This window comes from Psychrobacter sp. NPDC078501 (assembly GCF_044900935.1).
Taxonomy (GTDB): domain Bacteria; phylum Pseudomonadota; class Gammaproteobacteria; order Pseudomonadales; family Moraxellaceae; genus Psychrobacter.
Genome location: NZ_JBJDOS010000004.1, coordinates 306,278 through 347,124, shown reverse-complemented (window position 1 = coordinate 347,124; position 40,847 = coordinate 306,278). Strand labels below are relative to the sequence as shown.

Below are 40,847 nucleotides of genomic sequence, written 5' to 3'. Positions count from 1 at the left end.
ACAAGCTAAGTTTCTACGACAAGGTTGGATGGAGAATAATCTACCTAAACTATTTCATAATATGGGTTGTACTTCTTTTATTTTGGATTGACTATAGTCTTTCAAACTTACACATCAAAGAAACTGAAAAAGATAGTATTGAAGAGCAGGTGATAGGTAGTATTAGCTCTGAGCTTGGAGAGTTCATGCTATCTTGGAATAAACTTGAAAGCAACATTAGGAGCTGGGCTGAAAGTAAGTATCCAGATACTGAAACTAGTCATAATAGACCTTTTAGGAGACTTATTAGCTTCTTACATGATAGTAAATTTATTGACTCATCTTTATTTTTTAAGTTGATTATTTTAAACGATGATCGTAATCGAATCGTACATTTAACTAAAGGTTATTCGAAAAAAGATATTGAAGAAATAAATGCAAGCTTACAAAGTATGCTTATACAGTTTGAGCAATTTATTAAAAACTAGCCATAAAAAAAAGCCACCAGATTTCTCCGGTAGCTCTTTTTTGTTTAAACATTAACTAAGTTAGATTTATTACACCAAACTATTTACCGCTTCAACCACAGCATCAGTGGTAATACCAAACTCTTTATACAAGTCGCTAGCAGGAGCAGATTCACCATAAGTCGTCATACCGATGACTTTGCCATCTAGACCAACGAACTTATACCAGTAATCCACATGCGCGGCTTCTACTGCGACGCGAGCACGAATATTGGCAGGCAATACCGCTTCGCGATAGCTAGCATCTTGCTCGACGAAAATCTCAGCACACGGCATAGAGACCACACGGACGCCAACGCCATTTGCGCTTAGTTTTTCATACGCTTCCATCGCTAGGCCAACTTCTGAACCAGTTGCGATGATGATTGCTTGTAGCTCGCCCTGCTCTTTCGCAAGTACATAACCACCTTTGGTGATGTTGGCTACTTGCTCGCTATCACGTGCTTGATGTGGCAAGCTCTGACGGCTAAAGATCAATGCTGATGGGTTGTTTTCAGACTTGATTGCTTCTACCCAAGCGCTAGCAGATTCAGTTGCATCACACGGGCGCCATGTACGTAGGTTTGGCGTGGTACGTAGGCTAGTCAATTGCTCAACTGGCTGATGCGTTGGGCCATCTTCACCCAGACCGATAGAGTCATGCGTATAGACATGGATGACGCGCTGCTTCATCAATGCGCCCATGCGTACCGCGTTACGTGCGTATTCCATAAACATCAGGAACGTCGCTACGTAAGGGATAAAGCCGCCATGCAACGCGATACCATTGGCAATCGCGGTCATACCGAACTCACGTACACCGTAATAGATATAGTTACCATCAGCGTCTTTCTCGATGCCTTTAGCGCCTTTAAATAGCGTAAGGTTCGAGCCAGCGAGATCGGCTGAACCGCCAAGTAGTTCTGGCAATAATGGCTGCAAGCTGTTGATCGCGTTTTGGCTGGCTTTACGACTAGCGACATCGCCGCCCACTTCTTGTGTTTGCTGAATATAAGCTTGCGCTTGGCTAGCAAAGTCAGTAGGCAACTCGCCATTTAGGCGGCGTGATAGTTCTGCGGCAAGCTCTGGATAGGCTTTTTTATACGCTTCAAAGTCTGCATCCCAGTTCTTTTGCTGGACGTCGCCTTTGGCTTTAGCATCCCATGCTTCATAGATTTCGTCATCTAATTCAAATGGGGCATGTTTCCAAGATAGCGCATCACGGGTCAAGGCGATTTCATCATCACCAAGTGGAGCACCATGACTAGCCGCTAGACCCTGTTTGTTCGGGCTACCAGCACCGATCGTAGTTTTGCAAATAATTAGACTTGGCTTAGCAGTCTCTGCAATGGCTTGCTCAGTCGCTTGCGTGATTGCATCAGTATCATGGCCATCGACTTTGATAACTTGCCAGCCGTAAGACTCAAAACGCGCTTCAGTATCATCAGTGAACCAGCCTTCGACATTACCGTCGATTGAGATACCATTATCATCGTAGAAGAATACCAACTTGCCAAGCGCCAACGTGCCAGCGAGCGAGCACACTTCATGACTAATCCCTTCCATCAAGCAACCATCGCCTAAGAATGCATAGGTATTATGGTCAACGATATTATGACCTTCACGGTTGAACTGTGCGGCTAGCGTCTTTTCTGCGATTGCAAAACCAACCGCATTAGCAATACCTTGTCCTAGTGGGCCTGTGGTCGTCTCAACACCAGGGGTATAGCCATACTCAGGGTGACCTGGCGTCTTTGAATGCAGCTGACGGAAGCCTTTAAGGTCATCAACGCTCACATCGTAACCTGATAAATGTAGCAATGAATAAATAAGCATCGAGCCATGACCGTTTGACAGTACAAAGCGATCACGGTTGTGCCAATTAGGATCAGCTGGATTGTGCTTCAAAAATTTGCGCCACAAAACTTCGGCAATATCAGCCATACCCATTGGCGCACCCGGATGTCCAGAGTTGGCTTTTTGAACCGCGTCAAACGACAGTACACGGATGGCATTGGCTAGTTTACGTTCGCTAATTGGAGCTGGCATAGAGTGTCCTAATATTCGAATGAGTCGTATAAAGATAAGAGGAGAGTTTACTCAGAGGATAATCCACCAAAAACGCGACAGGCGTCCTCAATGGATAAGCTATAAAATAAAAATGCAATATTAACATATTTGCTATGAGCCAAGCCAAAAATGCGGTGACAAGACCGTTTATATTTAGCAATGACTCACATCAGTTTTGTTAAACGATAAGCAATGACGGACTTTGATTTAAGTTATAAATAACAAGCTGCGAGTGACCTAAGTGACAAGCAGCTCATTACTTATATTCAATCTATTAAACTGAAATAGTCTCAGCACCGCCCATAAACGGACGCAATACTTCTGGAATGGTGATACTACCATCAGCGTTTTGATGATTTTCCATCACTGCCAGTAGGGTACGACCCACAGCCAAACCTGAACCATTTAAAGTATGAGCAAAGCTGGTTTGTTTGCCATCTTTGACACGCGTACCCATACGGCGCGCTTGGAAATCACCACAGTTAGAGCAGCTAGAGATTTCACGATAGGTATCTTGGCTTGGCAACCATACTTCGATGTCATAGGTTTTTTGTGCGGCAAAACCCATATCGCCAGTACATAGCTGCACTGTGCGGTATGGCAACTCAAGCTGCTGCAAGATATATTCAGCCTGCCCTGTCATTGCCTCAAGCAAGTCATCAGATTGCTCAGCGGTGCCGACATTGACCATTTCCACTTTTTCAAACTGATGCTGACGAATCAAGCCGCGAGTATCACGCCCGTGTGAGCCCGCTTCACTGCGGAAACATGGCGTATGCGCGGTGAATTTTAGCGGTAGCTCTTTAATATCCAAACGCTCGCCACGTACCAAGTTGGTCATTGGCACTTCAGCAGTTGGGATCAAATAAAAATCTATCTCATCGTTATTCGTGTGATTGCTCAGCTTAAACAAATCATCTTCAAACTTAGGCAACTGACCCGTACCTTTCAAGCTATCGCTATTAACGATATAAGGTACATAGGTCTCAAGATAGCCGTACTTCATAGTATGCGTGTTCAACATAAATTGAATTAGTGCGCGATGCAGTTGTGCCAATTGTCCTTTGAGCACGTTAAAACGGCTACCAGTTAACTTAGTCGCTGCCTCAAAGTCCAGCATACCAAGCGTCTCACCGATATGCGTATGATCTTGAATCTCAAAGTCAAACTCGCGCGGCGTGCCCCATTTACGCACTTCTACGTTATCATCTTCTGACGTACCGACTGGTACATCCGCCGCCGGAATATTTGGAATTTGCAAAGCCGCTTGAGTGATGCGCTCCTGCAGAGTACGTAGCTCGTCTTCAGCAGCTTTAATCTCACCGCTAACGCTTTGCATCTCAGCCAATAGCTCACTGGCATCTTCGCCTGATTTTTTTAGGGCACCTACTTGCTTAGCACCAGCATTACGACGCGATTGCAACTCTTCGGTTTTGACTTGTAGAGACTTACGCTCGTTTTCAATCGTCTGCCAGAACTCCATATCAAGCTCATAACCACGGGTGGCTAGCTGCTGCTGTAGGTCGCTTAAATCGCCGCGTAAGAGTTTCGGATCAATCATAGTAGTTGCCTGTAACACTAAAAGTGAGTAAAAGGTTTAAAAGTATTATTAATAGAGTAATTGTCTAGCACATCGCTATCACGGTCTTTGTGACAACTGGCTATGACGTTATGTTTAAATCAACATATCTTGTAGTCGCTATAATACCAAGACACGGCAGATTTGACCATGTTTTGGATATCTTTGGCTACTTTTCCCTGTTTTTGGCTGACTTTCACTAGCTTTTGTTCATTATGCTAATCGCTTATCACAAGTTATTCTATTTCTGATTTCTCACTTTTGCTTTCGTCTAGTCTTAATAAGCTGAGTATAGAGCGTGAACTACGTCATTAATATGACATCTATCCGTGAACAGTCTTGCTTATATGTTTCATTTAGGAGTACTTTTCGGTAAGATAAGCGCATACCTTTATTCACTTCTAGCCAAGTACAGCATCGCTGCTTCGCTTTGGCAGTTTTAATCCAACGCTTTTAATATAAGTATTTGAGAAACCTTTATGGCCCTGTACCCCTACACGCTCCAACCTGTCGCCTTAAACCTGACTGAGGCTGAATTTCACCAAGCACAGTATGAACTGTTTGCCAGTGCCAGCCCGTCTTTTGGTTTATCAAGCTTTAAGACCAAAGAGTGGATCATCATGGCAGTGGTTGTGGTACTCGCTATTGCAGGACTTATCTTTGTAACAGGCTATTCAACCATTATATTTTGGTTAATGCTGGTTGGTGTGGTGATTTATCTATTGGCACGTACTTTAGGTTTTAAATGGTACGTAAAAAGAGAGTTTGACAAACAAGTGGCCGACCAAGAGATGCCAGATGAAATGCGCCAGATGAAGTTAGGTGTGCAAAAGCATGGTCTAGTCATGGCGATGCCAAGCAACCAGCCTGATATGATGAAAAACTCGCAAATGCGCGGTATGCAAATGCGTGCAGGTGCGACTCAGCAAGCGGTTATTCCTTGGACCTCTATTAAGAGCTGGGATGAGACTGATGACTATATCTTTATGATGTTTGAGCTAAAAGGTCAGCAAGGTAGCCAAATCGTACCGAAACGCTTGCAAGCACAGAAGTTTCCTATCGATACGATACGTCAACATTTACAAGAAGTGGTTCCCGTTAAAGGCTTAAATCCTGAAAACTTGCAGCCACCAGCGTAAATGTAATGAGGTCTCTCTATCGTTTAGAAAAACAGTAAAGAGACTTGGTTTTAGTTTTATAAAACCAATCGTAAAATTGTATTTATTAAATTTAACTTATTAATAATAGTTTGCTATTATTATAAGCATCAAAGGAAGAGATAGAGTTTATATTGATAGGTACAGATAAAAACTAAAGTATTTTCGCTGTATTTCAATTGATTAGAGTCTTTATTCTTCTTTATTTATTATCATATAACTACACTCACACTATAAGGACAATACTATGAGCAATTCTAACAATGCTACTAACCAGATCGGTCTAGAAAAAGCAGACATGAGCGAAGTCATCGCCAAGTTAAACAACCTACTATCGACGTATCACGTGTTTTATCTAAACGTACGTGGCTATCACTGGAATGTAAAAGGTGAGCATTTCTTTACTTTGCATCCACAATTTGAAGAGCTATATACGTCACTACAATTACAAATTGATGAAATCGCTGAGCGTATCTTGACTTTGGGTGGTACACCACTTCACGCTTATAGCGATTTTACGCAGCATACTAGTATTAGTGAAGACAAAAACGTCAAAGATGGCACAAGCTGTGTCAAAGGCGTAGTCACTGGCTTACAAGCGTTAATTGCAGAGCAACGCCAAGTATCAGCGTTAGCAGAAGAGAGCGAAGACCAAGGTTCAGCTGACCTAATCGATGCTTACGTACAAGAGCAAGAAAAACTGGTATGGATGTATAACGCGTTTTTGGGTTAAGAATCGTTAGATTTTACTAGGCTAAATTTTAATAAGCCTAATGATCATCAAATACTAAATAATAAAAAAGCACCTAATTAGGTGCTTTTTTATTGTCTATCTTTTAGAAAAGACTGTTTTATTTTTCGATCCATTGACGCATTTTTTCACGTTCAGCAGGCGTGGCTTGTAGCCATACTTGCATAAACGTATCTAACGTACTAGTAGAAGTATTTACGCTAGATGTTTGCTTAACAGTGGTCGTGCCAGTGTTGACGTTGCTAGTAGAATTTACTACTGGTTGATCTAAAGAGGCGATAGCACGTTGATTCTGTAGCTCTGCATCACCTGCACCGCCGAACACGCCGCCTAGCGCTTTACCAAGGCCTGAAAATAGACCACCTTGGTTACCGGCCATACTTTGCTGGCTAGCAATGACAGTATTGTTTTGTTGCACAGCGAGTGTTGGCTGCTTGGCATATTCTCTAGCAGCTTCATAATCTTCTGGTTGATTAGGCATAGTCAAACGATATGTTTGATTGTCGGCTAATTGTGCCGTCACACTGACATTACCTGAACGCAAATAATCATGCTCATCACGACGCAAGTTATATAAACGGTCATACTTAGCAGTAATAGCGTGTTGTCCAGGCTGTAACGTAAATGTTTTTTGTAGCGGCTGAAAAGCACTCTGCTGAATTTCCTGCCCATTAATAGCAGTTACTTTGATATGGTCATCAACCTGTAGAGTAACCGCTGCCTGTGACAACATAGAGACCGAGGCAGCCCCTGCCAACAGCGTACCTATCGTTAATTTCTTTAGCAAAAGAGTATTCGATTTCATAAGTTATTCCATTAATAGTAAAAGCGAGTTGGACAAAGTATTTGTATTCTAACGGTTATTCATTTTTTGCTGCTAAAAGCCTTACTGCTAAAAATCAAATGGCATCGTATGTTGGTCTTGATCAGGCGTGTCGTTATCTACTTGCCTCTCTTGAGCGATATCCGCTAGCTCCGCGGCAAGCGTCTGCTCATCGATGGTACGCAGAGCATCACTTATGACTGCTTTTGAGATATTACTGCGACCAAGGTTAGAGAACATTGGTTGAATATAATTAAGTACTTCCATCATCGCACCGATACGATGCGGTCCATCGGTCAGTAAGTGATCAATAATTCGATCGTCAAACTGCCATCCACGTCGACGCAAAATAGACTGTAATAGTGCTTGTCTGTCTGCTAAATCATGGCCAGTAGGTACTTTAAAGGTCGGTGCTTGTGCCAAGCGCGTCATTAAATCTCTTAACTGGAATGGTAAGTCATCAGCTGGTTTATTAGCGGCAAACAATAACTGGCGTTGTCCTTCTCGACTACGATTAATCAAATGAAATAAAGCTTCTTGCCACTGACTGCTTTGCTCAAGCACTTCCAAATCATCGATAGCAATCAAATCGAAGTTTTCTAACGATGACAGTACGTGGACATCTGTATGAATTAGCTCATTGAGGGACAAACAGATAGCCGATTTGTCCATTTCGATAAATGACTCGCAAATAGCAGACAGCAAATGGGACTTACCTGTAGCAGGGCTACCAAACAGATATAGTTGACCGATCAGGCCGACATGTAACTGCCGTACTGCATCAATAATCGACATCCAACCGGGACCGGCAAAGTCGCTGAGACTTGCATCATGCTTAATGTCCAGATTGAGACTTAGCTGTGCTTCTGCCATGAATCATCAACTCGTGTTGCGTAGTGCAATGGAAAAATATAATAAAAAAGATAGGTTACTTTGAGCTGTATTCATTACTATCAATATCAGCCGATACAACTGTAAGTAATGGCCCTATAGCCTTTGCAAAAATCGGTCAGTCGCTTTATCGAAAACAAATTTAGGAAAGCTGGTACCAAAACGGTTGATACTATCAACACTGCGCCTATATATAACATATTTACAAAATGACTGACAAGTCTTTTACCCATTAAGCCTTATCAATCATTGCGTTCCTATCTTGATATTACATATCAATCTTTATCTAGTGTATTCAATAATAAGATAATTATCTTTTTTCAAACAGTGCCAGTTGTTTACGACCTTTATAAAAGTCAGTAGTTCGATAGTAGTTGTATAAATGGCGGAACAGGACATTTAAGACAGCGGATACTGGCAAGGCGATTAACATACCGACAAAGCCTAGTAGACTGGCACCTGCCAATACGGCAAATATGACCCACAGTGGTGATAGACCAATCTTATCACCTAACAGCAATGGTTGTAGGATATAACCTTCTGCAGCTTGTCCAATCAAGAACGCACCCACGACCAATGACAAATACGTCCAGTCCAATCCGAACTGAAATAGGCAGGCGATAATAGCCGCGATAAAACCAATACCAAACCCTAAGTACGGTACAAAACTGGCAATGCCTGCTACCATACCAATGATAAGCCCAAGCTCTAATCCAATAAGCTGCAACTGTACAGCATAAATAGCGCCTAGCAATACCATTACCAGCAATTGACCTTTGATAAATGCCATCAAGGCCAGATCACACTCCTTAGCTATTTCAGTCACTTTTTGACAGTAAGCACCTGGTATCGCCATTTTCCAGTTATGCAAACGCTGATCCCAATTAAATAGGAAGTAAAAGGTCAAAATAGGTACCAATACAATAAGACCTGCATTATTGATGAAGTTCATACTTGAGGTCAGTATTTGGCTCATCATGGTGCTAGCATCAGCGAACTTATAGTTCGTTTGCATATAATCGACGAGAGTATCGGAAAATTCTTTCGACTCTAATTGAGGCAGTTTGATACGAGTATTACTATTGAACCACTCTCTTACTACTTGGTTGTACCAATTAAATATCTTTGGCAAATAATCCCATGCCGCTTGCAACTGATGCCACAATGTCGGTACCAACCACCACAATAATAATGCCATCCCCAAAGTAATCGTCGAGTAGACGATAATAATCGCGACCCAACGCTTGATGTATTTTGATAGGCGCTTGACTAGAGGATTAAATAGGTAAGCCAGCATAAAGGCAAAAACGAAGGGTACGATGACGGGCATCATTAAATACAAAAGAAACACAGCCACAACTAACGCCACGACAATAAATAAACGCCGAAAAAAAGGATCTATTGGTTGGTTCATCATGGCAAGTAATCCTATAGTTAAACGAGGTTAAAAAAGTGACAGGGAGTCAGTGATAGCGATTTCTAAACGGTTTAACTATAGCTATCGCGATGTATCACTAGGCGAATTGCTTTCTTTTCTCATTAGTTTTAGCTAGCTAAACTGAGACGTATCAACGTTCCTAAAAAGCCAGATTCTTAATAAATTTATGTTTAGTATTTTTTATTCTGTCAATCACATTTGGACTTGTATTAAGGCCATTATTGACAATAAATTTAGCGTTCTATTATCGCAGAGTACAGCAAAAAATCAGTCATTTTTTGTTTCTTAACCGCTTATTTGCCACTTAATGCAAATCTTAGTCAAATATTGGCAAGTTGCTTTGCGAGTACGGTCTGTTTTTGGGTATAATGCGCGCACTGTCTTTAAACTTTGTTTTTGAACTTTATAACGCTGTTTTTTGCGTGCTCAATTACTTTACCTTCTAATCCCAATTATCTATCCCCAACTGTGAGATGACTATGAGTGACAAGCCTTCTTTAAGCTACAAAGATGCCGGTGTTGATATCGATGCAGGCGATGCTTTGGTTCAGCGAATCAAGTCCGTTGCAAAAGCCACTACTCGTCCTGAAGTCGTGGGTGGACTTGGCGGTTTTGGTGCGTTATGCCGTATCCCAACAGGTTATACCTCACCATTATTGGTTTCTGGCACTGATGGCGTCGGCACCAAACTAAAACTGGCGCTACAGCTGAACCGTCATGATACGATTGGTATTGATTTGGTCGCGATGTGCGTCAATGACCTATTGGTTTGCGGCGCAGAGCCACTATTCTTCTTAGATTATTATGCAACTGGCAAACTGGATGTCGATGTAGCGGCGACTGTCGTGACTGGTATTGGTGATGGTTGTAAACTAGCTAACTGTGCGCTTATAGGCGGTGAAACTGCTGAAATGCCAGGCATGTATCAAGACGACGATTACGATCTAGCTGGATTCTGTGTAGGCGTGGTTGAAGAAGCAGAAGTCGTCACTGGTAAAAATGTCGCAGAAGGCGATGTACTGATTGCACTTGCCTCAAGTGGCGCACACTCAAACGGCTACTCATTGGTTCGTAAAGTCATCGAAGTTAGCGGTGTGGATGTTACGAGTAGCGACGAGCAACTAGACGGCCAGCCTATTCAAGACGCTTTAATGGCTCCTACCCGTATCTATGTAAAAGCAGTCAAAGCATTACAAGATTCGCTTGGTAGCTCAGCCTTACATGCGATGTCACACATCACAGGCGGTGGTCTAACGGATAACTTGCCACGTGTACTACCTGATAACCTAGCAGCTAGCATCGATACCAATAGCTGGCAGTTCTCAGAACTATTCACTTGGCTACAGACCCAAGGTAATATCGCACAGAGCGAGATGTACCGTACCTTTAACTGCGGCGTTGGTTTTGTCATCGTTATGCCAAAAGACAAAGCAGAAGCTGCTATTCAGATCTTGACTGATGCAGGCGAGACAGCTTGGCAAATAGGTGAAATGGTCAAACGCAGCACTGATGACCAGGCGGATGCAGTGGTGTACCGTTAATGTCAATTGATAACGCAAGCCAGCCTATCAAACCATTGCGTATTGCTGTTCTAGTCTCAGGAAGTGGTAGCAACCTGCAAGTGTTAATCAATGCAATGCAAGCAGGTGCGCTACCGATTGAAATCGTTGGTGTCATTAGTAATCGTGAAGATGCTTATGCATTGACACGTGCTAAAGATGCTAATATTCCAGTTGCGGTATTGTCACACGTTGCTAGTGGTAAACGTATGGGCATCAAAACATTTGAAACCCATGCCAGCGAGCAGCTAATAGCATGGCAACCCGACTTAATCGTCTTGGCCGGATTTATGCGCGTACTAAGTGGCTCATTTATCGATAATGCACCAGCGTCCATGATTAATCTTCACCCTTCTCTACTTCCGGTTTATAAGGGTTTAGATACTCACAAACGAGTCATACAAGCGGGTGAACGTCGTCACGGTTGTAGTATTCATAAAGTGACAGCGGAGCTTGATGCAGGTCAGGTATTGACTCAAGCAGTATTAAATGTCGATATCAACGACACCGCAGAGAGCTTACAGTCACGGGTTCAGAAGCTTGAACATCAACTACTACCTTGGACGATTTTACTACTAGCAAAAAATGTATTATCACTTGAAGTAAATAATACATCATCGCAAACGGAAACTTATTTACCTAAGTTGCCTTTGCAATTGCTTATAGACGGATAAAAATTTAAGCTTATTAAGCTGCTTTTTATACCACTTTATATAGCACAGTAAAAGCCCAGCTACTCGTAATGAGTAACTGGGCTTTTTTATTTGATAACTATTAATTATTTACTATTACTTAAAATTGTAAATAGTTATCTATTTAGCTAATTTGTCTAATTAGTTCATTCTTAGAATACGTGAACCGCTTTAATATTGACAAACTCTTTGATACCGAAGCCGCCATGCTCACGGCCATAGCCTGAGTTTTTCACGCCACCAAATGGCAGTGCAGGATTGGCAAGACCGTAACCATTGATATAGACCATACCAGTATCAAATTGCTCACGCGCTAAACGAACGGCTTTCTCTTCATCTTTCGAGAAAATCGCGCCACCTAAACCATAACGACTGTCGTTAGCGATGCGCATTGCGTCGTCTTCATCTTTGGCACGAATCAATGAAGCGACAGGGCCAAATAGTTCGTCATCGTATGCAGGCTGACCTTTTTCAACGTTCTCTAAGATAGTTGCTGGATAGAAGCTACCTTTACCTTCAGGTACTTTACCGCCAACAGCGATCGTTGCACCTTTAGCCACACTTTGCTCTACTTGCTCATGTAGCTGCTCACGTAGATCTGCACGTGCTAATGGACCTATATCTGAGCTATCATCCATTGGGTCACCCGCTTTAGTACCTTCAAATTTCTCAACGATACGTTTACGGAACTCATCATATACGCTATCGACTACGATAAAGCGTTTGGCCGCTACACAAGTTTCACCGTTATTGATTAAACGTGCTTGAGTACAAGTTTCTACAGCAGTTTCGATATCAGCATCTTCTAGTACGATAAATGCATCGTTTGAACCTAGCTCTAATACCGCTTTCTTAATCGCTTTAGCTGCTTGCTGTCCAACGATCACGCCTGCTTTGTCACTACCTGTCAATGTCACGCCGCGTACTTTGTCATTGCCAATCAATGCTTCTGATTGATCATGATCGATGATAATCGTACGGAACAAATCACTTGGCAGTTCAGACTCGTGAAGAATTTTTTCAATTAATAGACCAGAGCCTGTAACGTTAGATGCGTGTTTTAACAGGACACTGTTACCCGCCATTAGATTTGCAATGGTATAGCGGAATACCTGATACGCTGGGAAGTTCCAAGGCTGCATGCCGTAGATGATACCGATAGGTTGGTATGTCACTAGCCCTTTTTTCATGCTTTCGATATCACGTACATCATCAGCCAAAGAAGCGACGCCATTTTCAGCAGTGTAATCACAGATAGCTTTGCAAAGATCAATCTCTTGCATGCTTTGGCTATATAACTTACCGCGCTCTTCAGTCATCAGCTTAGCCAGCTCTTCTTTATATTCCATCAGCTTATCACCGATAGATTTGATGACACGGCCACGTTCTTCGTGACTCACTGTACGCCATTCTAAAAATGCGTTATGTGAAGCATCGATAATCTTGTTGACTTCGTCGTTGCTCATATAATTGTAGTTACTGATTTCTTCGCCCGTGGTTGGGTTAATAGTAGTAATGTCTGACATATTTACTATCCTTATTATTCGAATTTATATTTGGGATTTATAATCGGGTTCATTGCCACTTGTAGTTATTTTGCTGTGACAGTTTTAATTATTAAATTTACGTCGATAGCACAATCTATTGGTAGCTCGTTTTCTATCTGCCGTTATCTTAACAAGCTATTTGATGAAGAGTTTTACAATATATTGTGAAGTGTGTTGAAGATGTTAATAGTGTGACTGACTTATTAAGTCTATCTAAATGTAAAATATCAACTATTAATCACTAGAACATAAAAAAACCAGCCTAGTGGCTGGTCTAATAACTATATATAGTGGGAGATATAGGAAAATATGTTTATTAAAAATTCAAATAATCAAAAATATTCTGCTCTAATAAAAGATAGATTCGACTCACACAAACCAATCAAAACAAATGATTAATAACCGGTATCTCTTGTGGTGGATTTTCTTCTTCAGCGACGACTTGGCGCGCTACATGCATAATTAGCTGACGTAACCAGCGATGGGCTGGATGATGCTGCAATAGAGGTGACCATGCCATCGTAAGCTCAAACTCAGGAATGAAAAACGGCGGATCTTCCATCATGATACTGTCATTGTTTGCCTGCATTCTTGCTACACGCGTGGGCAAAGTCGCTATCAAATCTTTATTTGCTGCAAGCATAGCAGGCATTTGATAATGTCGAGTAAAGACACTGATTTGACGTTTTTGCCCAAGGCGCTGCAGGGCCTGATCGATAGATCCTAGTCCACCAGATTTTTCTGGATTGACCCCAAAACCCACGCCCATCCCTGTTTTAGATACCCAAACGTGCTGTGCTTTAAGGTAGTTTTTCAGATTAAAACGATTGGCATAAGGACTGTCAGAAGATAATAGGCAGCTAAAAGTATCACGCCATACCAGAACCTGATGGAAACTTTGAGGTATTTCATTAAAACGGTTAATCGCTAAATCAACTCGTCCCTGCTCCATATCTCGATAAGAGACGTCTGATGGAGTCAAAAAGTCCAAAATAACATTAGGTGCTTCAGAACGTAGTGCTTTTACCAGCTTAGGTACTAGGGTCGCTTCGGCATAATCCGATGTCATGATACGGAACACACGAGAGGTACTATAAGGGCGGAATTCGGTACGCGGCTCCAACACTTGAGTCAAGTCAGCGAGTATCTCACGGATACGTGGCTGTAGCTCAAGAGCGCGTTCAGTCGGCGTCATACCCTCAGATGAGCGTACCAATAATGGATCATTAAACAGCTTACGCAAACGGCGCAAGATATTACTCATAGCAGGCTGAGTAATCCCAAGCTGCTCGGCTGCGCGAGTGACGTTTTTTTCTCGTAGCAACACATCTAGATGGACTAATAAATTTAAATCAACCCGCTGCAAATTCATATTTGGTTCTCTTGGCTTTTGAGTAAACGCCATATTAAGGCTGGCATTTGTAGTGCTGCTACAATGATTTGTGCGTTATAACAGCATAATTTCATTATTTTTTACTAATTTTGTTCTAGTTTTTTCTGATAGATAGGTATGATAAGTCATTCAACCTATCGTAAGACCCTGTTATATAAACATTATATCATACAGAAATACCAAAGATAACTATCATAAATTAGATAAATCTTGGTAAGGTGGTTATAGTGAGTTCTATAAAGGATTTGCAGCATAGATGACGAACTTTAGGTTCATAAGCTGTTTTCATCCGATTAAATATTGTCGCTAAGTAATATATTAATGGTTTTTATAAGTCGTTAAATACGGTTAATTGACCTCATTATTGTAACATCTCTTGCTACCAATTATGACATCACTGCCTATTAAGTATTCAGATACCTTTTAGACATATAGTGAGAATCGATAAATATTTATAAACCAGCAATTATTTTCAACTGTTGAGTTCAGCAAATTTCTTGTAATAGCCTAGCGGTTTGTTTAGGGTAAATAGAGCTTCGATAGATAAATGATAGACCAAATTTTGAATATTACTTTTTAGTACAAAGGTTTTAGTAAAGCGGATTTTAGTAAAACGACAGACCCATTATTTTAACAATTAACTTATTTTTTTTACACCCTACCAAGGAGACTATAGATGTCAACTGCATATAAATCAGCGATCGACCTAGTACGTGAATTAAAGCAAAAGCACGGCAACTGGCAGAACATTAGCGAGACTGATGCCGCACGTATGATGTCACAAAACCGTTTCAAAACGGGCTTGGATATCGCAAAGTATACTGCAAAAATCATGCGTCAAGACATGGAAGATTATGACAATGATACGTCTCAGTACACACAGTCTCTAGGTGCATGGCATGGTTTTGTGGCACAGCAAACCATGTATGCTAAGAAAAAATACTTCGGTACGACCTCTAAAACTTATATCTACCTTTCAGGTTGGATGGTAGCTGCCCTACGCTCTGAGTTTGGTCCATTACCTGACCAATCTATGCACGAAAAAACATCAGTACCTAAGCTAATCGAAGAAATCTACACGTTCTTGCGTCAAGCTGACGCTAAAGTATTGAACGACTATTTCCGTGAGCTAAATGCTGCTGAAGAAGCTGGCCAAGATACTTCAGCTATCTTAGAAAAAATCGAAAACTTTGATTCACATGTTGTGCCAATCATCGCTGATATCGATGCAGGTTTCGGTAACGAAGAAGCTACTTACCTATTGACTAAGCAAATGATCGAAGCTGGTGCTTGTGCCATTCAGGTTGAAAACCAAGTATCTGATGCTAAGCAATGTGGTCACCAGGCTGGTAAAGTAACTGTACCGCATGAAGACTTCATCTCTAAGCTAAACGCTATCCGTTATGCATTCCTAGAGCTTGGTGTTGAAGACGGTGTTATCGTTGCTCGTACTGACTCTGAAGGCGCATCACTAACGCAAAAAATCCCAGTATCAAATGAGCCAGGCGACCTTGCTTCTAAATACATCGATTTCATCGAAATGGAAGAAGTAACGCTAGAAAATGCTCAAGAAAATGACAGCCTACTTAAGCACAACGGCAAACTAGTACGCCCAGTTCGTCTACCTAACGGTCTATATCAGTTCCGTGAAGAGACTAACATCGACCGTGTTGTACTTGACTGTGTAACGGCTCTAGAAAACGGCGCTGACCTACTATGGATCGAAACACCGACTCCAGACGTAGAACACATCAAAATGATGGTTGACCGTATTAAAGAGCAACAGCCTAAAGCCAAGCTTGTATACAACAACAGCCCATCATTCAACTGGACGCTTAACTTCCGTAAGCAAGTTATCGCTCAGTGGGAAGAAGAAGGCAAAGACGTCTCTGCATACAATAAAGATGACTTGATGAGTGCTGATTACGACGGTACTGAGCTTGATGCAGCCGCTGACGTAGCCGCTAAAAACTTCCAACGTGATGCGTCACGTGAAGCTGGTGTATTCCATCACTTAATCACGCTACCGACTTACCACACGACTGCTCTTAGCGTTCATGAACTTGCTAAAGGCTACTTCGGTGAAGAAGGCATGCTTGCTTATGCAGCTGGCGTACAGCGTAAAGAAATCCGCGAAGGCATCTCTTGTGTTAAGCACCAAGCAATGGCTGGTTCAGACCTTGGCGATGACCACAAAGAAATCTTCTCAGGCGATAACGCTCTGAAAGCTGGCGGCGGCAAGAACACGATGAACCAGTTCTAATAACCGACAGACTAGCAGTATTTATCAAAAAACCGCCCTACATCATGTAGGGCGGTTTTTTATTGCGGTTTAAATAATCAGAGAATGGTAGACTAATAATGGTTTATCACAACCATCGATCAGAGCCATCAGTCAGAATTATTAGGAGCTAATATGCAAGAGATAGAGCTGAAGTTTTTGGTACCAGAGTCACGGCTAAAGGGTTTAATGCGTCAAACGCACGTTAAATCCTCACAAGTGAAACAACTGGCTGCACACTATTACGATACGCCTGACCAACAGCTTGCACAGGCAGGTATCGGTCTGCGTATTCGCAAAGAAGGTGATACATGGGTACAAACCATTAAAGCTGGTGGTGATGGTATCGCCGCACGCTTGGAGCACAATGCTGTACTCGATAATGAGCAAGTACAAACGATGCTCGATAATAATGAGCTGATGCCTGATTTAACGATATATCAAGACACTCCAATCGCTGCAGCATTGGCTGACTTTAAACTCAAAAAGTTAGTAAAGACGCTAACACGACTTTATGTTACTGACGTCGAGCGCACTACGCGGTTGCTAACAGAAAGTAATGAGGATGAAACCGATAACTGTATCGAAATGGCTTATGATCAGGGAGAGATTATTCATGGTACTGATGACTCGCTACGCAAAGCCATTCAAGAGATAGAGTTTGAACTGGTGTCAGGAGATTTAGATTTTCTATTTACGACTGCCAAAACATGGTGCAAGCGCTATAAGCTGTGTCTATCTACCGTTACCAAAGCTGAAAACGGTGGCTTACTTATTAACGGACAAAAACACAGTCCAGCGGTCAACGCAAACCTAAGTCAATTGCAAATAGACAAAGACAGCAGTGCACCTGCCTTTATACGTGCGGTCGTACACAATTGCTTATTACAGATACTATCAAATAGCAGTGCTATCGTCGCTGGCAGTATAGATGACGATCATATTCTACAGTTGCGGATTGGTATTGATCGCTTGCGTACTGCGTTGAAAGCATTTACCGACTTCTCTGATGAAATTAACCCTGAATGGTTGCCAATACTAAAGCAAACTGCAACCTTGCTTAGCGAATACTATCAACTTGCTTATATCAACGCACAGATCGAACCTGAGCTACAAGCATGTGGCGCGCCTGCCGTCGACTGGACAACAGATATCGAAGATATCAAGATCACACCTATCAATACGCTGCAAGCCAATGACTTTCAGATAACCTTGCTAGAGCTGATTGCCTTTACTATGAGCGACCCCAGCATTGAACCTCAGACTGATCAGCTTGCCCGCGATAAGCTAACGAAAGTCCTTTCTAAACAATATAAAAAATGTCTTAAGACCAATAAAAAAGCTGACGAAGTAAGTGACGAAGTAAGTGTTGCTGAGCTTGTGAGCGATGACACAAATGTAAGCACAGATGTTGCTGATAATGACCAACCTGAAAGCGACCTGCTTAGTCAATTAAAAGATTTGCGTTACATCAGTGAATTTTCCACACCTTTACTAAGCAAGAAAAAAGCTAAAAAGAAAACCAAACGTTGGCTAAAACGGCTAATAAAAGCGCAAAAAGCGTTAGAACAACTGAACGATGATAATCAATATCAGCAGTTTTATGAATTGAAATCAACAACAGATGCTAATGCTTTATATGGTGCAGGTTGGTTTACGGCCATACTGACTGTTGACCAGAGTCATATTGATGCACGTTTAGCAAAATTTGCGGACAGCTCAACGTTTTGGTAGAAGTAGGAATATTACGTTTATGACGGATACTGATTTCATAAAGTAAAACCGCTCCATAAAAAAGACAGCTTGTTATATAACAGGCTGTCTTTTTTTATTGTGTTTGAATAGCTTCTTTCAGCGCCATGGCTAAATGTACAACATGTCCTAATTAGCCACAATCGTAACAGGCATACCCTCTTCTACTTGCTCAAATAATTCTACAATATCTTCATTACGCATACGGATACAGCCATGTGATAGCGGAATACTCATTGGTTCAGTATCTGGTGTACCGTGAATATAGATATAGCGCTCATAAGTATCGCAACCACCTTGGCTATTGCTACCTTTGTTTAACCCTTCTTCAAGACCGCTTAACCAAAGAATACGGCTCAATATCCAGTCACGTTTGGGATGTAGCTCACCAAGATTGGTATCATATATCTCACCTGTCGGCACACGCCCGACAAATACCGCATTCATAGGCTCGCTACCACCTATTTTTTGTTCAATGACATGCCTACCGAGCGGCGTGCAACCACTATCCTGCTGACTACCAATACCATTCTTTGCAGTGGAGACTACGTATCTAACCTCAGTCTGCTGCTGGTACATCGTTAATGTTTGCTCAGCGATATTAATCACGAGTTGTTTATCAAGCGTCTTATTATTGGTCATAAATGCTTCCGACTATCAGTCATTCATCAGATTACTATCAAGGTTATTAGTAAAATGATTGAAAATTTCTATTATCAAGGGATTGTATCAAGACATTTGGCACCGTAATATAGGGGCACACTTTTTGATGCTAGCAGATTATGACGACTATTTCACCGACACGTGTGTCGATGTATGATTTTTTATATCATGATACCCAGCCTATGCTGTCACTTTTGGCCGATGCAGCACAGCTTTCTCTACCGCAAGCTCGCTTAGGGATGGATGCCAGTCTACAAGCCATCGTAAGTGCATTGCTCGCCTATCAGCAGCGTCATCAGGGACAAGCAGTCAGCAAAAAGCTGTTTGGTCGTGGTGCTGTCAAAGAGTTACGACAGTATAACTCAATGAACTTTGCCACCATTAGCGCCACACTCTACCATCGTCACGATGCAGCAGATGCTGTATTTAGCGATAATGCCCGTGTCATAAAGGCAAGCGAACATATCGCTGAGAAGATTGATGCAACGACGCAGCAGGCTCAAACTCTACTCACCTCATTGTGCGTGATTGTACTGCGTGAATTGGCTATCCTGACAGAATACAGTCAACTAGACAGTGATGAGATCAATAAATGGTTTGCACTACAACCACAGTTTTTATCAACGGCCCGATTTAGCCCAGAGCATACGCACACCTTATCTGCTGAGACAGAAAGCAATAGTGACCTGCCCGAATCAACTACTGAAGCTGTTGAAGCGATAGAGAACAACTCAGAGAATAATGCGGAGCGTACGTTATTAAATGTTGAGCGGCTATCAAGCACTCCACCTCCTTTTGATCCTTACTGGTATAAGCTGACTGGATTTAAACCTGAAGACTATGAACCTGTGCAAGACATGCAAATGGCAACAGGTAATTATCTAAAAGCCATTGGGCGCTCACCTGACAATCTACAGCAAGGTCGTCACAACGATATGCTAGTATTTACCGAGATGCATGCCGTTGCCTTACCACATCAACGCTGGCTGCTACAATTAGCCAAAATATCAGATATCTATCTCAGTCGAAATCGACTACGCGTTAACTCTGAACCAGCCAATCCACCTAAACCGCCTTTAGTAAGTTTGGGACTAATCGGCGGCAATAACGACAATACGCCAACCACCACTAGTGAAAAGCCTATCGAATATGAGGCTTCCACACCACTATGGAAAAATCCTGTCATTCTTATCATCATACTTGTCGTTGGTGTCCTTGGTGCACTCGCTACCTTGAAATACCAATCGCAAAAATCTGACGGTGCGATCCTGGCAACTGAAGAAGTGTTAGAACAAGATGCTATTGATGAGCGTCAACAGCAAGATGTGGCCATTGTAATGGTAGATGAAGACGAACCTGACGCTGCAAATACAGAAAAATCTGAGTAAAGCGTTTTACTTTTGAAATAGCTACCCTCAAAGCAACCGTTTTAGCAACCATTTACTAGCCATAAAAAAAGAGACCCTATCAACATAGAGTCTCTTTTTTGTTGTGCGATCTAAGTTACGAATTGACTATCAGCAGCCCAAAAACTTACTTAGATAAATCGCGACCACGGCTAGCTTCGATAGCTAAACGTAGACCATTTAGACGGATAAAGCCTTCTGCGTCTTTTTGATCATAAGCGCCCGCATCATCTTCGAAAGTAGCGATTTTTTCATCAAATAATGAATCGTCAGATTTACGACCAACAACGCTCACGCTACCTTTATACAGTTTTACGCGTACCGTACCGTTGACGTATTCTTGTGACTTGTCAATCAATGCTTGTAGCATCATACGCTCAGGGCTGAACCAATAGCCATTGTAGATGATTTTTGCATAGCGTGGCATGAGCTCATCTTTTAGATGGGCAGCTTCACGATCAAGCGTTAACGACTCAATACCGCGATGCGCTTTTAGCATAATCGTGCCCGCTGGCGTCTCGTAGCAACCACGTGATTTCATACCGACGTAACGGTTTTCAACGATATCTAAACGGCCGATACCATGTTTGCCGCCGATTTCGTTCAGCTTAATCATGACTTCATAAGGCTTAAGTGCTTCACCATCGATAGCAACGATGTCGCCTTTTTCGTACTCTAGTTCTAAGTACTGTGCTTCATCAGGTGCTTCTTCTGGGCTGACAGACCAGCGCCACATATCATCTTCTGCTTCAGTATACGGTTCTTCTAGGACACCGCCTTCATAAGAGATGTGCAGTAAATTCGCATCCATTGAGTAAGGAGATTTTTTCTTATTGCCCGCATAATCAATGGCGATATCATGCTCTTCAGCATATTTCATCAAGCTTTCACGGCTTGATAGATCCCACTCGCGCCAAGGAGCAATGGTTACTACGTCTGGTGACAAAGCGACCGCACCTAGCTCAAAACGAACTTGGTCATTGCCTTTACCAGTCGCACCATGGCTGATAGCATCGGCGTTATGCTCTTTAGCAATCTCAACCAAACGCTTGGCAATCAATGGACGAGCAATAGACGTACCTAGCAAGTACTCACCTTCGTAAATGGCGTTAGCACGGAACATAGGGAATACATAATCACGAGCGAACTCTTCGCGCAAATCTTCGATATGGATATGCTTGATACCCATTGCTTGAGCTTTGGCTCGTGCTGGCTCAACTTCTTCGCCTTGACCGATATCAGCGGTAAAGGTGATTACTTCCGCATCATAAGTTTCTTGTAGCCATTTAGCGATGATTGAGGTATCAAGACCACCTGAATAAGCCAAGACGATTTTATTGATATTTTTTGGATCAAGTTGAGCCATGAAGAACTCCCATTATGAAATATAGTTTTAGAAAAGGCGACGATCAAATCGAAAGCAAGTCGAACGATAATTACCTGCTCAGTGTACATCATATTTACTATGGGCAAAAGTCTAACTGCCATAAGGCGTGTGCTTTTGGCGTAAATTTTAAAGCACTTGGAGCATGTCCTCAAATTATGCACAGATATTTCGCCGTATATTTAGTCAACTGGGCAAATCTGTTATGATAGACCCACAGTATTACTCCCTTTTGTTTCCTTTATTTGACGATATAGAGCGCTTTGACACTATGACTGATTCGATTAGAGAATTGACCATCCTTCAGCCAGATGATTGGCATATTCATTTGCGTGACGATCTAGCCTTGAGCACGACCGTACCTCATGCAGCAAGCAGCTTCAACCGTGTCATCTGTATGCCAAACCTGGTGCCTCCAGTCAAAAATGCGCAGGATGCTATTGCTTACCGCGCACGTATCATGGAGCAGTTAGCAGCTAGTGATTTAAGTCTTGAGCGCCAGTCAGCTTTTGATCCGCGTATGACTCTATACTTAACGGATAACACCACTGCCCAAGATATCGAGTTGGCAGCGCAGTCAGGTATCGTACAAGCTGTCAAACTCTATCCTGCTGGAGCAACTACCAACTCCGCAGACGGCGTCACCAACATCAATGCCTGTGTCGATGTCTTTGAAGCGTTAGAAAAGTACAACCTGCCACTACTGATACATGGCGAAGTGACACAAGACCATATAGATATCTTTGATCGTGAAAAACGTTTCTTAGATGAAGTGTTGGCACAAATTATCGTGAAATTCCCTACGTTGAAAATAGTGGTAGAGCACATCACTACCAGCGATGCGGCAGATTTTGTATTGTCACAAGGTAACCATGTTGCTGCGACTATTACGCCGCAGCATTTGATGTTTAACCGCAATCATTTATTGGTTGGTGGTATCAAACCACATTTTTATTGCCTACCTATTTTGAAGCGTGAGAGCCATCAAAAAGTGCTATTAGATGTGGCTACTAGTGGTAATCCAAAGTTCTTCTTAGGTACTGACTCTGCGCCACATGCGACAGACAAAAAAGAAGCCGCTTGTGGCTGCGCGGGTTGCTATAGTGCAGCCACGGCGCTGCCTTTATATGCGACTGCCTTTGATAGTGTTGGAAAGATAGATAAATTAGAAGGTTTCGCCAGTCGTTTTGGTGCTCAGTTCTATGGCTTACCTTTAAATGAAAGCACTATCACGCTTGTCAACACGCCTATGCAAGTACCGGCTGACTATCCTTATTTTGATGGTGCATCATTGACGCCCCTAATGGCAGGTGAGACGCTACCCTGGTCAATTAAGGCTTAATACCCACAAAGCTTAGCATTCAAAAGAGACCTATTATTTTATCCTATGATATTAATGATACCTTTGTAGTAGATTTCTTTGTACTAAAGGTGCAGTTAATATTATAGGATGCTTATTTCTCATTCAATATATTAGTACGACTGATAAAAGTGATTTAACTTTATATGACCAATCAAAACATAGCGACCTTGCCTGACCAAGACTTATCACACCCTAAATCTGCCAGTCTTAATGCTACTCTAAATACTTCTCCGAAAGATGCAGCCTCAGCGACAGATGAGCAAGCGCCTATGGTCTTAAAAGACCGCTTTCGCAAGTTCTTGCCTGTCGTCGTCGACGTGGAAACAGCAGGCTTTAACGCCCAGACCGATGCACTGTTAGAAATTGCCTGCATTCCCGTCTTACTGAATGAGCAAGGTATATTTTATCCAGGTGAAGCTTTCAACGCTCATATTGAGCCTTTTGAAGGCGCAAACTTAGAGCCAGGTGCGCTTGCCTTTACCGGCATTGACCCTAAAAATCCAATGCGCAAAGCCATTGCTGAAGATGAAAAGACAGCATTGCGCCGCATCTTTAAAGGGTTAAAAGACGTACGCCGTGACGAAGAATGTCGTCAATGTGTCTTAATTGGACACAATGCCCATTTTGACTTGGCTTTTTTGAATGCAGCTGTGCTACGAACCAATAGCAAAAATCACAATCCATTTCATAACTTTTCAGTATTCGATACCGTCACCTTATCAGCATTAGCATTTGGTCAAACTGTCCTAGCACGTGCTTGTAAAGCAGCAGGGTTAGAGTTTGATGGCAAGAATGCTCACTCAGCTCTGTATGACACTCAAAAGACTGCTGAGCTATTTTGCCATATACTAAATAACTACCCTATGTTGGCCAATGCGCTGCATAATGAAGAGGCTAAAGAAGAGCCAGCTGATAGCGACAGTCAATAAGTCACATATCCTATATTGCCAATCATACATAATAGTGCTATTTGTAATACTTGATGACTTTGACATCTTGATTTGGCAATCAATAGGGATATGATTGATATCATAATAAATAGACGGAACTATTTTCGTGATGACAGACGTAGTTGTTCTATTCGATATGAATAAATAATTACAAAATATCACTCTTAAGCGATGTAGTTATATCCTATAGATGGTTTAAGTTGCTCACACTGTCTTGATAGCAAGCATTATCAAGATTAATAGGAGGGACTTTATTATGGATCCACAGCTCAAGTTATGGGGTACCATTCTCGGCTATATGCTGCTTGCATTGACGATTAGCGCCTGTACTTCTTTATGGATTCGCTATCATTTAAAGCGAAATGACCTACATCCTCGTCGCGCAATTAAAAAAAGATATTTAATTTTAAAAAGACGTAGAAAAAGGCTTGACAGGAAGCGCCGACGCTATTAAAATACGCACCACTTCAGCATAAATGGTGAAAGCAGTTGAAGTGTTGTTACTAGTCCCCATCGTCTAGAGGCCTAGGACACCGCCCTTTCACGGCGGTAACGGGGGTTCGAATCCCCCTGGGGACGCCACTATTTGGCGTCACTTGTTAGCACTAATGCTTAGCATTAGATTAGACTAACAAGCGTACCACCAAAACCCAGTTCATAATTTATTATGAACTGGGTTTTTTTATGTCTCTCATTAAAAGCCAACTTATTCTTTTAAATAAAAAAGCCAGCATTCAATCGATGCTGGCTTTTTTATTTGGTTGTCTTATTAATTGTAAATATAGCTTGGCTCAATGGGTACTTTATTAGTATTTATCGATTACAGCAGCAACCATAGCAACGTAGCAACTATCATTAATCCCAATATCGTCTGGATCAAAAAGAACGCCTGATGCTGCCCTACAACTTTACTTAAAGTCACCCCTAGCGTACTGTATTTGACAGGAGGCGTATCAACGTTACCTGTTCTTCTTGTTTGCTCTTCATAGTAGCCTTGTAGCACGTCCAAGAACTTCTGCCACTCATTAGAATCCCACTCATACGGCTTAAATGGCATTAACTTTTTAAGCTCAGGCTCTTTAGTCATCCAACGTTCAAGGGTAATCGAACGTAATGACCAACCGGCAAAACGACGTTTGGTAATTTCAGAAAAATCTAAAATCTTCAATTCTTTATGTCGATCATCTACCAACAAACGATTTTTTAGATTGGTTAGTGCCTGCTCTGATCCCTCGACACACTGTAAAAAGTAGCCATTGCCATAGCAAAGAATACCCGTGACATTATCTATTTGATTGCGTTCAACCGCGGTCTCTGAGATATCATTAAGCGTGCTAGGACTTGAAAGACCAGTAGAGGTAATCCGGCTTATATATACAAGCTGGCAGAGATCTGTCGTTACTGGATTTGTTGAATCGTTGATTGTTGACAATCAGCTTCTCCCTATTATCAGGTAAATGTCGCTAAAACAATCATACTAACTTCAGAAAAAATATATAGACAACATAACTAATCGTAATGAATCGGTCTGATATATTATTGATTTTATAAGTTTTTATATTAATTGTATTAAGTTAGTTACATCATAGGTTAGTTTGGTCATTAAAGCAACCTATTACTGGACATAGGCCCGCTCAGACACAAAAAACATATGTAATAACCATATTATATTCCAAAGTAGATTATATATATTCTCGGTATAGGTTTTAGTAATAGATTATTTTTGAATTCATTAGTTTTTAAGAATAGTATAGAAAATTTTAACGAGGATATAGTGGCTACTGAAGCCATAGTTCTTATCATGGCCATTATTAAGCATAAAAGGAGTAAAACTGATGCTCGTTAGCGGAAGCAGAGTTGAAACTAAGACTGAAGCGCCATAATCGCTGTTAACAGTACTGCATCATCAGGATAGGTTAGTTTTATATTCTGGCGACTACCAGAGACTAAGCGTATTGGTAAACCTAGTTGTTCAAAAGCACTGGCTTCATCTGTGATGCTTAGCTGATGTTCAAACACATGATTTAGGACTTTTTTTAGCTGACCTAAGCGGAATACTTGCGGGGTTTGTGCTTGCCACATGTTGCTACGATCAATAGTAGATTTGGTATAAGAATGTGGACGACTCTCTTCTGCGGAGGTAGCTTGCTGATAGGAAGCTTTTAACGTATCGGCCACTGGTGTCGCTAGAATAGCGCCGTAAGGCTCCAGCATCGCTGCTTCAATCACTTGATCGATATCTACATTCGGTACAGCGGGACGTGCTGCATCGTGAATAAGCACCAAATCTGAATCATCAGCACCTGTCTGACTAATTGCTTCAACGCCTGCTTGTACTGACTGCCAACGCTCTGCTCCGCCGACTGCATAGCGTACAGGAAGTGCAAACTTTAGTTGTTGAGCCGTGCTGTCATCGGCTGATATGACCAATAGACAATTATCGATGTAATCGTTACAAGCAAGTCGTGCCACGCTATGCTGCAACAGCGTCTGACCTTCTAGCATTGTATATTGCTTGGCGATAGACGCACCAAAACGGCTGCCGCGACCAGCTGCGACGATCATGGCATGTATATTAGGGGTTGTATTCATAGTAGTGTACTCATGGTTTGAGCCCATGACAGTATATGTAAAGAGGAATAAAGCAGGTGTCAAGTATGATGAATGGTGTCAGATAACAACATTATGATGCTGCATCATGAAAATTAATTCATGTCGTAAAAGTTAGTATATCCGTGAAAGTTAGTGTATTTATAAAGCTAATAGTTGCTGTGCGTGGTTGGTGCGGTGGATACTTGGACAAAAGTCTCATTCGGTTTGATTAAACCTAAATCTAAGCGAGCATGCTCTTCTACGGCCTCAAGCCCCGTTTTCAAATCTTGAACATCGGTGCGTAATAGATTATTTGCCGCAACTTGATTGTCATTCAAACGTTGTTGCTCTTCGATTTGAGCTGTCAACTTATTGTGTTCAAAACGACCGTTTTCACCCAACCAATACTGATATTGCAATCCTAAAAGCACTGCAACGGCTAAAGCAAGTAGTATAAATTGGCTAAAATATTTCATAAGGTGATAACGCCAAACGGTATAAAAGAAGATAGTAAAATTTAAGCTGATTAGGCGATATACAAATGATTATATATCACCCAAATATTGACTTCAGCTAATGAGTCTAGGCTTTTCAACGTATATTACGCTAAAAAGCCAGTCAGAAGCTTAGCCACGTAGACCAATAAACTCTTCACGGCCACGGTAGCTTGCACGTACTTGCTGCTCGATACGTAGCAATTGGTTGTACTTCGCTACGCGGTCTGAACGGCATAGTGAGCCAGTTTTGATCTGGCCTGCCGCTGTACCAACTGCCAAGTCTGCAATGGTGCTGTCTTCAGTTTCACCTGAACGATGTGAAATGATAGTTGCATAGCCATTTTCCTTAGCCATATAAATCGCATCTAGCGTTTCTGACAAGGTGCCAATTTGATTAAATTTAATCAAAATAGCATTGGCAATGTGTTTATCGATACCTTCTTGCAAGATTGCAGGATTGGTTACGAACAAATCATCCCCAACCAATTGGACTTTATCGCCAATTTGTTCGGTCAGATACTTCCAACCATCCCAATCTGACTCATCAAGACCATCTTCGATAGAGATAATAGGATACTGACGTGCCAGCCCAACTAGGTAATCTGAGAACCCTTGGCTATCAAAGGCTTTATTACCTTCGCCTGCTAAGACGTATTGACCGTTTTTGTAAAATTCACTAGCTGCACAATCTAGCGCAAGATGAATATCTTCACCAGCTTTGTAGCCAACCTGCTCAATCGCTTGCATGATAACCGTGATGGCTTCTTCGTTGCTACGTAGGTTCGGTGCAAAACCACCTTCATCACCAACGGCAGTGTTTAAACCTTGTGATTTTAATACTGACTTTAAGCTATGGAAAATTTCTGTACCAGCACGTAGCGCTTCTGAAAAGCTAGTGAAGCCTACAGGCTCAATCATAAACTCTTGGATATCAACCGTGTTGTCCGCGTGCTCGCCCCCGTTCAAGATGTTCATCATCGGCACAGGCATGGTCAACGACGTTTGATTACGTAGATTGGCAATGTATTGATGCAATGGCAGATTCTGTGACTTGGCTGCCGCTTTGGCCGTCGCAAGTGACACAGCTAGCATGGCATTAGCACCCAAGCTTTCTTTGTTTTCTGTACCATCTAGCGCAATCATGGCATCATCAATAGCCTGTTGCTCAGTCACATCTTTGTCAATCAAGGCACTGCGAATTTGACTATTGACATTAGAAACGGCTTTTTTGACGCCTTTACCCATAAAGCGGGTCTTGTCGCCATCACGTAGCTCAAGCGCTTCACGTGAGCCTGTTGATGCGCCACTTGGAGCAGCAGCACGGCCGACAGTACCGTCAGCTAAAATAACATCAGCTTCGATAGTTGGGTTGCCGCGCGAGTCTAAAATTTCACGAGCGCGAATGTCTTTAATTGCGGTGACGTTGTTGGTTTCTTCAGCGTACATAATGTCTGTTAATTCCTTTGGTCATGCCAAGTTTGTGAGATAAATAACGGCAGCTAGCATACAAAAAAGATAAAGCAAAATATCATATAGCACGTAATCCTAAAAACCCTTTATACCTTTCTATCTTGTAGCTATCGTTACCTAGCAATTAGAGGGATATAAAGCATATTAATAGTCGGCTATAGTGCTTGGCATCATAGCATATATTTTACCAAACTTCCCTTATCTTACACCGACTTGCCGTCATAAAAACAATCTTATAGATACATATATGCGATGCCTGTCTGTTTTATATTTATAGAAGCTTAAAGCAAATATGATAGCTACCCTTTTGCTAAACGCTCTTTATCCGTATGAGAGGTGGATACCGTATTATCTAACTCAACCTCTGTCTTAAACCGTGTCAATCGTAGTGCATTCATGAGTACTGAGATGGAGCTAAGCGCCATAGCAGCGGCAGCAATCATCGGATTCAAAAATCCAAATGCAGCAAGCGGAATACCAAGACAGTTATAAATAAAGGCAAAAAACAGATTTTGTTTAATATTGCGCAGCGTTGCTTGAGCGATTTTTTGTGCCGCATCGATATGCATGAGCGACTCACCCATTAGACGTGCAGAGGCACTATGCTGAGCGACATCAGTCCCCTCAAACATCGCAAAACTGGCATCGGCAGTAGCCATCGCTGGCGCATCGTTGACGCCGTCTCCTGCCATCGCCACCTTATGACCAGCAGTTTGCAATAGTGCAATTTGACTGGCCTTGTCACGCGGGCTCATATTGCCATAAGCCTTATCAATACCCAACTGCCCTGCTACATGATCGACAACGGACTGCTTATCACCACTCATCAAGATCACATTGATACCCGCATCTTGTAGTGCATTGATTGCTTGCGGGGTATCTGCTTTTAGATCATCTGCTAGGGCAAACGCGCCTAATGGCTCATCATTAATACTAATCGCAACGGTACTGGCAATTTGCCATACTTTTGGCATAAATCTTGGCAACGTCAAGTTCGCAAACTCTGCCGTACCCACTTTTACTAATCCAAGCCCTTCGATATTTGCTTGTATACCAGCACCTTTTATCACACTGATATCGGTCACATTAAATAGAGACAGTTGACGTTCTTTAGCCGTATTGACGAGAGCAGTTGCTAGTGGATGACTGGCATGCGCCTCGACACTGGCCGCAATCTGCAATACATCGTCCACAGCAAGCGACTTATCCACCATGACATGATCGACGATAGTAGGTTTACCAATAGTCAATGTACCTGTTTTATCGAGTACTACTGTATCGATATTACCTGCTGCCTCAAGACTTTGTGCATCCTTGAACCACACCCCATGACGCGCGGCAACGCCCATACCAGCCATGATGGCCGCTGGCGTGGCCAAACCAAGCGCGCAAGGACAAGCAATGACCAACACCGATACTGCGTGCATTAGTGCAGTATCAACCATACCTGTCAGCCACCATGTGACCCCAAAAGTAACCAACGCAATCGTTACCACTACGGGGACAAAAATAGCCGTTACTCGATCCGCGAGACGCGCTAGATTGGCTTTTGAACCTTGTGCATCACTCAATGCTTGCACCATATCACCCAGCTTAGTATCACTGCCCTTCGCACTGACACGGTATAGCAGACTGCCATTCTCTACCAAGGCACCTGCCAGCAATCCATCGCCTTGTTCTTTTTTGAGAGCTACCGACTCGCCAGTTAAATGACTCTCCACGCACCAGCCGCTGCCTTCTATGACGGTACCATCTGTAGCGACACGGCTGCCTTGTTTTGCACGTAGGACGTCACCTACTTGTACATCAGATAACGCAATATTATGAAATTCACCATTTGGCTGCTGCTGCTCTACTTCATCAGGTGTCAATGACAATAATAAATCAATACTGTTTAGGCTGTGCTTCTTGGTACGTTCCTCAAGATATTTACCTGTACGTACAAAGGCAATGACCATCACCCCTGCTTCAAAATATACGGCTGGGCTATTACTCGCACCGTGTTCGCCCAAATGCCCACTTTGCAATAGACTGTTTAAAGTACCATCGCCATGCGTGAGCCAAAGATAAGTCGAATACGCCCATATCGTCACTGTACCAATGACTACCAACACATCCATATTGGCAAGGCCGCCCTTTATAGATGCCCATGCGCTCTTATAAAATGGTAACGCTAAACCAAACTGTACTACAGTCGCTAAAATAAATTGAACCCAGACTGGCGGCATCCACGCCATGCCAAAACCCGTCAACATACCTGCCATACCCACCAAGAATGGCACCAAACAAACCCATAATCCGATCAAACGCCATGGGTATTGAGTGGCGGTATCTTCGTCAGTCTGAGCAAATAACCTATCGGCTGCCTGCACATTAGCCACAAAGCCCGTTTTATTCACCCACTCTGTCACCTGTTCAGGCGTCGTCTGGGTTGGATCATAATCAACATTGGCAGTCTCGCCAGCAAAACTCACACTCACTTCATACACCGAAGGCTTTTTATTCAGCACCTTTTCGATTCGTGAAGCACAGGCCTGACACGTCATGCCATCAATCGCCAACTGCAGATGCGCACGTTGCGGTGCAAGTGGCGTATTTGATTGAATGTCAGTCTCGACATCGTAGGATTCATCACTAGTGGTACGGGTAGTATCATTCATAAAAATAACTCTTTATAGCGTCTATATACTCATAGAAGCCATAATAAAATATCAGTGGATTGACAAAAAAATCAAATGAAACAAGTAAAACACGATAACAATCAGTATGAATACGCTGTTTAGGCTATCCAGTTAGTATAGACAGACATATTGCAATATATTCAGGTAGCGCCTATTAGATGGTCACAATCATCATCTATTCAAGTAAGCCTCAATCATTTAGTAAATAGCAGCAAACTAGGACAGCCATGTACGTAATCTATAATCAGAATTTTTAACCATTAAAAAACCAGCTATCATGCCAGTAATAACATGGTAGCTGGTTTTGTAGATAGATGACGACATTTATGAATTAGCGACAGTCGCCTCAAATCCAGCCTCATCAATGGCCGAAGCAATCGCTTCTGCACTGGTTTTGCTATCATCAAAGGTGACCGTCGCTAGATTGTCAGCTAGATCAACGGTGATCGTATCTAAACCGTCAATGTCGGCAGTAGCAGTATGTACACTTGCCACACAGCCGCCACAAGTCATGCCATCAATTTGAATAATACGTGTTTGGCTTGCCATGGTTGGCTCCTTATTTTTATTAGTGAAAAGTAGCCTTGATAGCTGTTCTTCAATATTTACTTCTCAAAACCTATCAAAGTACCACTAAACAAGCATAAGCCCTATTATCCTCGACAACAAGACCGTTTGGTTGTTGCTTTATTAACGAGATGCTATTAACGAAACAGTAACTTATTAATAAGAACATAAAAGAGCGCGTCGACAAATTTATAGCAATAGCTATTTGTAATTATAAATCGTTATGGTGCGGGTTCTGCGGTGAATCAATCGGAAATGGCTGAGTCACATAGTCAACCATACTAATCGCTGCTGTTAAGGCATGGATACTAGTATCTGTATCATCATAGCTTACCGTTGCGACATTATGCTTAGGATCCAAACTAATAGCCGTCACGCCTGAGATGTTTTTAAGAGCGGTCATCACACTATCTAAGCCTTCTGCATCATCGATATTTTCGATGCTTACTTGCGCCATTTGAATTGCCATTGTATAGCCCTCTTATTACGTACCGTATCAATGAGTATCCAATACTTCAAAACCTTTGACCAAATCATCAATTTGCTTAAGTTGACGTAAGAACGGCTCTAGTTGGCTCATACGCAGCGCACATGGACCATCACACTTTGCAGTTTCTGGGTTTGGATGCGCTTCTAAAAATAACCCTGCCAATCCTGTAGCCATACCTGCACGGGCAAGCGTTGTAATCTGCTCACGACGTCCACCAGCACTATCACTACGTGCACCTGGCTGTTGTAAGCTATGCGTCACGTCAAAGAATACCGGTATATCCATCTGCTTCATGGTATCAAAACCAAGCATATCGACGACCAAATTATTATAACCAAAAGCACTACCACGCTCACAAAGTATGAGCTTATCATTACCACCCTCTAAGCACTTATTGACGATATGACGCATCTCGTGAGGAGCTAAAAACTGCGCCTTTTTAATATTAATAATGGCATCTGTTTTTGCCATCGCATGCACTAGATCCGTCTGACGTGACAAAAATGCAGGTAGCTGAATAATGTCAGCCACTTCAGCGACTGGTGCTGCTTGATGTGGTTCATGCACATCCGTGATAATCGGTACTTGGAATTTTTCTTTGATCTGACCTAGCCAATCGATACCCTGCTCTAAACCAGGCCCACGATACGAATGCAGACTTGATCGGTTTGCTTTATCAAAGCTCGCTTTAAAAACATAGCCAATACCCAAGCGCTGGCAAATATCAACATACTGCTCAGCAATCTCAAATGCCAATTCTTTGGACTCTAAAACATTCATACCACCAAACAATACAAAAGGCTGGTCGTTACCAATTTTAATCGTATCGTTGTTAGGAGTGTTGAGCGTGATATGTGATTGTGCGGTCAATAGGTTTTCCATGAAGCCATTACCTCTTATTTTGTTATTAATATCTCTGTCCCATATTGTAACCGATAGGCCGATTAAAAAAAGTATGCAAGCGTAATTAGAGATTATTAATGAGGATATTGACTTGTTAATAACTACTAGCAGTTTGGATTAAGCAAAAAAAGACCAATCCGGAGATCAGTCTTTTTTATAATAAACGCTTTCACTTTGCACTACGTTGTAAGGAGTTACTTTATGATAAGAACTATTTTTTTTCGCTGTGGTTCTTAGCCGCTTTTACAAAGCTATTAAACAGTGGATGACCACCACGTGGTGAGCTAGTGAACTCTGGATGGAACTGTACAGCAACAAACCATGGATGCTCAGAAATCTCAACCGACTCTACCAAATGCTGCTTGGCAGAATAACCAGATATGGTCATACCTGCTTGCTCTAGCGGCTCGATATAACGGTTATTCATCTCATAGCGATGGCGATGACGCTCAGTGATATTGCTTGCACCATAAATTTGGCTTAGCTTACTACCAGAAACTAACTCTGCTTGCTGTGCGCCTAGACGCATCGTGCCACCAAGGTCTGAATCATCACTACGAATCTGTAGCTCGCCGCGCTCATCTAACCACTCAGTGATCAGACCAATGATAGGCTCAGCGGTCTTACGATCAAACTCAGAAGAGTTGGCGTTAATATTAAGTACATTACGTGCATACTCAATCACAGCCAACTGCATACCAAGACAAATGCCTAAATACGGAACGTTGTTTTCACGAGCATAAGTGATGGCTTTTATCTTGCCCATCGTACCGCGCTCACCGAAACCGCCTGGTACTAAGATAGCATCAGCATCATTTAGCTGCACAAGTAAAGTATCGTCATCTTCTAGACGTTCAGCATCGATGTAGTCAATCTTCACGTCGGCTTTATGAGTGATACCTGCGTGAAGCAATGCTTCGTTAATAGACTTATAAGCATCTGGTAGCTCAACATATTTGCCAACCATCGCAACAGTCACTGTTCCTTCTGGATTCAACTGTGCTTCAACCACTCTGTCCCAATCGCTTAAATCAGCTTCAGGCACATCAAGACCGAAACGCTCACAGATTAGATCATCAAGATCCTGCTCGTGTAATGTGCGCGGTATCTGATAGATACTTTGTGCATCTTCACACATAATGACCGCACGCTCTTCAACGTTAGTAAATAGCGCAATCTTGCGACGGTTGTCTTGTGAGATATGATGATCAGAGCGGCAGATTAAGATATCAGGCTGTAGGCCAATAGAGCGCAGCTCTTTTACGGAATGCTGCGTTGGCTTGGTTTTGGTCTCACCAGCACTAGCAATATAAGGCACTAAAGTAAGATGCATTAGCATGGCTCTATTACGACCAAGCTCTACTTGCATCTGACGTACGGCTTCCATAAACGGAAGTGATTCGATATCACCAACGGTACCGCCAATTTCGATAATAGCGATATCATACCCTTCGCCACTGGCAAGGATTTTGTTTTTGATTTCATCAGTAATATGCGGAATAACCTGTACAGTACCGCCTAGATATTCACCACGGCGTTCTTTATTCAAAACGTTCTGATAAATACGACCACTAGTAAAGTTATTACTCTTACTCATTTTTGAGTGACGCAAGAAGCGCTCGTAATAACCCAAATCTAGATCGGTCTCTGCGCCATCTTCAGTGACGAATACTTCACCATGCTGAAACGGGCTCATTGTACCTGGATCAACGTTAATATACGGATCCATTTTGGTCATCGTGACAGTCACGCCACGTGCTTCTAAGACCGCTGCAAGAGAAGCTGCGGTGATACCTTTTCCTAGTGAGGACACTACCCCACCGGTCACAAATATAAACTTGGTCATAGTACTCTGTCGGTAATTGGTAAAGAAGGATTTTACTAAAAATACGCCACAAAATATAGGGCAAAAGCGCAAACTCTTTAAAACACTCAGTTTTTAACGCTTAATTGTCATAAGTGCGTAATCATCGTAAATACGTAGCTATTATAACCCACTGCGGCTTTAAAAAGGTCACAACAAAAAAACTCACCCCGAAGGATGAGTTTTTTATAATACGTTTTCTAATGTTTAGATTAGAATTTGTATTCTAGACCAGCACCGACCACGAAGACGCTAGCATCACCACGCGCTCTGACAAGAATATCTTTATCACCGTCATCTTGACCAGCAATGAAAAGATCATTTTTTAAGTCTGCAGTGTTATTACCGACATAAGCATGTGCAATTATATTCTTTCTAAAGCTATATTTACCGCCTACGACGATTTGATCTGAATTATTTTCATTAATGCCTCTTAAGTTATCCGTTTTATTGTACTGTGCATATATTGAGGCTGGACGAGCGAGGTTACTTAGACCCATCTCAGCACTTAATATCAATCCTTTTTCAGTTTCATTAGTATCATCAAAATCAGCTTGTTGGTATAGAGCGCCCACTTTTACTGGATAAGCAACATAATTACTTAGATCGACAGTAGCCGTCCCACGGATCATATCGCCGCCCGTATTAGTACTACTGGGATTTTTAGTAGCCAGATCACTCTGATAAGCAACACCAGCCGTAAAGCCATTGCCTGGATTAAATAGTAATGAGGCACCATAGCCGCTGTCACGACTATTATCGTCAGATATAAAGTCTTCATCAGCACCATACTGCAACGCAAGCTCTAATGGTAACTCATTGTATTTAGGCGCTTTCCAGACGATAGAGTTATTAACTCGGTAACCATCAGCTAAGGTTAAAGCATTGGCTAGTGTATTTTTGCTTAAACTACTAGCACCCACATTGTCCCAGTAACCTTCATTGACCGTGACATTATCGATATAATCAACGACTGAGTAGTTACGACCAAAGCGGAATTCGCCAAGGTCTTTATTCTTTAGACCCAGATAAGTATCACGGCTTTTAAAACCGATGTTACTGCTGCCACTATCATCAACCTTGATTCCATACTCTAATTGGTAGATCACATCAGTATTGGCAGTCATGGCTTCAGAACCTTTGAAACCAATACGTGAAGATTTTGATGCGATTTCTACTGAACTGTTGTCTTCATTAATGCTTATACTACTATCGTCCATAGCTTCTCGTTCGAATGAAGCATTGACATAGTTGGCGGTAACAAATGCTTTGCCATAAACAGTCGGTGCCGCTTGAGCTGTAGATACTAATAGCATTGCGACTGATGAGGCTAAAAATAGTTTTTTCAAAAGACATCTCCACTTTACAATTTTTTTGATAAATTGGCTAAGATTGGCCGATATATATAATAGCAGGGTGACTACCCTATAGAACATTTATATATATGAGCTAGAAGCATTACTTAGACACAACTTTACCAACCAAATATTACAGTAAGGTGAAAAAACCAAAATTTACACAAATGTTATTATTAATTTTACGGATTCTGTTATTTAAGACACGCTGTTGTTCAAGACACAGTATTGATTACAAAACAAAAAAACCCACCCCGAAGGATGAGTTTTTTATTTAGATTCTAATGGTTAGATTAGAATAAGTATTCTAGACCGCCACCGATAGCGAGTACATCAATATCACCACGTAAGTCGATTTCATTAACATTGCCGTCTTCGTCTCTCGAACCAAAACGACCATTGTTTAATTCCGCTGAATTTAGACCAGCATAGGCATGAGCGATCATATTATTTTTAAACGCATATTTGCCACCTACAACGACTTGATTTGAGTCATTATTCTCAAGACCACTGATATTGTCGGTTTTGTCATACTGAATATAAACAGAGGCTGGACGGGCAAAATTCGAAAGACCCATTTCAGCACTCACCACTAAACCGTCCTCTGTTGCAGTAGTAGTACCGGCATAGTCAGCTTCTTGATATAGAACGCCTAACTTTACAGGAGCTGCGATATATTTACCTAAATCGACGCTAGCACTGCCACGGATAATATCACCACTAACACTCATGTCTTGCTCATAAGCAATACCAGCGGTAATGCCTGTACCTGGATCAAACATCAATGAGGCACCATAGCCTGCGTCACGATCACTCTCAGATATAAAGTCTTCATCAGCACCATACATCAGCGCAAGCGCTAATGGTAGGTCATTGTATTTAGGCGCTTTCCAAACGATTGAATTATTGATACGGTTACCAACGGTCGGGGTCAAAATATTAGCAAAGCTGTCGTTGTTGTTCAGAGTACTAGAGCCAAGATTATCCCAATAACCTTCATTAACTGATACGTTATTGATATAGTCAATGACTGTGTAGTTACGACCAAAGCGGAATTCACCGAAGTCTTTATTTTTTAAACCTAAATAAGTATCACGACTTTTGAAGCCAATGTTATCGCTACCACTATCATCAACTTTAACGCCGTACTCTAATTGGTAAATTACGTCAGTGTTGGCCGTTATCGCTTCAGAGCCTCTGAAGCCTAAACGTGAAATATTAGAATTAACTTGTAATGAACCGTTGTCTTCATTAATTCTGTTATTATTATCCATATTCTGACCATCAATTTCAGCATTAACGTAATCAGTAGTAACGAATACTTTACCATAAACGGTAGGTGCTGCCTGTGCTGCAGATACAGATAGGGCGGCGATTGCTGTCGCTAAAAGTAGTTTTTTCATGGGGTATCTCCACTTTACAATTGTAGTAATGAGCAAGCTATTATTAGCTGGCGCCCATAATGGTATCGTCACAAATCCTCAAAGATATAATGTGTAACTGGCTACCGAGATTAGTCAGAAACAAGTGTGGCGAATTTCTATTACAGTAAGGTAAAAAACCATGACACACATGACTGGGATTAAACAACGCAACTGCCATGTAACGTTTGGTCTTTATTGCTCCGTGCGTAACATCCGTTACCAAACTCATACTTCGAGTACAAGCATAACAACTTTGACATAATTTGCAACATATTTTTTTGCCTTTTCGATACATCTATTATCAAATAACAGATACTTTATTTTACTTGAACGATTGTTAAAAAACTTCCACTTACTCAATTAGATACAAATAATATTGGTTAATACAATTACTAATATTCTTAAATTTTTATAATAAACATCGAAAAATAGTCCAAAATAAAGCGCTATTTACTAAAAAATAAATAGCGCTAATTAAGAAGTTAATAATCCATTTGAGCAAATTTATCAGTTACAAATAAGCAAGACTGACTGGCATACTTGCTCATCAAGTATGCTCAAATACCTGTCATATTTAGTCTATTGTTCTAAGCGTTGGCTTTAAGATCCAAACGTGCTTGATGCAACAATGGTTCAGTATAACCACTAGGCTGCGCGCGTCCTTTGAATACTAGATCACAGGCGGCTTTGAATGCATAAGAGCTATCAAAGTTATCTGCCATTGATTGATAGTCATCATCGCCTGCATTTTGCTCATCAACGACCTTGGCCATGCGTTTCATCGTATCCATCACTTGCTGCTCACTAACCACGCCATGATGCAACCAATTAGCAATATGTTGGCTTGAGATACGCAAAGTAGCACGATCTTCCATGAGACCTACATCGTTGATATCAGGCACCTTGGAGCAACCAACGCCTTGATTTACCCAGCGTACGACATAACCCAAGATACCTTGAGCATTGTTTTCAAGCTCTTGCTGCTTTTCTTCATCAGTCCAATCGGTATTTTTCGCTAATGGAATGGTTAAGATGTCATCCAAGCTAGCACGCTCGCGTGATTTTAGCGTGTCTTGTACATCAGCTACGCTCACTTGATGATAGTGTATGCTATGCAAGGTAGCGCCCGTTGGTGATGGTACCCACGCGGTGCTAGCACCAGACTTAGGATGAGCAGCCTTAGTATCCATCATCTCTTTCATTTCATCAGGCTTGGCCCACATACCCTTACCGATTTGCGCACGACCTTGTAGGCCTGTCTCTAAGCCGATATCGACGTTCCACTGCTCGTAAGCAGGCTGCCATGCTTGCGACTTCATCTCGCCTTTTGGTACAAATGGACCTGCATTCATGCTGGTATGCATCTCATCACCAGTACGGTCTAAGAAACCTGTGTTAATAAAGATAACGCGCTCTTTGGCTTGGCGGATTGCTTCTTTTAAGTTGACCGTCATACGGCGCTCTTCATCCATGATGCCGATTTTGAGCGTATTGCGCTCTAGACCTAACAGGTCTTCAGATGCATTAAATAAGTCATTGGCCATTTTAACTTCTTCAGGACCATGCATTTTTGGCTTCACGATATACATTGAGCCTTGACGTGAGTTTGATAGCTCGTTTTTACCTTTAATATCATTAAGTGATAATAGTGGCGTGATTAGGCCATCCATTAAGCCTTCAAATATTTGCTCTTGACCATCACCTAGATCGACTAAGATGGCAGGGTTCTGCATTAAGTGACCGACGTTACGGATTAATAATAGTGAACGACCCGGCAAGATCAGCTTGCCACCGTCTGGTGTGTTATATTCACGATCTGGGTTTTGCTTACGTGTACGCGTCTTGCCACCTTTTTCAAAGGTTTCCTGTAGGTCGCTATTCATCAAGCCAAGCCAATTACGATAGACTTCGACTTTTTCTTCTGCATCTACCGCAGCGACTGAGTCTTCACAATCCTGAATGGCTGTCATGGCTGACTCAAGCAGTACGTCCTTGATGTTTGCTGGATCGTCTTTACCCACTGGATGATTACTATCGATTTGAATCTCAGCATGCAAGCCGTTGTTCTTTAACAGCACACCTGTAGGAGCTTCAGCGTCACCGACAAAGCCGACAAACTTAGCCGTATCTTTTAGCTCAGTACTGCTATCACCTTGTACGACTTCTAGCTTGCCATCGATTACTTTAAAACCAGTCACATCATTGTAAGAGCCTGATGCTAATGTAAAGTGCTTATCTAAGAACGCTTTAGCGTAAGCCACAACAGCAGCACCGCGAGTAGGATTATAGCTGCCACCCGCTTCTTGACCATTGTCACTGCTGATAACATCGGTGCCATACAAAGCATCGTATAAGCTACCCCAACGTGCGTTGGTCGCATTAAGCGCATAACGAGCATTACGAACTGGTACGACTAGCTGCGGCCCTGCGATGTGCGCGATTTCGTCATCGACGTTTTTGGTATCAACCGTGAATGCTTCGCCTTCAGGTAGCAAATAACCAATTTCTTGTAAAAATGTCTTATAAGCTGGATAATCGATTTCGCCATCTTTTGCAGGATTATCTAGATGCCATTGGTCAATCTGTGCTTGAATCTTGTCACGAGTTTCCAATAGTGCTTTATTGCGCGGGGTAAACTCTTTAATAACCTTTTCGAAACCTGACCAATAATCGTCTGAATCCACACCGACTTTCGGTAATACTTCGTTTTCAATAAAGTCATATAACTGCTGATCGATGGCAAGACTGCCTTTTTGAATACGATTGGTGTTAGAAGACTGGCTCATATTGTTATCCTTATCTGTTCGTGAGGGGTACTAA

General features: G+C 42.0%; 31 protein-coding genes and 1 tRNA gene. 11 read left to right on the top strand and 21 right to left on the bottom strand.

Annotated features, from left to right (window positions below):
* Window positions 1-467, top strand: a 467-nt coding sequence (locus ACI2IW_RS09715) for a hypothetical protein (RefSeq protein ID WP_404693521.1), incomplete at its 5' end; no start/stop codon positions are given.
* A gap of 69 nt (window positions 468-536) precedes the next feature.
* Here ACI2IW_RS09715 and tkt read toward each other — a convergent pair.
* Both tkt and serS read right to left on the bottom strand, forming a co-directional pair.
* Entirely contained in the window at window positions 537-2,534 is a 1,998-nt protein-coding gene (gene tkt, locus ACI2IW_RS09710) for a transketolase (protein ID WP_404693520.1), read from the bottom strand.
* Window positions 2,535-2,829: 295 nt separating this feature from the next.
* Window positions 2,830-4,116, bottom strand: a complete 1,287-nt coding sequence (gene serS / locus ACI2IW_RS09705) for a serine--tRNA ligase (protein ID WP_404693519.1) — start codon at window positions 4,114-4,116, stop codon at window positions 2,830-2,832.
* A 497-nt stretch (window positions 4,117-4,613) separates the two neighbouring features.
* On the opposite strand from serS, the gene ACI2IW_RS09700 reads away from it, so the two are divergent.
* Window positions 4,614-5,273: a YcxB family protein gene (locus ACI2IW_RS09700; RefSeq protein WP_101206317.1), complete on the top strand. Its 660-nt coding sequence runs from the start codon at window positions 4,614-4,616 to the stop codon at window positions 5,271-5,273.
* A 265-nt stretch (window positions 5,274-5,538) separates the two neighbouring features.
* Window positions 5,539-6,024, top strand: coding sequence for a Dps family protein (locus ACI2IW_RS09695; protein WP_101206316.1), 486 nt, complete (start codon window positions 5,539-5,541; stop codon window positions 6,022-6,024).
* 118 nt (window positions 6,025-6,142) lie between these two features.
* Here ACI2IW_RS09695 and ACI2IW_RS09690 read toward each other — a convergent pair whose 3' ends face one another.
* The 3 genes from ACI2IW_RS09690 to ACI2IW_RS09680 all read right to left on the bottom strand — a co-directional run bounded on the left by ACI2IW_RS09690 (window position 6,143) and on the right by ACI2IW_RS09680 (window position 9,173).
* The gene (locus ACI2IW_RS09690; protein ID WP_404693518.1) at window positions 6,143-6,847 is read right to left on the bottom strand and encodes a DUF2057 family protein; all 705 of its coding nucleotides are present in this window, start codon (window positions 6,845-6,847) and stop codon (window positions 6,143-6,145) included.
* Between the two features lie 87 nt (window positions 6,848-6,934).
* On the bottom strand, window positions 6,935-7,738 hold the full coding sequence (gene hda / locus ACI2IW_RS09685) for a DnaA regulatory inactivator Hda (RefSeq protein ID WP_201570977.1): 804 nt from the start codon (window positions 7,736-7,738) through the stop codon (window positions 6,935-6,937).
* Between the two features lie 328 nt (window positions 7,739-8,066).
* Window positions 8,067-9,173 (bottom strand): AI-2E family transporter, encoded by a 1,107-nt coding sequence (locus tag ACI2IW_RS09680; protein ID WP_057761151.1) that lies wholly within the window; start codon window positions 9,171-9,173, stop codon window positions 8,067-8,069.
* Window positions 9,174-9,673: 500 nt separating this feature from the next.
* Here ACI2IW_RS09680 and purM point away from each other — a divergent pair, with 500 nt between their 5' ends.
* Both purM and purN read left to right on the top strand, forming a co-directional pair.
* Window positions 9,674-10,735 carry a phosphoribosylformylglycinamidine cyclo-ligase gene (gene purM, locus ACI2IW_RS09675; protein ID WP_404693517.1) on the top strand — a complete coding sequence of 354 codons (1,062 nt, stop codon included), beginning with the start codon at window positions 9,674-9,676 and terminating at the stop codon, window positions 10,733-10,735.
* Window positions 10,735-11,427 (top strand): phosphoribosylglycinamide formyltransferase, encoded by a 693-nt coding sequence (gene purN / locus ACI2IW_RS09670; protein ID WP_404693516.1) that lies wholly within the window; start codon window positions 10,735-10,737, stop codon window positions 11,425-11,427. Before purM ends, purN begins: the two co-directional genes overlap by 1 nt.
* A 170-nt stretch (window positions 11,428-11,597) precedes the next feature.
* On the opposite strand, the gene ACI2IW_RS09665 is transcribed toward purN, so the two are convergent.
* Window positions 11,598-12,971, bottom strand: coding sequence for an NAD-dependent succinate-semialdehyde dehydrogenase (locus tag ACI2IW_RS09665; RefSeq protein ID WP_404693515.1), 1,374 nt, complete (start codon window positions 12,969-12,971; stop codon window positions 11,598-11,600).
* A gap of 403 nt (window positions 12,972-13,374) precedes the next feature.
* Window positions 13,375-14,364, bottom strand: coding sequence for a LysR family transcriptional regulator (locus ACI2IW_RS09660; RefSeq protein WP_057761159.1), 990 nt, complete (start codon window positions 14,362-14,364; stop codon window positions 13,375-13,377).
* Between the two features lie 697 nt (window positions 14,365-15,061).
* On the opposite strand from ACI2IW_RS09660, the gene ACI2IW_RS09655 reads away from it, so the two are divergent.
* Both ACI2IW_RS09655 and ACI2IW_RS09650 read left to right on the top strand, forming a co-directional pair.
* Complete coding sequence (locus tag ACI2IW_RS09655; protein ID WP_404693514.1) at window positions 15,062-16,648, top strand: isocitrate lyase; 1,587 nt, start codon at window positions 15,062-15,064, stop codon at window positions 16,646-16,648.
* 153 nt (window positions 16,649-16,801) lie between these two features.
* Window positions 16,802-18,400, top strand: coding sequence for a CYTH domain-containing protein (locus ACI2IW_RS09650; RefSeq protein WP_404693513.1), 1,599 nt, complete (start codon window positions 16,802-16,804; stop codon window positions 18,398-18,400).
* A gap of 147 nt (window positions 18,401-18,547) precedes the next feature.
* On the opposite strand, the gene ACI2IW_RS09645 is transcribed toward ACI2IW_RS09650, so the two are convergent.
* Window positions 18,548-19,060, bottom strand: a complete 513-nt coding sequence (locus tag ACI2IW_RS09645; RefSeq protein WP_404693512.1) for a L,D-transpeptidase family protein — start codon at window positions 19,058-19,060, stop codon at window positions 18,548-18,550.
* Between the two features lie 140 nt (window positions 19,061-19,200).
* Here ACI2IW_RS09645 and ACI2IW_RS09640 point away from each other — a divergent pair, with 140 nt between their 5' ends.
* Window positions 19,201-20,469 carry a hypothetical protein gene (locus tag ACI2IW_RS09640; protein WP_404693511.1) on the top strand — a complete coding sequence of 423 codons (1,269 nt, stop codon included), beginning with the start codon at window positions 19,201-19,203 and terminating at the stop codon, window positions 20,467-20,469.
* Between the two features lie 145 nt (window positions 20,470-20,614).
* On the opposite strand, the gene ACI2IW_RS09635 is transcribed toward ACI2IW_RS09640, so the two are convergent.
* On the bottom strand, window positions 20,615-21,853 hold the full coding sequence (locus ACI2IW_RS09635; protein ID WP_057761167.1) for an argininosuccinate synthase: 1,239 nt from the start codon (window positions 21,851-21,853) through the stop codon (window positions 20,615-20,617).
* Between the two features lie 289 nt (window positions 21,854-22,142).
* Here ACI2IW_RS09635 and pyrC point away from each other — a divergent pair, with 289 nt between their 5' ends.
* From pyrC to ACI2IW_RS09620, 3 genes are all read left to right on the top strand, one after another.
* Window positions 22,143-23,213 (top strand): dihydroorotase, encoded by a 1,071-nt coding sequence (gene pyrC, locus ACI2IW_RS09630; protein ID WP_404693535.1) that lies wholly within the window; start codon window positions 22,143-22,145, stop codon window positions 23,211-23,213.
* Window positions 23,214-23,503: 290 nt separating this feature from the next.
* Window positions 23,504-24,163, top strand: a complete 660-nt coding sequence (gene rnt / locus ACI2IW_RS09625; protein WP_404693534.1) for a ribonuclease T — start codon at window positions 23,504-23,506, stop codon at window positions 24,161-24,163.
* Between the two features lie 527 nt (window positions 24,164-24,690).
* Window positions 24,691-24,766: transfer RNA gene (locus ACI2IW_RS09620), tRNA-Glu, on the top strand.
* Window positions 24,767-25,004: 238 nt separating this feature from the next.
* Here ACI2IW_RS09620 and ACI2IW_RS09615 read toward each other — a convergent pair.
* From ACI2IW_RS09615 to ACI2IW_RS09560, 12 genes are all read right to left on the bottom strand, one after another.
* Window positions 25,005-25,616: a BLUF domain-containing protein gene (locus ACI2IW_RS09615; RefSeq protein WP_404693510.1), complete on the bottom strand. Its 612-nt coding sequence runs from the start codon at window positions 25,614-25,616 to the stop codon at window positions 25,005-25,007.
* A 431-nt stretch (window positions 25,617-26,047) separates the two neighbouring features.
* On the bottom strand, window positions 26,048-26,776 hold the full coding sequence (gene ispD / locus ACI2IW_RS09610; protein WP_404693509.1) for a 2-C-methyl-D-erythritol 4-phosphate cytidylyltransferase: 729 nt from the start codon (window positions 26,774-26,776) through the stop codon (window positions 26,048-26,050).
* A 167-nt stretch (window positions 26,777-26,943) separates the two neighbouring features.
* Window positions 26,944-27,252 carry a septum formation initiator family protein gene (locus ACI2IW_RS09605; protein WP_057761172.1) on the bottom strand — a complete coding sequence of 103 codons (309 nt, stop codon included), beginning with the start codon at window positions 27,250-27,252 and terminating at the stop codon, window positions 26,944-26,946.
* Between the two features lie 150 nt (window positions 27,253-27,402).
* Entirely contained in the window at window positions 27,403-28,719 is a 1,317-nt protein-coding gene (gene eno, locus ACI2IW_RS09600) for a phosphopyruvate hydratase (protein WP_102093070.1), read from the bottom strand.
* Between the two features lie 323 nt (window positions 28,720-29,042).
* The gene (locus ACI2IW_RS09595; RefSeq protein WP_404693508.1) at window positions 29,043-31,403 is read right to left on the bottom strand and encodes a heavy metal translocating P-type ATPase; all 2,361 of its coding nucleotides are present in this window, start codon (window positions 31,401-31,403) and stop codon (window positions 29,043-29,045) included.
* A 345-nt stretch (window positions 31,404-31,748) separates the two neighbouring features.
* On the bottom strand, window positions 31,749-31,973 hold the full coding sequence (locus tag ACI2IW_RS09590; RefSeq protein ID WP_404693507.1) for a heavy-metal-associated domain-containing protein: 225 nt from the start codon (window positions 31,971-31,973) through the stop codon (window positions 31,749-31,751).
* A 229-nt stretch (window positions 31,974-32,202) separates the two neighbouring features.
* Window positions 32,203-32,460, bottom strand: coding sequence for a heavy-metal-associated domain-containing protein (locus tag ACI2IW_RS09585; protein ID WP_404693506.1), 258 nt, complete (start codon window positions 32,458-32,460; stop codon window positions 32,203-32,205).
* Window positions 32,461-32,487: 27 nt separating this feature from the next.
* On the bottom strand, window positions 32,488-33,363 hold the full coding sequence (gene kdsA, locus ACI2IW_RS09580) for a 3-deoxy-8-phosphooctulonate synthase (RefSeq protein WP_201571001.1): 876 nt from the start codon (window positions 33,361-33,363) through the stop codon (window positions 32,488-32,490).
* A gap of 232 nt (window positions 33,364-33,595) precedes the next feature.
* Window positions 33,596-35,230, bottom strand: coding sequence for a CTP synthase (locus ACI2IW_RS09575; protein ID WP_404693505.1), 1,635 nt, complete (start codon window positions 35,228-35,230; stop codon window positions 33,596-33,598).
* A gap of 230 nt (window positions 35,231-35,460) precedes the next feature.
* Complete coding sequence (locus ACI2IW_RS09570; RefSeq protein ID WP_068036869.1) at window positions 35,461-36,597, bottom strand: porin; 1,137 nt, start codon at window positions 36,595-36,597, stop codon at window positions 35,461-35,463.
* Window positions 36,598-36,896: 299 nt separating this feature from the next.
* Window positions 36,897-38,006, bottom strand: a complete 1,110-nt coding sequence (locus tag ACI2IW_RS09565; protein WP_102077670.1) for a porin — start codon at window positions 38,004-38,006, stop codon at window positions 36,897-36,899.
* A 608-nt stretch (window positions 38,007-38,614) separates the two neighbouring features.
* Window positions 38,615-40,813, bottom strand: a complete 2,199-nt coding sequence (locus ACI2IW_RS09560; protein ID WP_404693504.1) for a malate synthase G — start codon at window positions 40,811-40,813, stop codon at window positions 38,615-38,617.
* Between the last annotated feature and the right edge of the window lie 34 nt (window positions 40,814-40,847).

Bases quoted from the DNA above. Each gene is read 5' to 3' on its own strand.
- tkt (WP_404693520.1), bottom strand. From the start codon at position 2,534: ATGCCAGCTCCAATTAGCGAACGTAAACTAGCCAATGCCATCCGTGTA.
- serS (WP_404693519.1), bottom strand. From the start codon at position 4,116: ATGATTGATCCGAAACTCTTACGCGGCGATTTAAGCGACCTACAGCAG.
- ACI2IW_RS09700 (WP_101206317.1), top strand. From the start codon at position 4,614: ATGGCCCTGTACCCCTACACGCTCCAACCTGTCGCCTTAAACCTGACT.
- ACI2IW_RS09695 (WP_101206316.1), top strand. From the start codon at position 5,539: ATGAGCAATTCTAACAATGCTACTAACCAGATCGGTCTAGAAAAAGCA.
- ACI2IW_RS09690 (WP_404693518.1), bottom strand. From the start codon at position 6,847: ATGAAATCGAATACTCTTTTGCTAAAGAAATTAACGATAGGTACGCTG.
- hda (WP_201570977.1), bottom strand. From the start codon at position 7,738: ATGGCAGAAGCACAGCTAAGTCTCAATCTGGACATTAAGCATGATGCA.
- ACI2IW_RS09680 (WP_057761151.1), bottom strand. From the start codon at position 9,173: ATGATGAACCAACCAATAGATCCTTTTTTTCGGCGTTTATTTATTGTC.
- purM (WP_404693517.1), top strand. From the start codon at position 9,674: ATGAGTGACAAGCCTTCTTTAAGCTACAAAGATGCCGGTGTTGATATC.
- purN (WP_404693516.1), top strand. From the start codon at position 10,735: ATGTCAATTGATAACGCAAGCCAGCCTATCAAACCATTGCGTATTGCT.
- ACI2IW_RS09665 (WP_404693515.1), bottom strand. From the start codon at position 12,971: ATGTCAGACATTACTACTATTAACCCAACCACGGGCGAAGAAATCAGT.
- ACI2IW_RS09660 (WP_057761159.1), bottom strand. From the start codon at position 14,364: ATGAATTTGCAGCGGGTTGATTTAAATTTATTAGTCCATCTAGATGTG.
- ACI2IW_RS09655 (WP_404693514.1), top strand. From the start codon at position 15,062: ATGTCAACTGCATATAAATCAGCGATCGACCTAGTACGTGAATTAAAG.
- ACI2IW_RS09650 (WP_404693513.1), top strand. From the start codon at position 16,802: ATGCAAGAGATAGAGCTGAAGTTTTTGGTACCAGAGTCACGGCTAAAG.
- ACI2IW_RS09645 (WP_404693512.1), bottom strand. From the start codon at position 19,060: ATGACCAATAATAAGACGCTTGATAAACAACTCGTGATTAATATCGCT.
- ACI2IW_RS09640 (WP_404693511.1), top strand. From the start codon at position 19,201: ATGACGACTATTTCACCGACACGTGTGTCGATGTATGATTTTTTATAT.
- ACI2IW_RS09635 (WP_057761167.1), bottom strand. From the start codon at position 21,853: ATGGCTCAACTTGATCCAAAAAATATCAATAAAATCGTCTTGGCTTAT.
- pyrC (WP_404693535.1), top strand. From the start codon at position 22,143: ATGACTGATTCGATTAGAGAATTGACCATCCTTCAGCCAGATGATTGG.
- rnt (WP_404693534.1), top strand. From the start codon at position 23,504: ATGGTCTTAAAAGACCGCTTTCGCAAGTTCTTGCCTGTCGTCGTCGAC.
- ispD (WP_404693509.1), bottom strand. From the start codon at position 26,776: ATGAATACAACCCCTAATATACATGCCATGATCGTCGCAGCTGGTCGC.
- ACI2IW_RS09605 (WP_057761172.1), bottom strand. From the start codon at position 27,252: ATGAAATATTTTAGCCAATTTATACTACTTGCTTTAGCCGTTGCAGTG.
- eno (WP_102093070.1), bottom strand. From the start codon at position 28,719: ATGTACGCTGAAGAAACCAACAACGTCACCGCAATTAAAGACATTCGC.
- ACI2IW_RS09595 (WP_404693508.1), bottom strand. From the start codon at position 31,403: ATGAATGATACTACCCGTACCACTAGTGATGAATCCTACGATGTCGAG.
- ACI2IW_RS09590 (WP_404693507.1), bottom strand. From the start codon at position 31,973: ATGGCAAGCCAAACACGTATTATTCAAATTGATGGCATGACTTGTGGC.
- ACI2IW_RS09585 (WP_404693506.1), bottom strand. From the start codon at position 32,460: ATGGCAATTCAAATGGCGCAAGTAAGCATCGAAAATATCGATGATGCA.
- kdsA (WP_201571001.1), bottom strand. From the start codon at position 33,363: ATGGAAAACCTATTGACCGCACAATCACATATCACGCTCAACACTCCT.
- ACI2IW_RS09575 (WP_404693505.1), bottom strand. From the start codon at position 35,230: ATGACCAAGTTTATATTTGTGACCGGTGGGGTAGTGTCCTCACTAGGA.
- ACI2IW_RS09565 (WP_102077670.1), bottom strand. From the start codon at position 38,006: ATGAAAAAACTACTTTTAGCGACAGCAATCGCCGCCCTATCTGTATCT.
- ACI2IW_RS09560 (WP_404693504.1), bottom strand. From the start codon at position 40,813: ATGAGCCAGTCTTCTAACACCAATCGTATTCAAAAAGGCAGTCTTGCC.